This window comes from Paraburkholderia translucens (genome assembly GCF_020881035.1).
In the GTDB taxonomy this organism is placed as follows: Bacteria; Pseudomonadota; Gammaproteobacteria; order Burkholderiales; family Burkholderiaceae; genus Paraburkholderia; species Paraburkholderia translucens.
Genome location: NZ_JAJITC010000003.1, coordinates 230,687 through 288,357 on the forward strand (window position 1 = coordinate 230,687; position 57,671 = coordinate 288,357).

The 57,671-nt window shown below is 64.7% G+C and carries 46 protein-coding genes, 2 tRNA genes and 1 pseudogene (1 of these 49 cut by a window edge); 19 read left to right on the plus strand and 30 right to left on the minus strand.

Annotated features, from left to right (window positions below; genetic code table 11):
* The 4 genes from LJ655_RS06590 to LJ655_RS06605 form a co-directional block, all read right to left on the minus strand.
* Window positions 1–595, minus strand: partial view of an acetyl-CoA C-acetyltransferase gene (locus LJ655_RS06590; RefSeq protein ID WP_230560458.1) — the start only. It extends 707 nt beyond the left edge of the window; the window shows 595 of its 1,302 coding nt (coding positions 1–595); its start codon is at window positions 593–595; its stop codon lies beyond the left edge, outside the window.
* A gap of 52 nt (window positions 596–647) precedes the next feature.
* Window positions 648–1,583, minus strand: a complete 936-nt coding sequence (locus tag LJ655_RS06595) for a MaoC/PaaZ C-terminal domain-containing protein (RefSeq protein ID WP_230560459.1) — start codon at window positions 1,581–1,583, stop codon at window positions 648–650.
* 14 nt (window positions 1,584–1,597) lie between these two features.
* A complete protein-coding gene (locus tag LJ655_RS06600; protein WP_230560460.1) occupies window positions 1,598–3,013 on the minus strand; it encodes a 3-oxoacyl-ACP reductase in 1,416 nt (471 codons plus the stop codon).
* A gap of 174 nt (window positions 3,014–3,187) precedes the next feature.
* The gene (locus tag LJ655_RS06605; RefSeq protein WP_230560461.1) at window positions 3,188–4,438 is read right to left on the minus strand and encodes an MFS transporter; all 1,251 of its coding nucleotides are present in this window, start codon (window positions 4,436–4,438) and stop codon (window positions 3,188–3,190) included.
* A 421-nt stretch (window positions 4,439–4,859) separates the two neighbouring features.
* On the opposite strand from LJ655_RS06605, the gene LJ655_RS06610 reads away from it, so the two are divergent.
* The 4 genes from LJ655_RS06610 to LJ655_RS06625 all read left to right on the plus strand — a co-directional run bounded on the left by LJ655_RS06610 (window position 4,860) and on the right by LJ655_RS06625 (window position 8,248).
* On the plus strand, window positions 4,860–6,254 hold the full coding sequence (locus LJ655_RS06610; RefSeq protein WP_230560462.1) for a 3-deoxy-D-arabino-heptulosonate 7-phosphate synthase: 1,395 nt from the start codon (window positions 4,860–4,862) through the stop codon (window positions 6,252–6,254).
* Window positions 6,255–6,286: 32 nt separating this feature from the next.
* Window positions 6,287–7,219, plus strand: a complete 933-nt coding sequence (locus tag LJ655_RS06615; RefSeq protein ID WP_230560681.1) for a hypothetical protein — start codon at window positions 6,287–6,289, stop codon at window positions 7,217–7,219.
* A gap of 164 nt (window positions 7,220–7,383) precedes the next feature.
* Window positions 7,384–7,812 carry a YybH family protein gene (locus LJ655_RS06620; RefSeq protein ID WP_230560463.1) on the plus strand — a complete coding sequence of 143 codons (429 nt, stop codon included), beginning with the start codon at window positions 7,384–7,386 and terminating at the stop codon, window positions 7,810–7,812.
* Between the two features lie 34 nt (window positions 7,813–7,846).
* Window positions 7,847–8,248, plus strand: a complete 402-nt coding sequence (locus LJ655_RS06625) for a GFA family protein (protein ID WP_230560464.1) — start codon at window positions 7,847–7,849, stop codon at window positions 8,246–8,248.
* A 58-nt stretch (window positions 8,249–8,306) separates the two neighbouring features.
* On the opposite strand, the gene LJ655_RS06630 is transcribed toward LJ655_RS06625, so the two are convergent.
* The 5 genes from LJ655_RS06630 to LJ655_RS06650 all read right to left on the minus strand — a co-directional run bounded on the left by LJ655_RS06630 (window position 8,307) and on the right by LJ655_RS06650 (window position 14,220).
* Entirely contained in the window at window positions 8,307–9,311 is a 1,005-nt protein-coding gene (locus tag LJ655_RS06630) for a Csu type fimbrial protein (RefSeq protein WP_230560465.1), read from the minus strand.
* The gene (locus tag LJ655_RS06635; RefSeq protein WP_230560466.1) at window positions 9,302–11,662 is read right to left on the minus strand and encodes a fimbria/pilus outer membrane usher protein; all 2,361 of its coding nucleotides are present in this window, start codon (window positions 11,660–11,662) and stop codon (window positions 9,302–9,304) included. The genes LJ655_RS06630 and LJ655_RS06635 overlap by 10 nt, the downstream gene beginning before the upstream one ends.
* Window positions 11,613–12,434: a fimbrial biogenesis chaperone gene (locus tag LJ655_RS06640; RefSeq protein WP_230560467.1), complete on the minus strand. Its 822-nt coding sequence runs from the start codon at window positions 12,432–12,434 to the stop codon at window positions 11,613–11,615. Before LJ655_RS06640 ends, LJ655_RS06635 begins: the two co-directional genes overlap by 50 nt.
* 6 nt (window positions 12,435–12,440) lie before the next feature.
* Window positions 12,441–12,947 (minus strand): Csu type fimbrial protein, encoded by a 507-nt coding sequence (locus LJ655_RS06645; protein WP_230560468.1) that lies wholly within the window; start codon window positions 12,945–12,947, stop codon window positions 12,441–12,443.
* A gap of 268 nt (window positions 12,948–13,215) precedes the next feature.
* Entirely contained in the window at window positions 13,216–14,220 is a 1,005-nt protein-coding gene (locus LJ655_RS06650) for an alpha/beta hydrolase family protein (protein ID WP_230560469.1), read from the minus strand.
* A 269-nt stretch (window positions 14,221–14,489) separates the two neighbouring features.
* On the opposite strand from LJ655_RS06650, the gene LJ655_RS06655 reads away from it, so the two are divergent.
* The 5 genes from LJ655_RS06655 to LJ655_RS06675 all read left to right on the plus strand — a co-directional run bounded on the left by LJ655_RS06655 (window position 14,490) and on the right by LJ655_RS06675 (window position 19,772).
* Window positions 14,490–15,602 carry an AI-2E family transporter gene (locus LJ655_RS06655; RefSeq protein ID WP_230560470.1) on the plus strand — a complete coding sequence of 371 codons (1,113 nt, stop codon included), beginning with the start codon at window positions 14,490–14,492 and terminating at the stop codon, window positions 15,600–15,602.
* Between the two features lie 17 nt (window positions 15,603–15,619).
* Window positions 15,620–17,170 (plus strand): efflux transporter outer membrane subunit, encoded by a 1,551-nt coding sequence (locus LJ655_RS06660; RefSeq protein ID WP_425605777.1) that lies wholly within the window; start codon window positions 15,620–15,622, stop codon window positions 17,168–17,170.
* Window positions 17,167–18,294 (plus strand): HlyD family secretion protein, encoded by a 1,128-nt coding sequence (locus tag LJ655_RS06665; RefSeq protein ID WP_230560471.1) that lies wholly within the window; start codon window positions 17,167–17,169, stop codon window positions 18,292–18,294. Before LJ655_RS06660 ends, LJ655_RS06665 begins: the two co-directional genes overlap by 4 nt.
* Window positions 18,295–18,301: 7 nt before the next feature.
* On the plus strand, window positions 18,302–19,315 hold the full coding sequence (locus tag LJ655_RS06670; protein WP_230560472.1) for a DUF2955 domain-containing protein: 1,014 nt from the start codon (window positions 18,302–18,304) through the stop codon (window positions 19,313–19,315).
* Between the two features lie 76 nt (window positions 19,316–19,391).
* The gene (locus LJ655_RS06675) at window positions 19,392–19,772 is read left to right on the plus strand and encodes a potassium channel family protein (RefSeq protein ID WP_230560473.1); all 381 of its coding nucleotides are present in this window, start codon (window positions 19,392–19,394) and stop codon (window positions 19,770–19,772) included.
* Window positions 19,773–20,046: 274 nt separating this feature from the next.
* On the opposite strand, the gene LJ655_RS06680 is transcribed toward LJ655_RS06675, so the two are convergent.
* The 8 genes from LJ655_RS06680 to imuA form a co-directional block, all read right to left on the minus strand.
* Entirely contained in the window at window positions 20,047–20,514 is a 468-nt protein-coding gene (locus LJ655_RS06680; protein WP_230560474.1) for a DUF4440 domain-containing protein, read from the minus strand.
* A gap of 117 nt (window positions 20,515–20,631) precedes the next feature.
* A complete protein-coding gene (glgX, locus tag LJ655_RS06685; RefSeq protein WP_230560475.1) occupies window positions 20,632–22,728 on the minus strand; it encodes a glycogen debranching protein GlgX in 2,097 nt (698 codons plus the stop codon).
* A complete protein-coding gene (locus LJ655_RS06690) occupies window positions 22,718–25,213 on the minus strand; it encodes a glycogen/starch/alpha-glucan phosphorylase (protein WP_230560476.1) in 2,496 nt (831 codons plus the stop codon). Before LJ655_RS06690 ends, glgX begins: the two co-directional genes overlap by 11 nt.
* Window positions 25,214–25,246: 33 nt before the next feature.
* Window positions 25,247–27,643 (minus strand): phosphoketolase family protein, encoded by a 2,397-nt coding sequence (locus tag LJ655_RS06695; protein ID WP_230560477.1) that lies wholly within the window; start codon window positions 27,641–27,643, stop codon window positions 25,247–25,249.
* A 234-nt stretch (window positions 27,644–27,877) separates the two neighbouring features.
* Window positions 27,878–28,837, minus strand: a complete 960-nt coding sequence (locus LJ655_RS06700) for an SOS response-associated peptidase family protein (RefSeq protein WP_230560478.1) — start codon at window positions 28,835–28,837, stop codon at window positions 27,878–27,880.
* Between the two features lie 47 nt (window positions 28,838–28,884).
* Window positions 28,885–32,034, minus strand: a complete 3,150-nt coding sequence (locus LJ655_RS06705; RefSeq protein WP_230560479.1) for an error-prone DNA polymerase — start codon at window positions 32,032–32,034, stop codon at window positions 28,885–28,887.
* A 19-nt stretch (window positions 32,035–32,053) separates the two neighbouring features.
* On the minus strand, window positions 32,054–33,523 hold the full coding sequence (locus tag LJ655_RS06710) for a Y-family DNA polymerase (RefSeq protein ID WP_230560480.1): 1,470 nt from the start codon (window positions 33,521–33,523) through the stop codon (window positions 32,054–32,056).
* Window positions 33,453–34,160: a translesion DNA synthesis-associated protein ImuA gene (imuA, locus tag LJ655_RS06715; protein WP_230560481.1), complete on the minus strand. Its 708-nt coding sequence runs from the start codon at window positions 34,158–34,160 to the stop codon at window positions 33,453–33,455. The genes LJ655_RS06710 and imuA overlap by 71 nt, the downstream gene beginning before the upstream one ends.
* Window positions 34,161–34,243: 83 nt before the next feature.
* Between imuA and LJ655_RS06720 the strand changes: the two genes are divergently transcribed.
* Window positions 34,244–34,528, plus strand: coding sequence for a hypothetical protein (locus tag LJ655_RS06720; protein ID WP_230560482.1), 285 nt, complete (start codon window positions 34,244–34,246; stop codon window positions 34,526–34,528).
* Between the two features lie 30 nt (window positions 34,529–34,558).
* Window positions 34,559–34,966, plus strand: a complete 408-nt coding sequence (locus tag LJ655_RS06725; protein ID WP_230560483.1) for a GFA family protein — start codon at window positions 34,559–34,561, stop codon at window positions 34,964–34,966.
* 100 nt (window positions 34,967–35,066) lie between these two features.
* On the opposite strand, the gene LJ655_RS06730 is transcribed toward LJ655_RS06725, so the two are convergent.
* From LJ655_RS06730 to LJ655_RS06740, 3 genes are all read right to left on the minus strand, one after another.
* The gene (locus tag LJ655_RS06730) at window positions 35,067–35,381 is read right to left on the minus strand and encodes a high-potential iron-sulfur protein (protein WP_230560683.1); all 315 of its coding nucleotides are present in this window, start codon (window positions 35,379–35,381) and stop codon (window positions 35,067–35,069) included.
* Window positions 35,382–35,478: 97 nt separating this feature from the next.
* Entirely contained in the window at window positions 35,479–36,750 is a 1,272-nt protein-coding gene (locus LJ655_RS06735; protein WP_230560484.1) for a c-type cytochrome, read from the minus strand.
* A 107-nt stretch (window positions 36,751–36,857) separates the two neighbouring features.
* Window positions 36,858–38,585 carry a methanol/ethanol family PQQ-dependent dehydrogenase gene (locus tag LJ655_RS06740; RefSeq protein WP_230560485.1) on the minus strand — a complete coding sequence of 576 codons (1,728 nt, stop codon included), beginning with the start codon at window positions 38,583–38,585 and terminating at the stop codon, window positions 36,858–36,860.
* 473 nt (window positions 38,586–39,058) lie between these two features.
* Between LJ655_RS06740 and pqqA the strand changes: the two genes are divergently transcribed.
* Complete coding sequence (gene pqqA / locus LJ655_RS30315) at window positions 39,059–39,133, plus strand: pyrroloquinoline quinone precursor peptide PqqA (RefSeq protein WP_425605781.1); 75 nt, start codon at window positions 39,059–39,061, stop codon at window positions 39,131–39,133.
* Between the two features lie 293 nt (window positions 39,134–39,426).
* Here the strand turns inward: pqqA and LJ655_RS06745 are convergent, their stop codons facing one another.
* From LJ655_RS06745 to LJ655_RS06770, 6 genes are all read right to left on the minus strand, one after another.
* A complete protein-coding gene (locus tag LJ655_RS06745) occupies window positions 39,427–40,173 on the minus strand; it encodes an SDR family NAD(P)-dependent oxidoreductase (protein WP_230560486.1) in 747 nt (248 codons plus the stop codon).
* Window positions 40,174–40,371: 198 nt separating this feature from the next.
* Window positions 40,372–41,217: an urea carboxylase-associated family protein gene (locus LJ655_RS06750; RefSeq protein ID WP_230560487.1), complete on the minus strand. Its 846-nt coding sequence runs from the start codon at window positions 41,215–41,217 to the stop codon at window positions 40,372–40,374.
* A gap of 42 nt (window positions 41,218–41,259) precedes the next feature.
* Window positions 41,260–41,988: an ABC transporter ATP-binding protein gene (locus LJ655_RS06755; protein WP_230560488.1), complete on the minus strand. Its 729-nt coding sequence runs from the start codon at window positions 41,986–41,988 to the stop codon at window positions 41,260–41,262.
* A complete protein-coding gene (locus tag LJ655_RS06760) occupies window positions 41,976–43,790 on the minus strand; it encodes a branched-chain amino acid ABC transporter ATP-binding protein/permease (RefSeq protein ID WP_230560489.1) in 1,815 nt (604 codons plus the stop codon). Before LJ655_RS06760 ends, LJ655_RS06755 begins: the two co-directional genes overlap by 13 nt.
* Window positions 43,791–43,793: 3 nt before the next feature.
* Window positions 43,794–44,693: a branched-chain amino acid ABC transporter permease gene (locus LJ655_RS06765; protein ID WP_230560490.1), complete on the minus strand. Its 900-nt coding sequence runs from the start codon at window positions 44,691–44,693 to the stop codon at window positions 43,794–43,796.
* A 25-nt stretch (window positions 44,694–44,718) separates the two neighbouring features.
* A complete protein-coding gene (locus LJ655_RS06770) occupies window positions 44,719–45,912 on the minus strand; it encodes a branched-chain amino acid ABC transporter substrate-binding protein (RefSeq protein WP_230560491.1) in 1,194 nt (397 codons plus the stop codon).
* A gap of 255 nt (window positions 45,913–46,167) precedes the next feature.
* Here LJ655_RS06770 and LJ655_RS06775 point away from each other — a divergent pair, with 255 nt between their 5' ends.
* Both LJ655_RS06775 and LJ655_RS06780 read left to right on the plus strand, forming a co-directional pair.
* Window positions 46,168–47,412, plus strand: a complete 1,245-nt coding sequence (locus LJ655_RS06775; RefSeq protein WP_230560492.1) for a D-amino acid dehydrogenase — start codon at window positions 46,168–46,170, stop codon at window positions 47,410–47,412.
* Complete coding sequence (locus tag LJ655_RS06780; RefSeq protein WP_230560493.1) at window positions 47,409–48,185, plus strand: maleate cis-trans isomerase family protein; 777 nt, start codon at window positions 47,409–47,411, stop codon at window positions 48,183–48,185. Before LJ655_RS06775 ends, LJ655_RS06780 begins: the two co-directional genes overlap by 4 nt.
* 121 nt (window positions 48,186–48,306) lie before the next feature.
* Here LJ655_RS06780 and LJ655_RS06785 read toward each other — a convergent pair.
* Together LJ655_RS06785 and LJ655_RS06790 are read right to left on the minus strand one after the other, a co-directional pair.
* A tRNA-Leu gene (locus LJ655_RS06785) sits at window positions 48,307–48,393 on the minus strand.
* Window positions 48,394–48,623: 230 nt separating this feature from the next.
* Window positions 48,624–48,710: transfer RNA gene (locus LJ655_RS06790), tRNA-Leu, on the minus strand.
* Window positions 48,711–49,115: 405 nt separating this feature from the next.
* On the opposite strand from LJ655_RS06790, the gene rnr reads away from it, so the two are divergent.
* From rnr to LJ655_RS06815, 5 genes are all read left to right on the plus strand, one after another.
* On the plus strand, window positions 49,116–51,611 hold the full coding sequence (rnr, locus tag LJ655_RS06795; RefSeq protein WP_230560494.1) for a ribonuclease R: 2,496 nt from the start codon (window positions 49,116–49,118) through the stop codon (window positions 51,609–51,611).
* Between the two features lie 132 nt (window positions 51,612–51,743).
* A complete protein-coding gene (gene rlmB, locus LJ655_RS06800; protein WP_230560495.1) occupies window positions 51,744–52,487 on the plus strand; it encodes a 23S rRNA (guanosine(2251)-2'-O)-methyltransferase RlmB in 744 nt (247 codons plus the stop codon).
* Window positions 52,488–52,736: 249 nt separating this feature from the next.
* The gene (gene rpiA, locus LJ655_RS06805; RefSeq protein WP_230560496.1) at window positions 52,737–53,432 is read left to right on the plus strand and encodes a ribose-5-phosphate isomerase RpiA; all 696 of its coding nucleotides are present in this window, start codon (window positions 52,737–52,739) and stop codon (window positions 53,430–53,432) included.
* A 254-nt stretch (window positions 53,433–53,686) separates the two neighbouring features.
* On the plus strand, window positions 53,687–54,916 hold the full coding sequence (locus LJ655_RS06810) for a glycosyltransferase (RefSeq protein WP_230560497.1): 1,230 nt from the start codon (window positions 53,687–53,689) through the stop codon (window positions 54,914–54,916).
* A 485-nt stretch (window positions 54,917–55,401) separates the two neighbouring features.
* A complete protein-coding gene (locus tag LJ655_RS06815; RefSeq protein ID WP_230560498.1) occupies window positions 55,402–55,824 on the plus strand; it encodes a helix-turn-helix domain-containing protein in 423 nt (140 codons plus the stop codon).
* A gap of 292 nt (window positions 55,825–56,116) precedes the next feature.
* On the opposite strand, the pseudogene LJ655_RS06820 reads toward LJ655_RS06815, so the two are convergent.
* Together LJ655_RS06820 and LJ655_RS06825 are read right to left on the minus strand one after the other, a co-directional pair.
* A pseudogene (locus LJ655_RS06820) lies at window positions 56,117–56,299 on the minus strand (undecaprenyl-phosphate glucose phosphotransferase); the annotation flags it as partial.
* A gap of 76 nt (window positions 56,300–56,375) precedes the next feature.
* On the minus strand, window positions 56,376–57,110 hold the full coding sequence (locus LJ655_RS06825; protein ID WP_230560499.1) for a Crp/Fnr family transcriptional regulator: 735 nt from the start codon (window positions 57,108–57,110) through the stop codon (window positions 56,376–56,378).
* Window positions 57,111–57,671: the final 561 nt, after the last annotated feature.

A 57,671-nucleotide genomic window follows, 5' to 3' on the forward strand; every position in this document is an offset into this window, starting at 1 on the left:
GCGCCTCGCGCGAGATGTTCCAGCGCTTGGCCATCAGTTCGCAATGCTCGCCCATCGACAGCCCCGTGCGCGGCTCGACGTTGCGCGGCAGGAGAGGCTTGAAGAACATGCCGGGCCGCAGTCTGCTGAGCGCGCTGATCCGTTGAGCGGTGCTCTTGCCGCGATTCGCTTCGAGCAGGATCTTGCGCATGCGCTCATTGACGCCGATCGGCGTGTCGGACGCGGTATCGACGCCGCCCGCGATGCCCGCGTCGATCTGCCCGAGCGCGATCTTGTTGGCGACGAGAAGCGCCGCTTCGAGGCCGGTGCCGCAGGCCTGCTGCACGTCGTAGGCGGGCGTTTCCCTGGCGAGCGTGGTGGACAGCACGGACTCGCGCGTCAGGTTGAAGTCGCGCGAATGCTTGATGACCGCGCCCGCCGCGACTTCGCCGAGACGCACGCCGTGCAGGTCGTAGCGATCGATCAGACCTTGCAGCGTGAAGCTCAGCATGTCCTGATTCGATGCGGTCGCATACGCGGTGTTGGAGCGGGCAAACGGAATCCGGTTGCCTCCGACGATGGCGACGCGGCGCACGGCGGGTTGCGGGTAGGACATGCTCGGCTCCTCGGGTTGTGGCCGGATCGCAGGGCTACAGTGTGCTCGCGGCTCATAGCAGCCGCCACTGCATGCGCCCGCGCAAATGGGGCTTTTCCCCAGCGATATCGCGCACCTCGAACTCGCGCTCGATCAGCGACGCGGATGCGCTCCACAGCGTCGCTTCGCCCGGCAGCAGCATCGGCACCCTGAACTCGGCGCTCAGCGTCGCTTCGGCAAGCGCCTTGGGCGGCTGCAATGACGATGCGGCGCGCGCGAGCGTCCACATGCCATGCGCGATGGCGCGCGGAAAGCCGTACGCTTTCGCCGCCAGCGCACTCATGTGGATCGGGTTGTAGTCGCCCGACACACTCGCGTAGTCGCGGCCCAGTTGCGGCGCGAGTTGCCAGCGCGCGATGCGCTGCAGCGCATCGGGCCCGAGCGTCAGCGCTTCGAGCGGATGGCCGAGCGCCGGCACCGAGCGCTTCAGATAGATACTGTCGCCGTCCCACACCGCCTCGCCGCGCCGATAGATACGCGTATGCACGACGAACGCCTGACCCCTGTCGTGACGCAGCAGCGCGCCGAATTCGACCTCGATGCGCAGCAGGTCCTTGTACGCGAGCGGGCGGCGCAGCCGCACGTGATTGGCCAGATGCACGAGGCCGAGCGCGGGCCACGGAAACGCCGGGTCGGTCAGCATCAACAGATGCAGGGGAAACGCGAGCAGATGCGGGTAAGTGAGCGGCACGCCGTGCTCGGGAATGAAGCCGCACACGCGCGCATAGCGCCACACCGGTCCCGGATCGAGCGCGACGGCGGGCCGCACGAGGCGCAGCGCCGGCAGCCGCGAGTCGCGTCCGCGCTTGACGAGGCCCGTCAGCGCGCGCCCATACAGCTTTGCCGGTGCGGGCAGCGTATCGATGACGATGGTTTTCGGCCGCGAGCCGTCGCCGCCCGGTGCGTTCGCATGCTGACGGCTGCCGAACGGATCACCCGGTTCGCCCATGCTGTTGCTCCCGTTCAGGCGCCAATCAGGCTTTGACCGCACACGCGCACGACCTGGCCCGTCACGCCCGCCGAGCCCGGATGCGCGAGCCACGCGATGGTCTGCGCGACGTCGACGGGCTGGCCGCCCTGGCTCATCGAGTTCATGCGGCGGCCGGCCTCGCGGATCGCGAACGGAAGCATCGCGGTCATCTGCGTTTCGATGAAGCCGGGCGCGACCGCGTTGATCGTGATGCCGCGCGCGCGCAGGTGCGGCGCCATGCTCTCGATGCGGCCGATCACGCCAGCCTTCGAAGTCGCGTAATTGGTCTGGCCGGGATTGCCCGCGATGCCGCTGATCGACGACACCGCGACGATGCGCCCGCCGTCGCGGAGGATGCCGCCCGCGAGCAGCGCGTCGTCGATGCGCTCCTGCGCGCTCAGATTGATGTCGATCACGCCTTGCCATGCGGCGTCGGACATCTTCGCGATGGTCTTGTCCTTCGTGATGCCGGCGTTGTGCACGACGATATCGACACCGAGCTCGTCGAGTGCGGCGGCGATCTGCGCGGGCGCTTCGGGCGCGGCGATGTCGAACGTGAGCGCGCTGCTGTTCAACTGACGCATCGTCGCGGCGAGCGCGTCGCGCGCGGACGGAACGTCGAGGCCGATCACCTGCGCGCCCTCGGCTGCGAGCACGCTCGCGATCGCCGCGCCGATGCCGCGCGCGGCGCCCGTGACGAGCGCGCGCCGTGCGGCGAGCGGCTGGCGCCAGTCGAACGCGGGCGCGTTGTGGGGGATCGTGCCGTTGGCCGCGATCCGCACCACCTGGCCCGACACATAGGCCGAGCGCGGCGACAGAAAAAAGCGCAGCGTCGCCTCGGCGCCGCCTTCCGCGCCTTGCCCGATGTACACGAGATTCGCGGTGATGCCGCGCCGCGCCTCCTTGCCGAGCGAGCGCACGAGCCCTTCGAGCGCGCGTTGGGCGGTCCATTGACGCGGGCTCGCGCAGGCCTCGGGCGGCCGCCCGAGCACGACGATGCGCCCGCACTTGCCGAGCGAGCGCAGCGTGTCGTGGAAAAAGCCGTGCAGCGGTTCGAGCTGGCTGCTGTCGTCGATACCGCTCGCGTCGAACAGCAGCGCGGCGAGCTTGCCCGGCGAACCGGCTTCCGCCGGCTCGAAGCGGCCGGTCATCAGGCCGCGACGGTTGGCGAGCGCCACCCACAGCGCGGCGCTGTCGTGCGCGACGCTCGTCATGCCGACGCTCGCGACGAGACTCGCAAGCGCGTCGAGCAGCCGGGGTTCGCGGCCCGCGCCGATCGCGATCAGACCGTCGAACTCGGGGCGGTCCGCGCGATAGCGCCGCAGCACCTCGGGCTTCGGCAGGCCGAGCGAGCGCACGAGACCCCCGCCGAACGGCGAGTTGACGAAGTTCAGATACGAGTCGTTCATGTGATCGGTTGCTCCGCTGGACGCGCCGTAGCTGGCCTCTTTGCTCTCCGGGGCCGCCGGACGTGTGCCAGTGTGCCTTGAGTTGCGTGGCGCGTCATGCCGCGCGGACGAAAAAAAAGCCGTTCCGAATGGATCGGAACGGCTTCGCCGTAGCGGTTCGAGCGCCTGACGCGCTTACACCTGTCCTCCGACAGCGCTCCCCGTCGAGCCCGCCTCGACGACGTCACGCGCGGACTGCGTCATGTCGATGCCGCGGCGCTCCCGGCTGAACGGAATCAGCGCGCAGATCACGATCGCGACGACGCCGATCACGACCGCCATCACGAGCGCGTAGTCGTTGTTGTGCAGTTCGGCGAGCTTCGCTTGCAGCGGACCGTTGACCGACGCGATGAGATTGCCCAGCTGATACACGAGGCCGGGGAAGGTCGCGCGAATTTCATCGGGCGAGATTTCGTTCAGGTGCACCGGAATCACGCCCCATGCCCCTTGCACCGAGATCTGCATCAGGAACGCACCGAGCGCGAGCAGCATCGGCGTGCTCGAGAAAGCCCACAGCGGCAGCACCGGCAGCGCGATCAGCGCGGCGATGAAGATCGCGCGCTTACGGCCGATCCGCTCCGACATCCAGCCGAAGAAGAGCCCCCCGCAAATCGCGCCGATGTTCAGCGTGATCGTGATCCACGACACCGTGTGCGCGCCGAATTGATGCTGCACGCGCAGGAAGGTCGGATACAGATCCTGCGAGCCGTGCGAGAAGAAGTTGAACGCGGTCATCAGGATGATCGCGTAGATCGACAGGCCGATATTCTGCTTGAGCGTCGCGACGAGACCGGGACGCACCTTCTTTTCGAGCGTCTGGAACGCCGGCGACTCCGGCACGTGCGCGCGAATGTAGAGCACGAGCAGCGCGGGCAGCACGCCGACGAAGAACATGCCGCGCCAGCCGATGTATTGAAAGAACAGGCCGAACACGATCGAAGCCAGCAGGTACCCGCTCGGATAGCCGGCCTGCAGGAGACCCGAAACGATACCGCGCGACTTCGGCGGCACGGTTTCCATGGTCAGCGCGCCGCCGACACCCCATTCGCCGCCCATCGCGATACCGAACAGGGCGCGCAGCACGAGCAGCGTCATCAGGTTCGGCGACAGGCCGGACAGCAGTTCGAGCAGCGAAAAGCACGCGATGTTGAGCATGAGGGTCGGACGGCGGCCGTGTTTGTCGGCGAGCCAGCCGAAAATCAATGCGCCGAGCGGACGCATCATCAAGGTCAACATGATCGCGACCGCGACCGACGGAATGTCCGTATTGAATTCCTGCGCGATATCTTTCAATACGAACACCATCAGAAAGAAATCGAATGCGTCGAGGGTCCAGCCCAGATAGGCGGCGATCGTGACGTTTCTTTGTTCCCGAGTCCAGCTCATGGATCGTTCTCCCGAGTCTCCAGATCTCCAGAAGTCCGCGTTGGACGACGGGCCGCTCCATTGCCCCTTGCGCTTGACGGCAGACGTTTCCGGGCGAGTGTACGCCGAGCGTTAAGCGGCTGCTTGATTGAAGCCGCGTTTATCGGTGTTAATCCCGAGCAAATTTCGTGCTGAATCCGCAACGCATACTCAATGTCGGTCAAATGTAATGGCGGGAGCGATTCGTGTGTGTCGTTTGTAATGTTGATCGGGACTACGCCAAGCGTTCTTTGGTCAGATCGATGGCCATGACGTTTTGACTGGACGAGCGCGGTTCTGCCGGGCTGCGCACCTTACGACGACTCGTAGACCGGCGGGGCGCGCCGCGCGCCGCACCGAACGTTCATGTACAGTTACTTCGCCAACGTATCGACATATCGCTATGTCAGTGAAGCCATCGCCCTCCTTGCTCGATGAGAAGCTCGACGCTGTCGCGCGCCGTTATCGCCTGCCGGCGCTCGCGATCGTGTGTGCATCGACGCAGCAGGCGAGTCCCGCCACCATGCTCGCGCTCGCGATCGAGCAGGCTCGCGAGGCGAGCGCGCGTGGCGAAGCGCCGGAGGCGGCGAACCGGCGGCTCTTCATCGAGACGCTCGCGCGCATGATTCGGGACGCGATGCGCGAGGAAGGCGGCGACCCGGTGTTTCAGGCGATGCTGCTGCGGCATCGCAACGCCGTGGTGCGCGAGTACGCGTCGCTCGCCGCGCACGCAAGTGTCGATCGCCGGCTGATTCACGCGGCCGTCAATGCGATCGCTCATCCAGCCAAACAGCAGCGGTTGCTGCCCGGTCCGCAACGCGATGCGTTGGCGCGGCTGCACGCGCTCGCGTTCGCCGAGGCGTGGCCCGCGCTGGCCGACGCCTTGCAGCGTTGCCTCGAGACCCCGCGAATCGCGCATGAAGCGGCGCTGCAACGCGGCCTTGCGCAATTGCTGGAGAGTGACGCGTTGCATCGCCTGCGGCGTCTCGACGCGCTCACGTCCGACGAGCGCGTGCGTCACTACCAGGTGCTGTGGGATCGCCAGGGGCCGCGCCCGGGAAGCTCGAGTGCCGTCGCGCGAGGCTTGAGCTCGAAGCGGCGCGGCGCCGCGGTCGAAGCATCGGCCACCGATGCGCTCGCCGCACTCGCGCGGCGGCTGAACGACGCGCAGGGTGAGTTCGCGACTTACCGTGTCGTGAATTCGATGCGCGTGCCGGCCGCGATACCCGCGAGCCACGAGCGCGCGAAGACCGAATGGGACGTGGTGCTGCTGCGCGAGGCGCAGCCTCCGGCCGACGCCGCGACGTGGGACGTGTGCCTGCTCGTCGAAGCGAAGGCATCGGTGGACGCGGCCACCACCGATCTGCCGCGGCTCGTGCGCGGACTGACGCTGCTCGCGCACGCGGACCCGCACACCGTCTATTCGTTCCGCACGTTGCAGGGGACGGTGCGGCTGCGCGGCGCTTCGCTGGCCGCGCTGACGAGCGACGGACCCGGTCTGCGCAGGACCGTGCTCTATTGCTGCGACGCGCCCGTCGAAGCGACGCCGCGCGTGCTGAGTCCCGCGAGCCGGATGCAGCTGCTGTCGGCCCACGCCAGCCTCGAATTCGCGAGCGCGCTGGCGGAAGGTCGCGAAGCCGATTCCGCGGACCTCGAACCGGTGTGGCGTCAGTTGCTCGAATCGCCGCGATGGCGCGCGGTGCTCGACCAGTACGCCACGCTGCGCGAGGTCCGCGAATTGATGGTTCATCCGGAAGACCTGCGGGCCGCGGTCGATATCGCCACGCAAGACGGTTGAGCGCCGCGCGCGCATCGCTAAGGAGGCGGACCATGAGCAGGCTTGCCAGATCAGCAGCCGTCGACGAGCGGGCCCGGCGGTGGTGGAGCTTCGTCATAGCGACGCTTTTCTGCTTCCTGTGCCAGAGCACCTTCGCGCAAGCGGACGACAGCGCGGCTCGCCTGCGGGACAAATATCAGAGTCTGACGCAGCAACTTGCGCACAACCCGTTTCAGCGTCCCTTGCACCTTGAATCGCAGGAGTTGCCGTCGGCGCTCAAGGGCGATATTTATGGTGTGCTCAATTATCCTTTCGCGGTGGTCAGCGGCGCGCTCAGCGACCCGGCGCAGGGCCCGGCCAACTGGTGCGACGTGCTGATCCTGCATCTGAACACCAAATACTGTCATGCCTCGAGCGGCGCCAATGGTACGGTCCTCACCGTGAACATCGGCAAGAAAACCGAGGAATCACTGTCGTCGTCCTACCGGGTGCAATTCGACTTTCGCCCGGTCGCGAGCACCCCGGATTATTTTCGCGTCGAGCTAAGCGCGGCGACGGGGCCGCTCAGCACGAAAGACTACCGGATCGTGCTGGAAGCGATACCCGTGGACGATAGCCGCACCTTTATCCATCTGACTTACGCCTATGGGTACGGCACGGCGGGACGGCTTGCCATGAAAACCTATCTGGCGACGATCGGCAGCGACAAGGTCGGCTTTTCCTCAACGCGCGATCCATCGACGGGCGAGACGCAATACATCGGCGGCGTGCGTGGTCTGGTGGAACGCAATACCATGCGCTACTACCTCGCCATCGATGCCTATCTTGGTGCGCTGTCCAGTCCGGCCAATGCCCGCGTCGAAAAACGCTTCGCGGACTGGTTCGATGCGACCGAGCAGTATCCGCGGCAATTGCATGAGGTCAGCCGCGCCGACTACATGCAAATGAAGCACAACGAGTATCAACGTCAGCAGACCGCCCAGTAGGATGCGCGGCGGCGCGCCATCGAATTGAAATCTTGCGTCGCTCAGGTGTCGATCCGGAGGTTCGTCGAACGTCGTTGCCTGGTAGGACAATCGGTCAGCAACGTCGGATTCGCGTTTCGCGCCGATTCTGGCCGCCATCACAACCCGATTCAGGAGAACACACCGTGGACAGACCCGACAATCCGATCCTGCAGGTGCTGGAAGACTACACAGCCGCGGTATGGGCAAAAAACGTGGACTCGTTCGTCGCGCTATACGACCGGGATACGGTGGTCTTCGACATGTGGGGGGCATGGTCGCACCATGGCATCGCATCGTGGCGGGCAGTGGTCCAGGGCTGGTTCGGCTCGCTGGGTAAAGAGCGGGTGATCGTGGATTTCAGCGATGCGCGAACGATCGTGGCCGCGGACCTCGCCGTGGTTCACGCCTTCGCGACTTACAAAGCCGTCGATGCCGACGGCCTGGAGTTGCGCTCGATGGACAATCGCCTGACCATGACGCTCCGGCAGCAAGCCGAGGGGTGGAAGATCGTCCACCAGCACACGTCGTCGCCGATCGAGGTCGGCACGGCGCAAGTCATTTTCAGGCGCTAACTCAGCGACACGCCCTTCTGTTCAAAGCCCAGCCATGAAACCATTGCTTGCCGGCCGATGCCTTTGCGGCGCCGTCCATTACTCGGTAAAGGACGAGTTCGTCTATGCGTTGAACTGCCATTGTTCCAACTGTCGGCGTGCAACCGGCTCGGCGTTCAAACCATTCGCGGGCATCGAGCGTGACAAGCTGCGTATCACCGAGGGCGAAGACAGCCTGTTGATTTTCGGTGATGAACGAGCGGAACACGATGTGCGCTGCAAGCTATGCGGAAGCCTGATGTTCTCGGTGGTTCGTCAGGGGCAATACGTTCATGTCACGCTGGGAACCCTGACGGACTCACCCTCCATGCGTCCCACTGCCCACATTTTCGTGGGTTCGAAAGCACCGTGGTATTCCATCACTGACCAACTGCCGCAACACGACGAATTCGGGTAAATGCGCGCGGTCGTTTGCGTGGAGCGGCCGCCTGTTCGTCGCGTCTCGCGTGAATCCCTTAGTAGTACAGCGTGACGACGATCGTATCGACGTAATCGCCGACTGCAAGGTCGGGTTGGGCTGGCACGAGGCCATAAACGGTGAGAGATACCGTGTTGCCGGCAGTGTCGGTCGTGCCTTGAACCATGCTTGCGTCATCGTTGCCCCAGACCTGCGTGGCGCTCGAGTCCTGATACAGCTGATAGCGCACGAATCCGCCGGTTCCGGCCATGCGGCGCATGGAGCCATCGAAATTCAGCCCATTGTCGAGGCCCACGCTCCAGGTCGTGCCGGGCGGGCATTCGACCCGGATGTTGCCGGTTTCCCTCAACTGGCTTAGAGGAGGGGGCACGGCTCCGAAGTCGATATCGGTGGCGGCAACCCAGCAACCGTACTCGAACGTCGCAAGGACGCCTGAGGAATTGAACATGGAGATGCCGCCGCCGATCCCGCCGGTGGTGCAGTCCGCCGAACTGGCAAAGCTCGCGGTGCTGTACCGGAAGCGCAGAAGGCCCGTGATGCCTTGCTCCGAAAAGGGGATGGCCGCGGGAACCGCTTGCCCCGGATAGACCCAGCCGTAGATGGGGATATTGACGGTCTGAGGCGTCGCAGGTGCAGCCACGATCTGCACCTGGTAGACGGGCGTGGAGCCCGGTGCTCCGATGTGCTGTGTGTGGACGGGATCGGAAAACAGGTCGTAGTTGAGATAGGCGTTGTTGTAGTTGCTCATGCGCCGTGTCGGCTGCCCACCGCTCCATTGGCCCGGGTTCAGATAGATGCAGACCTGGTAGTGGAAGGTTTGGCCACCTGAAAAGTCCGGCTCGCAGGTAATGTTCAGCTGGGATGTAGCCGGGCGGCCACTGCTCGTGACCGTGCCGAAGTCCATGCCGAACGCGCCGTTGACGAAACAGGAGTCCGAGGACTGCGCGTGGGCCGGCTGTACGTGAAGCGCCAGGGCGACGAAGACCGCGAGCCAGAACATGAGCGCGGCCGGGTTGCGAGGCGACGCGCGGGCTATCGGCATGGCTGATCTCCGAGGTCGATCCGGCCGCGTTGGGGCAGTGTGTCCGGCAGAGTCGCGACGCATTGGCCCGTGTTCAAGGGCACGGACAGCCGCGCACCTGCGGGCGGGTTCTCGAGGAATACGCGGCCGTCATAGCCGATCGTCACGGGAAGGCTGCCGGGGTCGAGCACGGCTTGCGTGCCCGCCGGTATCGCTTCGCCCGTCACGCTATGTACGGAAAAGTCGAGCATCAGCATGGTCTGCATCTCGAAGCGCGCCAGCATGCCGCTTCCTGTCGAGGGGACTGCCTGCATGCGCACGCGCTCCACGCTGACATCGGCCGGCAGCCCGCGCGGATCGATGGACAGATCGTTGTTCTGCCACGCGTTGAGTGGCGTCACCAGCAGCAGGCCGTTGTCGTCGGTGGTGCCGATCAGGCGGTTTTCCAGTTTGACCGGGACGCCGGCGATGCCGTCGGTCGATACCAGCGCGAAGGCATCGTAGACCCTGCGCATGGGGAACACATGACCTTGCATCAGGAGCACCCCCCCTGTGACGTCGGCATACACCGTGCTGTTGCCCGCGCTCTGGTTCCTCAAGTATTGGCCGCCGAGCCGCCATTGCCCGAAGCGTGTGAGCTGGCTGATCTCGGCCTGGCCGCCCGCATCCTCTCCGGCGCTGGCCTGAACGCGCCAGCCCCAGCCGTCGGAGTCGCCGGGAATGCTTTGCGCGGCGCCGACAGTTCCGGTGTTGCCTCGACCCTGGTGCACAGCGCTCGCCCAGGTCTGGACCCGGTTGCCGAGCGGCAGCGACCAGTAGGCATAGGCTGTGGTTCCACCGTGGCCTTCGAGATCGCGATTCGCACCCACGCTGAAATAGCCAAATCTCCCAAACGACTGCGACCAGCTGAGGCCCGCGTAGCTTGCGCCCGGAAGATCCTGGTATGTCTGATGCACAAAGCTGGCGCCTAGCTGACCACGTCCGAGATTCCAGCCGAGGAACGCCTGCGAACTGCTCAGCGGCAACGTCGAGCCCTCGAGCGTGCCGATGTCCTGGAACGCGTCGTTGCGGCGCAAGGTCGAGAGATTGACGCTGAAGCCGTAGCCGCGCCATTCGTAGCCGGCGCCGTATTGCTGTCCGCGCCTGCTGCCGTGGTTGCTGGTAGCGAAGGACGCGCTGATGACGCCGGCCTGGCCTAGCCGGACGGCTGCGCCGACGCCGCCCATGGTCAGGCCGTGGGAGGTCTCGCCATGCGCCTCTAGCGTCAGATAATCGGTCACGCCATAGCGGCCGCTGCCGCTGAACATGGCGTTGTCCGCGTAGGAGAACGAGCGAATGCCGTAATCGAGACGCAGTGCGCCGACCTCGAACGACCAGTCGCTGAGGCCCTTCTGCAACAGTCTCGTGCTGTTGTAGAACGGAATGTTGACGACTCGCCGCTGGCCGGTGATATCGGTGACCACGATCTGCGCCGTACCCGCGCCCGAGATGACGGGCGCGCCGACGACCTGAAACTGGCCCGGCGCCACGGGCCCCTGCGCCTGCCGCACGCCATTGATGTAAAGGTCGACGAGCGACGGGACCGCCGTCTCGCCGACGAACGAGGCCAGCGGCACCGTGACCCGGTAAGGCTGCAGCTCGAAGTTGCGCGAGATGCGCAGGCCGCCGAACCGCATGGTGCGAGTCCACGACAAGGCGCCGCTCAAGGCGTCGCCCATCGTCACTGTCGTCATCGAGTCCGGAAAATCCAGTTGCCAGGATGTGTCGAGGCGGATATTGCGTTCGCTGTCGGTGCCATAGCCGCGGGTCAGCTGCGTCAGGTTACTGGTGCGCCAGATTCCGGGCCCCACCCCGAACAGACGCAGTTCGGTCCAGCCGCTGGCGCTGGTCGTATCGTTGTCCCTTTGCGTGTAGAAGTCGTAGTTCAACAACAGGCCGGGTGCACGCGTCGCGGGGTCCAGATGCGGCACGGGCGGCGTCGCGTAGCCGACCTCCGAAGGCGGACCGCTCAATAATTCGACGGGCGCAAAAATCTCGAGTCGCTGATTGGCCACGTCGTATTGGGTTTGCAGGTTTGGCAGGCTGGTCAGGTCGACGAGGCCGCTGGCAGTCGCGGCGCCGGGCCAGGTCAGGCCGAGCCCTAGCAGCGTGTTCGCGTCGGTATAGATGTGTCCGTCGCGCACCACGAAATGTTCGATTCGCCGGAGTTCCACATGATTGACCGCCACCTCCAGATAGAGGTCTTGTCCCCGCGAAGAGTCGATGTCTGCCGGCGGGGCCGCAGACCAGGCAGGCGATAGCACTCCGGCGACAAGACTAAGGCTAGCGGCCAGCACCGTCCATTGGCACCGCCTGCGCTTCAGTGTCGTCATCGAATCGGGCCTTGAGCGTCATGCCTGGCGGCAAAGGATAAGGAACGTTCAGAGGCCAGCGCATGTGTTGGCCAGACAGGACATAGCCGACCAGCCCGCCATCCACGGACTGGGTCTGGCCGCCGGATGCCACGGTGCTCAAGGCGCTGATGCGGATGGCGTGGTTGCCGTCGTTCTCGACGCGTAACTCGGCCTTGCCGTCCTGGCCGGCCGCTACCTGGGCGTGGACATTGCTGAGGTCGGTTCTGATGACGGTGGCACCGTGCTGTGGTCTCGGCACCGGCGGGGTCGGCGTGGTGTTCACGAAGATCGGCAGCGAATAGCGCATCAGCAACCTCAGGCCGGTTCCGTGCGGCACGCTCTGGTGCGGCAGTTCGTCGATCAGCAGGCGGTAGCTGAGCTCACTTGCGGGCGTCGTCGGGTGGAGGCGGATCACGCGCACGGTCTGCTGATGGCCCGGCGCGATGTGCATGATGGGCGGGCTGACTACGAGCTCACTCGAGGCCGCCGGGCTCAGATGATCCTGACCGTCTTCCTGGGTCCAGCGCATGATGCGCACCTGTGCCTCGACGGCGTCTTGCCCCTTGTTGGCGATCTGGATCGTCTGGCCTTGCTGCGTGGGTTGGAATTCCATGCGGACCGGTGCGACCTGGAGGATCGCGGCGGCTTGCGCTGGCGCCGCGCCGCCGACGGCGGCGACGATGGCTGCTGCACTCCAGACGCCACGGAGCAGGGGTGGCTGAACCAGTGAACGCATGGAGTGCATGGACATCCCCCATCAGTAGGAAATCGTTGCGGTGACGGTATCCAGATACTGGCCCACTGGTTCTGTACCGCCCACGGTAGCCGTTGCATAGACAGTGAGCGGGATGTTGTAGCCGGGACCTATGCCGGTCCCGGTGCCCGAGTACCACGAGGGCGCGTCGTTCCCCCAGTTCGTACCTGTCGAGTCGTGGCTCAGGGTATAGGGAATCCGGGTGCCCGCCGTGGATTCCATGGCGCGCGCGTTGACATCGCCCGTGACGGTGCCGCCATTGAGTCCCAGCGTAAAGGGCAGGCCGTTGGTGCACTGGACGTTGATGGTGCCGGTCTGCGAGTACGTGCTCGCGGCCGAGAGCTGCGTGCCGAAGTCGATGTCCGTGGCTGAAGAGATCAGGCAGGTACCTTGAATGGTGATCCTGACCTGGAAGGTGGTCGTTGCGGTGGTCTGGGCCTGCGCCGAGGCCGCGATGGCTGCAAGCGCGGCGATGGCCAGCAGCTTTGACAAGTGAAGAGTGGCACGCATTTGTTCTATCCCTCCGGACAGGAATCACGGACGGTCAGCCGAAGGCGGCACCTGAGAACGGCAGCCGGTCATCGACGCCGGGGGCATGGGGCCAGCAGCCGGAACTGCCTTTCGTAGAGGGTAATAACAGTTTTGCGGCGAATCAAGGAAATATGCCTGTGGGCACGGTCGGCATCGCGGGCTCATCGATTCGAACGACAACCAGGCGGACTTGCATAGGTTTCCTGAATGACGCCCTCTGTAGGTGGCCCGCGTTCTATCCGTGCACTCAGTGCTGGCGCAGCACGGCCTCGAAAAACTGCACCACGGCGGCGTTGAATCGCTCATGGAACGCAGCCCGGTCGAACCCCGGCTTGCTGTCGCAGATCTGCGGCCGCCGCCGCGCAAGACGCGCGTCGCACGGCGGCAGGAAGTCGTAGTGGCCTGCGTTGTCGACGACGTGCCAGGCGGGAGCGCGGGGCAGGCCGTCGCGTACCGGCTCATCGTACCAGGGATGCGGCTGATGACGATCGTCGGCGGCGCTCCATAGCTGCACCGGCGCGCGAACGCCGCTGAGCCCGGCGCGACCGAACGCAAATCCGAACGATGGCGCGGCGATGACGACGGCCTCGATGCGCGGATCGTGGACCCAGGCGCCGGCGGGCACCTGCGCGCCGGAATGAACGTCCACGTTCGCGTGCCGCAAGGCCTCGCACAGATCATGATCGGGATGGGCCTCGCAAAACGGGGCGATCGTCGCAAGATCCGGAATGCCGCCCGCTGCCACGAGCGCGGTGAAGCCGCCGTTGGAAAAGCCAAATGCGCCGACGCGGGCCGCATCGAGCTGCTCGTGCCCGTGCCAGTCGTCGAGCATGTAGTCCACCAGCCGATGAAGCTGGGCGGGACGGCGCCAGAGTTGCAGCACGCGGCTCTGATCGTCGAAAGTGTCGCCGGCGTGACTGAGCGCCGCCGCGACGAAGCCCGCACGAGCGAGAGCGAGCGCCGTGTCGTAATGGCCGCCATACCAGCCCGCACCGCCGTGCGACAACACCACCAGCGGCAGGTGCCGGCCGGCGATCGGGGCGTCCGGCGCGATGGTCTGGGTGAGATCGCCCAGAGCGTGCGGCGTTGCCGGCGCGGTGGTCGGATACCAGATTCCGGCCGCGAGCGGCGGTTCGGCGCCATTCGGTATGGCGACCTGCTCAAAGCCGACATCGGCCGCGAGGACGGGCGCGGCGGGCATCAAGGCCAAAAGGGCAGCAACAATGGTCATCAATCTCACGATGCTCTGCATGGTTGTCGTCGCTGAGATGAACTTCGGGCGGCTCGAGGCTATGAGACCAAAGTCCAATTGAATATTTCAGAACCGGGTTCAATAGTAGTGAAAAGTCGGGTTTTATCGACAACAAAACCATCGCGACTGTCTTCCCGAAGATGCCGGAATCGCAGGCAGGTTCCGGTATTGCCGTCAAACAGGTTCCAGTGGGTTTGAGTTTTCGCGTCTTGCAGGCCTATCACGGAGTCGCCGCCGAACCGCGGCGCGACCTGGCGGGAGAAGAACCTATGCTGCTCACCCCGACGACCCAGCGAACTGCGTCGAGAGAGATGCTCGATGTACTGATCCGCGCCGGACTCATTGCGATCCTGGCCGTGTTCTGTTTCCGGATCTTCGCTCCGTTTCTCGACCTGATGGCCTGGTCGGTGATTCTCGCGATCACGCTCTATCCGCTCCAGGTCCTTCTGCGCCCTGTGTTCGGCGGCAAGGACGGTCTGGTCGCTACGCTGATCGTGCTCGTCGCGTTTGCCGTGATTCTCGTGCCGACCTACGTGTTGGGTCTCGCGGTAGGCGATTCGATCGAGAAATCGATAGCCATGTTCAAAAGCGGTGGCTTCCAGATTCCGCCTCCCGCGGAGTCGGTGTCGAGTTGGCCGGTGATCGGCCAGCGTGTGTACGACTTCTGGCTGCAGGCCTCGACGGACCTGACCGGCCTCGCGCAGAAATTCGCTCCGCAGCTCAAGGGGGCCGGCCTCGCTCTGCTTGCTACGTTGACGGGGCTCGGTGCCGCGCTGGTGATATTTTTCGTCGCGTTGATCGTTGCCGGAATCCTGATGGCTTATGGTGAGAACGGCTATCACAGCGCGGTGCAGATCGCCTCGCGCATCTCCGGCCCGGAGAACGGGACTCAGATCGCCGATTTGTGCACGGCGACGATTCGCGCGGTGGCGCAAGGGGTAGTGGGCATCGCGTTCATCCAGATGCTGCTGATCGGCATCGGCTTCATCGTGACGGGGATACCCGGCGCGGGGCTGCTCGCGCTGGCCGTGCTGCTCCTCGGCATCATGCAACTCCCGGCCACGCTGATCACCATTCCCGTGATCATTTTCGTGATCGTCACGGACGGCGTGAGCACCGCAACGATCCTCTTCTCGGTGTATGTCTTCGTCGCGGGCCTTTCCGATAACGTGCTCAAGCCCTTGTTGCTGGGCCGCGGCGTCGCGGTGCCGATGCCCGTCGTGCTGATCGGAGCGCTCGGCGGCATGGTGACGGGGGGCGTGATCGGGCTGTTCGTCGGGCCCGTGATGCTCGCGGTCGGCTATCAGCTGTTCTGGCGCTGGGTGAAGGACCAGCCGCAATCCCAGCAGCCTCAGCCGTCCCAGGAACAGAAACAGGCCTGACGCTCGAGGATGGCTCCGTGTCACCGCTCATGCGTCCGTATCGGGTCGCCGTGCTCTTCGGGGCGCTCGGTCTGAGCGGATGCATGCGGGTCGGCCCGGACTTTCAGCCGCGGCATGAAGCGTGGAGCGAACACTGGCGTAGCGAGTCGATCGCCCAGGTCACGCAGCAGGGCTTACAGCCCGATCTGCGCCAATGGTGGCTCATATTCGATGACCGGAACCTCGAACGGCTGATCGCCGAAGCCGACGCGAACAATGGTGACCTGAAGATCGCCGGGCTGCGCGTGCTCGAGGCACGCGCGCAGCTCGGCATTGCGCAGGCGGGACGCTATCCTCAGGTGCAACAGGCGAGCGCAGAGGCACTGGCTTCGGCGCGCAAACGCTCGGATGGATTCAATCCGCGCTCGGGCGCCTACGTGCAGTACGGCGCGGGCTTCAGCGTCGGCTGGGAGCTGGATTTCTGGGGGCGTTTCAGTCGCGCGATCGAGTCGGCCGACGCCGCGTTCTTCGCCGCGCAAGCCAATCGCGACGACGCGCTGGTTCTGCTGCACGCCCAGATCGCCGATACGTATTTCACGCTGCGCGTCGCGCAGGCGAGGCTGCGCATCGCTCGCGAGAACGCCCAGTTGCAAAAGCGCAGCTACGACATCGCTCAAAAGCTCTTCAAGGCCGGCGAGACCGATGAACTCGACTTCCAGCAGGCGAAGACGCAGTACCTGGGGACACTGAGCAGCATCCCCGATCTGGAAAGCCAGATCGTCCTTGCGCGTCACGCGCTGTCGGTGCTCCTGGGGCGACCGCCCGGTCCGCTGCCGGAGATCGAGGTCCAGGCCGGCAAGGAGGGCGTGGTGCCGCTCGTGGATCGCGCGGTGCTGCAGGACGTGCCGGCCGATCTCCTGTTGCGGCGCCCGGATGTTCGCTCCGCCGAGTATCAGATGGCGGCGCAGTCGGCCCTCATCGGCGTGGCAAAAGCGGATCTGTACCCGTCCGTGTCGTTGCTCGGCTCGCTCGTGTGGACCGCCAGTTCGCTCACGGGCGAACCGAGCACGCTGATTTTCGCGGCGGGCCCGAGCGTGACGTGGAACGTGTTCGATTACGGCAGGATCGCCAACAACGTGCGCGTTCAGGACGCACGGCTGCAGGAGTTGACGGTGGCTTATCAGAACACGGTGCGCGAGGCGGCGCGCGAGGCCGATGATGCCGCCACGGCGCTGATCGCCGCACTGCAGCGCGACACCATCCTGAACGACGCGCAAGGCGCGGCGCGGCGCTCGCTCACGCTCGCCAATACGGTCTACCGCGAAGGCTATTCGGACTTCCAGCGGGTGCTCGATGCGCAACGTGCGCTGTTCGCGCAGCAGGACGCGTACGTGGTCAATCGCAGCAACGCCGTCGGCAGCGTGATCGCGCTTTACAAGGCCCTCGGAGGAGGCTGGCAGACGCAACAGCCGCTCGTCGATGCGGCGACGAGCGCGCAGATGCGGCAACGCACCGACTGGGGCGATTTGCTGAACGACACGTCGCCGTCTTCCGCCGCGCCGGGTCAAGCCGAAGGGGCGCCACGATGAGCGATGCCCCCGAACCTCGAACGGCCGCCTCGCCGCAGCCGCCGGCGCAAGCTGCCGACCCTTCGGCCAAAGCGGTCCGATGGGTTGTCTGTCTGATCGTGCTGAGCTTGATCTGGTATCTGCTCGCCGACCGCTTCACGCCGTACACGCAACAGGCGCGAATCCAGGCCTACGTCATACCCGTCGCCGCCGAAGTGTCGGGACGCGTGACCCGGGTGTTCATCCATAACAACCAGCACGTCAACGCGGGGGACGTGCTGTTCGAAGTCGATAGCGAGTCCTACCGCATCGCCGCCGAGCGGGCGCGCGCCGATCTGGAGTCCACGCGCCGTCAGGTCGGCGCCAGCACGGCCGGTATCGACTCCGCGCTTGCCGGGTTGCGGGCCGCCATCGCGAACGAGGTCAAGGCGCGGCAGGACAGCGAACGGCTCGAGCGGCTCTATCGCGAAGACGAGGGCACCGTCTCGCTGCGACGCCTCGAGATCGCGCGGGCGACGCACGAACAGGCCCAGAGCCAGGTGGTCGGCGCGCAAGCCGAAGTCGAACGCGCCCGGGAGCAGCAAGGCGGAAACGAGGCCGAGAATGCGCAGTTGCGCAGCGCCGCCGGCGCGCTGGCAAAGGCCGAACTCGATCTCGCCAATGCACGCATCAGAGCCCGGTCGAGTGGCGTCGTGACCGATCTGCGCACGGAAGTCGGGCAGTTCGCGGCGGCGGGCAGCCCGGTCATGACGTTGATCGCGATCCGCGACGTGTGGATCAGCGCCGATATGACGGAGAACAATCTCGGCCATCTCAGACCGGGCACCCGTGTCGTGATCGCGTTGGATGGGTTGCCCGGCGAAGTGTTCGACGGGCGGATTCGCAGTATCGGCTATGGCGTGAGCGTGGGCCAGAGCACCCCAGCCGGCAGTTTGCCGACCGTGCAGAACAGCCGCGACTGGCTGCGTCCCGCGCAACGGTTTCCGGTGATCGTCGAATTCGACGAGAGCGAGCGTGCGCGCCTGCGCGATCTGCGTGTGGGAGGGCAGGCCGAAGTGATGGCATTTCCGACTCAAGGCAATCCGCTCAATCCGCTGGGACACGCCTTCATACGGGTGATGAGCTGGCTTTCCTACGTCTATTGAGAGACCTATGCAGCCCGTGATCCAGCGTCTCGGTAATCGCGCGATACGTGTTGCCACAGGAACGGCGCTTTCTCTTGCCATCAGCTTTGGGCTCGATTTCCCGATACCGGTCGTCGCGCCGGTATTCGCGGTGTTTCTGCTCGCCACGCAGAGCCGTCCGCTGTCGCTGAAGGCCGGACTGATTGTTTCGCTGGTCGTGGCGTCGACCACCGGCAGCGGCCTCATGCTCGTTCCGTTGCTTCGTCATTACGCGTGGGCCGGCGTGATGCTCGTCGGCCTCATGTTGTTCCTCGCGTTTCGTTATGGACTGCGCGGCGGTAACAACCTGGTCGCGACTTTTCTGGTCGCAGGACTGACGATGATTTCCGCCGCGGGCACGGCTGATTTCGAACTGGCCTTGACGGTCGTGGGCGCGCTGGCGAAGGGGCTTCTGCTGGCCGTGCTGGTGTCGACGCTGGCACACAGGCTGTTTCCCGAACGCACGGGCGCGCGCGAACAGCCGGTTGCGGGCGCGATGGCGGACGACCAGGCCGCCTATATCGCGCTGCGTGCCGCGCTCGTCGTCATGCCGGCCTATCTGCTCGCGATGACCGATCCGGCCAACTACATGCCGATCATCATGAAGTCCGTCAGTCTCGGCAGACAAACCTGCACGACGTCGGCCCGCAGCGCCGCACGCGATCTGATCGGCTCGACGCTGCTCGGCGGCCTGCTCGCCATTGCGTTCTGGTTCGCGCTCAGGCTGTTCGTGCATCTCTGGATGTTCTTTCTGTGGATGCTGCTGTGCGGCCTGTTCGTAGGACGCAAGCTCTACGGTCTTCAGCCGACCCGTTGTTCGCCGGGCTTCTGGCTGAACAGTCTCGTGACGATGATCATTCTGCTGGGGCAATCGGTGCAGGACAGCGTGGCGGGCAAGGACGTCTACACCGCGTTTGCGGTGCGCATGGGGCTCTTTCTGGCTGTCACGGTCTACGCGTGTTTGATGCTTCTGCTTTTCGAGCAGCGCCGCCGTGTGAAATGAGGCGCTGCGGTATGCCGCGCGCGGGGCCTGACTGATGGCCGCAATGCCGATCCGCTGATCGCGGAAGGAGCGCGCAATGGAAAATGCAAGAGACGATGGCACTGGCCGTCTTCGGGCCAGCGAGATCCTCAAGGAGATGGCGATGACGCTCTGGTATCTGAGAGCGATCCTGATTGGCCTGCTTCTTCTGTTCGTTTTGCTGACCTTCGGCATGTACTACTGGGGCGCACCTGTCGAGACAGCGAACCGGACGCCCTCATCGATCAGCGAAACCGTGTACTTCTGCGCGATCACCGCGCTGACGATCGGCTATGGCGACGTCGTGCCAACATCGACGTTCGGCCGGATCGACGCCGTATGCCTTGGGCTGATCGGATTGGTGTTCACCGGCTTGTTCGTGGCCGCGGCGGTACGCGGTGTGCAGGAGGCGGCGCAGCGGACGGAGCCGGGAGTTTAGCTTCGTTGCGAGCTGATCGCACCGCATTTCCCGCGGACGGATCTTCCTGTGCCGCCGGTGCACTGGAATCAGCGTGATCGGTGGCCGGTTGGGTCGGCGTTGCAGCAGTGGAATCGGACATCCGTCGCTCCTTTATCGATTCAAGCCAGGACGGCCTTGCGTCGCTTCGGGTTGCCTCATGGCAGCTCTTCGGGCTCGCGAAAGAGGGGCACGGCCCCGTCACGCAACTGATGAGCGCGCTGTGTGCCGGGCGTGGCTCGACTGAGCGCGGGGGCTATTGGCCCTCTGGCATTTTCGACGAATGATGGCTGGTAATGAGCCACTTGTGTCCATCCCAGGCGTAGGTGAACGTATAGCGCGCCTTGACAACCGAGCCGTCCGCAAACTTGAAGGAATAGAGCCCCGAGTCGATCGCGGTGTTGCATTCGATCATGATGTCGCTGAAGTCGATCGTGCCGACTGGCTTGTTTTCGAGGAAGTGTTTGAAGTAGTCGAGCTTTTCGTCCGCAGTCAAACGCGGCTTGTTCGAGACGGTCGGCAGCAGGATCGAGTGCGGCGCATAGTTCGCCACGACCTTCTGCGGGTCGCCGGTTTTCAGCGAGTCGTTCCAGCGATCGAACAGCGCGGAAATCTGCTTCTTCGAGGTGGGATGGCAGGCTTCCGACCTCGCGAATGCGCCGCCGTGGAGCGCGAGCGCAACCATCGCAACAACGACGGACGGCCCGGATACGCTGATTCTCATGATGCCCTTCGCGATTCGTTGCGGGTGGATTCTTCCGCCAGTAAATCGGATGTACGCCTGAGCTATCCGCCACAGCATCGGCGTTACAGGACAAGGGCCCGTTTTATTTGTGCCGGTTCAGCCCGCTTCTTCCAGAACCACGACGCTGCGCGCCTCCACGCGACATTGTTCGCTCTCGATGGCGGCCTGTTGCGCAGATTGCACGATGTCATGCGGCGCGTCGCGCGCGGTATCGACGATACGACGCCAGTGCTGCCCGTCGGGCGCGGGTAGCTGGACCGTGCACGCGCCATCGTCCATGTTGAAGACGGCGTGCAGCGCAGGTTCGCCGGGCGCTTCGCCGCCCAGCGTGACGACGAGAAGCCGTGCGCGCGGATCGTGCCAGCCCGGCTCGTGCAGGCGCTCGCCGTGCCATGCCACATCCGGTCGGGTCTGCCCGGGCGAGGGGCGCCCGGTGAGGAAACGTCGCCGGCGCAGACTCGCGTGGCGCTTGCGCAGCGCAATCAGCGCCTGCACGAAGCGCAACATGGCCGAGCCGGACTCCGTGGGCGTCCAGTCGAACCAGCTCAGCGCGTTGTCCTGACAATACGCGTTGTTGTTGCCGCGCTGGCTGCGCAGCACCTCGTCGCCCGCGAGCATCATCGGCACGCCCTGGCTCAGAAACAGGAGGGCCATCAGGTTGCGCGCCTGACGGTGCCGCAGACCGAGAATCCTCGCGTCGCCGGTCTCGCCCTCGGCTCCGCAGTTCCACGACAGGTTGTCGGAGGTGCCGTCGCGATTCTCGTCGCCGTTGGCTTCGTTGCGCTTCGACTCGTAGCTCACGAGATCCATCAGCGTGAAACCGTCGTGGCACGTCACGTAGTTGATGCTGTTGTTGGGCAGCCGGCCGTCGTCCGCATAGAGGTCCGAACTGCCGGCGATGCACGTGGCGACCTCCCCGATGATTCCCGGGTCGCCGCGCACGAAACGGCGAATCACGTCCCGATAGCGGCCGTTCCACTCGGCCCAAGCCATGCCGGGAAAGGCGCCGACCTGATACATCCCGGCGGCGTCCCATGCCTCCGCGATCAACGGCACGTGCGAGAGCACACGCGAAGACTCGATCGCCCAGGGCAGCGGTGGATCGGGCATCAGCTCGCCGCGCTGGTCGCGCGCGAAGACACTCGCGAGGTCGAACCGGAAGCCATCGACGCCCAGCCGTACCACCCAGTATTCGAGGCAGTGAACGATGAACGTCGTCACCAGTGGATGGTTGCAATTGACCGTGTTGCCGCAGCCGGTGTAGTCCCGATAGCGGCGCCGGTCGGCCGCGTCGAGGTGGTAAAAAATATCGTTCCCGAGGCCCTTGAAGTTGATGATGGGTCCCGTCTCGCCTGCTTCGGCCGTATGGTTGAACACCACGTCGAGCAGCACGCCAATGCCGGCGGTGTGCAACGCGTCGGTGAGGGCGCGAAACTCCTGCGGCGCGCGCGCGGGGTCGCGGCAGTATCGAGGATGCGGACTGTAGTAGCTATGCGTGCTGTAACCCCAGTAGTTGGTCAGTCCGCGTGCCGCCGCGGCGGGCGGAACGTCCTGCTCGTCGAAGGCCATCACGGGCAGCAGCTCGACGTGAGTCACACCGAGTTGCTTGAGGTACGGAATCTTCTCGATCAGGCCGGCGAAGGTGCCGGGATGCTCCACGCCACTCGACGCATGACGCGTGAAGCCGCCGACATGCAGTTCGTAGATGAGCGCGTCGTCGAGCCCGCGCGAGACGAGCGTGGAGCACACGGGCAGCGTTTCCGTCACGATCGCGCGGTGCGTTGCGTGCCCGGCGGGACTCGGCTTGCCGGGAGGAGGCCGCGTCCACAGAGCGTCGCTGACCGCGCGGGCATCCGGGTCGAGGAGCTCCCTGTCGGGATCGAACCGCTCGCCGCTTGACTGCGTCTCCCGCGGACCGTCCACCCGCCATGTGTAGTGCGTGCCGATCGGCAACGCTTCCACCATCACATGCCAGAAGAAGAAGGTTCGATTGGTGTCGGCAGCGAGCGTGACGATCTGAAACGGCTCGGGGCTGTCGGCAGCCTCATACAGCAGCAACTCAACGCGCGTCGCGTGGCGGCAGAAAATGCAGAAATTGATGCCGCCGGGCACCTCGCTCGCGCCTGGCGGAAAACGCGACCCGGGGCGAACCGCATACGCGCGGCTCGATCCCGTTTCAGGCTCATCGATCAAGGGCGATCCTCACCGGGCGGATGTTCCAGATCTTCTTGCAGTATTCGTCGATGGAGCGGTCGGAAGAGAACTTGCCCGCGCGCGCCGTGTTCAGGATCGACATGCGGGTCCAGCGCCGCGTGTCCTGCCAGGCGGCGCTGACGTCGTCCTGGCGCGCCACGTAGGCGGCGTAATCGGCGAGCACGAGAAACGGGTCCGCCTGCATCAGATTGTCGATGAGCGGGCGGAACATCTCGCGATCTCCGCGCGAGAAATGACCGGAGGCGATCAGGTCCAGCACTTCGCCCAGTTCCGCGTTCTCCTTCACGTAGGCCGCGGGGTGATAACCGTCATGCTTGACGCGTTCCACCTCGTCGGCGGACAGGCCGAACAGGAAGAAGTTGTCGTCGCCGACTTCTTCACGGATTTCGATATTGGCCCCGTCCAGCGTGCCGATCGTCAGCGCACCGTTCATCATGAACTTCATGTTGCCGGTGCCCGATGCTTCCTTGCCGGCCGTCGAAATCTGCTCGGACAGATCGGCGGCGGGGTAGATGAAGTGAGCATTCTTCACATTGAAGTCCGGATAGAACACCACCTTCAGCCGCCCGTTCACCAGCGGGTCGTTATTCACGACTTCGGCGATGCCGTTGATCAAACGGATGATGAGCTTGGCCATCGCATAGCCGGGCGCCGCCTTGCCGCCGAATACGAAGCAGCGCGGTGTCAGCGCCAGTTGCGGGTTGCGCAGCAGGCGCCGGTACAGCGTGACGATCAGGAGCGCGTTCAGATGTTGCCGCTTGTATTCATGGATGCGCTTGACCTGCACGTCGAACAGCGCGGCAGCATCGACGCCGATGCCCGTCGCGTTGCGGATGCGCGCGGCGAGCACGGCCTTGTTCGATTGCTTCACGCGAGCCCAGCGCTCCTGAAACGCGGCGTCGTCGGCATACGCTTCGAGCTTGCGCAGTTGCGCGAGATCGGTCTCCCAGCCGCTGCCGACGGTTTCGTCGAGCAGCCGCGCGAGCGCCGGATTGGAGAGCAGCAGGAAGCGGCGCGGCGTGACGCCGTTCGTGACGTTGTAAAAACGCTCGGGCCACAATTCGGCGAAGTCTCGCAACACGGTCTGCTTGAGCAGCCTGGAATGCAGTTCGGCCACGCCGTTGATCGCGTAGCTGCCCACCGTCGCCAGGTGCGCCATGCGCACGAGCTTGTCGCCGCGCTCGTCGATCAGCGACATGCGTGCGACGCGCGCTTCATCGCCCGGATAGCGTTGCCGGACCTCTTCGACGAAGCGCCGGTTGATCTCATAGATGATTTCGAGCAGGCGCGGCAGCAGGTTGCGCATGAGCGGCAGCCCCCAGGTTTCGAGCGCTTCGGGCAGCAGCGTGTGATTGGTGTAAGCGAGCGCGCGCCGCGTGATGTCCCAGGCGTCGTCCCACGGCACCTGCCGCTCGTCCACCAGCAGACGCATCAGTTCGGCGACGGCGATCGACGGGTGCGTGTCGTTCAGCTGCACGCTGAACATCTGGGCGAAGCGTTCGACCGGTTCGCCCTTGAGCTCGAGCAGGCGCAGCATGTCCTGCAGCGAGCAGGACACGAAGAAATATTGCTGCGCAAGGCGCAGGCGCTTGCCGGCCTCGGGCTCGTCGTTCGGATAGAGCACCTTCGACAGCGTCTCGGAGATGACCTTCTCGTTGACGGCCTCGTAATAGTCACCGGCGTTGAAGTCTTGCAGGTCGAACGACTCGACCGCCTCGCTCTTCCACAGCCGCAAGGTGTTGCACGTGTTGACGCGATAGCCGGGCACGGGCGTATCGCAAGCCACGCCTTTGACTTGCCGCGTGGGCGTCCAGCGCACGCACAGGCGCCCTTGTGCATCGGTTTCGTTGTGGGTGTGGCCGCCGAACCCTACGTAGTACGCGACCTCGGGGCGCACGATCTCCCATGGATTGCCCTTTTGCAGCCACTTGTCGGTGGTTTCGACCTGCCAGCCGTCGCGGATCTGCTGATCGAAGATGCCGAACTCGTAGCGGATCCCATAGCCGACGGCGGGTATTTCCAGGGTCGCGAGCGAATCCAGATAGCAGGCCGCGAGCCGGCCAAGCCCGCCATTGCCGAGCCCCGGTTCTTCTTCGATCGCGAGCAGGGTGTCGAGCTCGATGCCGAGCGCGCGCAGCGCATCGCGTGCGTTGGCCTCGATGCCGAGATTGACGAGGTTGTTGCCGAGTTGCGGGCCGATCAGGAACTCGGCGGAAAGGTAGCAGGCCACCCGCACATCGTGTGCGGCGTAAGTCTGCACGGAGGCTGCCCAGCGGGCCAGCATGCGGTCGCGCACGCTGTAGGCGAGCGCCATGTACCAGTCATCCGGGCGGGCGATCGCCGGATAGCGGCCCCCCAGGCACAGCAGATTGTCGAGCACGCCGCGCTGGAGCGCCGTGGCGCTCAGGCCGGTGCGTGCCGCATCCGCGTCGGGCGGCGGGGGCGTAGTGGGAGCGTCGGCCATGGTGCTGTTCCCGGTGCATGCTGCGTATGACGTTCAGAACGGCCAGACCCAGTCGGCGACCTCGGCGCGGTCCGTGCCGTGCGTATGCGCGTAGTTGAGGTTGCTGACGATCGCGTTTCTCATGTCTTCCCTGAGATGCGCCGATCTGTCCTGCAAACGCGGCACGCGGTCGAGCACGTCGATCACCAGATTGAAGCGGTCGACCTGATTGAGAATCGCCAGTTCGAGCGGTGTGTTGATGTTGCCTTTCTCCTTGTAGCCGCGCACGTGCAGATTCTCGTGATTGCGAAAGCGATAGGCGAGCTTGTGAATCAGCCACGGGTAACCGTGGAAATTGAAGATCACCGGCTTGCTGGTGGTGAACAGGCTGTCGAACTCGCGTTCGGTCGAGCCGTGCGGGTGCTCGGTCGCCGGCTGCATCCTGAACAGGTCCACCACGTTGACGAAACGCAGCTTGAGTTCGGGCAGGCGTTCGCGCAGGATCGCCGTGGCCGCCAGCGCTTCCTGGGTGGCGACGTCGCCGCACGAGGCCATCACCACGTCCGGTTCGGCGTCCTCGTCGTTGCTCGCGCGCCGCCACACGCCGATGCCTTTGGCGCAGTGCACGAAGGCTTCGTCGATGGTCGTGAATTGCAGGTGTTTCTGCTTGTCGGCCACGATGACGTTGATGCAGTCGGTGGTGCGCAGGCAATGGTCGGCGACCACCAGCAGCGTGTTCGCGTCGGGCGGGAGATAGACGCGGGTGACCGACGGGCTCTTGTTGGTGACGAGATCGATGAAGCCGGGGTCCTGATGCGAGAAGCCATTGTGATCCTGCCGCCATACGGTGGAGGACAGCAGTATGTTCTCCGCCGACACCCACGCGCGCCAGGGCACGTGATTCCTGCTGATGTCGAGCCACTTCGCGTGCTGATTGAACATCGAATCCACGACGTGCGCAAACGCTTCGTAGGTATGGAAGAAGCCGTGGCGGCCCGTCAGCAGATAGCCTTCGAGCCACCCCATCAGCGTGTGCTCCGAGAGCATTTCCATCACGCGTCCGTCGCGTGCGAGTTCGCCGCCGTCCTCGTCCTCGGGAAGCATGTCGGCCATCCACACCTTCTTGCTGACCTCGTAGATCGATTGCAGACGGTTCGACGCCGTTTCGTCCGGGCCGAACACGCGGAAGGTGTTCATATTGCAGCGCATCGTGTCGCGCAGAAATTCGCCGAGCGGCCGCGTGTTCTCGCGCAGCACCTTGCCCGCGTGCTGCACATCCACGGCGTACGCGCGCACGTCGGGCAGCTTCAGCTCGCGGCGCAGGATGCCGCCGTTCGCGTGCGGATTGGCGCTCATGCGCCGCGGGCCTTCGGGAGAGAGTGCCTTGAGCGCGGGGATCAGCGTGCCGTTGGCGTCGAAAAGTTCGTCGGGCCGGTAGCTGCGCATCCACTGTTCGAGCACTTCGAGATTCGCGGAGTTGGTGCGCACATCCGCGAACGGCACCTGGTGCGAGCGCCATGAGCCTTCGACCTTGTGGCCGTTGATCTCCTTCGGTCCGCTCCAGCCCTTGGGCGTGCGCAGCACGATCATCGGCCAGAGCGGCCGCTCCAGATTGCCCTTCTCGCGTGCCTGCTGATGGATCTCGCGAATTTCGCCGAGCACGGTGTCGAGCGTGTGCGCCATCTTCTGATGCATTTCCGCGTGATCCGATCCTTCGACGAAATGCGGGGTGTATCCATACCCGAGAAAGAGCGCTTCCAGTTCCCGGCTGCTGATGCGCGACAGGATGGTCGGATTGGCGATCTTGTAGCCGTTCAGATTGAGGATCGGCAGCACGGTGCCGTCGCGGGCCGGATTGATGAACTTGTTCGAATGCCACGCGGTGGCAAGCGGCCCGGTCTCCGCCTCGCCATCGCCGACCACGCAGGCCACGATGAGGTCGGGGTTGTCGAGCACGGCGCCATACGCGTGCGAGAGGCTGTAGCCGAGTTCGCCGCCCTCATGGATGGATCCGGGTGTCTCCGGCGTCACATGCGAACCGATATGGCCGGGGAACGAGAACTGCTTGAAGAACTTCTGCATGCCCTCGGCATCTTCACTCTTGTCGGGATAGATCTCGGAGTAAGTGCCTTCGAGGTAGGTGGGGCCGAGCACGCCCGGTGCGCCGTGTCCGGGACCTGCCATGAAAACGACATCGAGGTCGTCGCGTTTGATCGCGCGGTTCAGATGCGCCCAGACGAACGACAAGGCCGGGCTCGCGCCCCAGTGTCCGAGCAGGCGATGCTTGATGTGTTCGACTTTCAGCGGCTCGCGCAACAGCGGGTTGTCGAGCAGATAAATCATGCCGACCGAAAGATAGTTGCATGCGCGCCACCACGCATCGATCAGTTGAAGTTCGTCGCTGCCGAGCGCGGTCTGCTGCGAAGCGTCCGCCGCGGAATGTTTGCCCATGCCGACCTCTCCTGTATGTGCAGCCTGAACCCGAGGGTATGGATCGTGCCGGGTGCGCTGCGCAGGCGCTTCGATGAGTGATGGGGTCCGAGTCGCGCCTGTTGGCGGACCTCTACAACGGGGTAGTCTTCGTCAACCGGTGAACATTCAATAACGCAGGATATGTTACTGCGCGCAGATTGCAAGGATGATCCGTCGGCGTGTCGAGCGGCTTGCAGAGCCGCATTGGCGCATTCACGCCGCGATCCGATGCTCGTAAAACGGCCGGTCCCGATTGTCGAGAATCGCGTACAGCGCGCCCAGATCGCGCGGATCGGGATTCAACCACGCGTCGATATGCTCAGGCTTGATCGGAATGATGCAGCGATCATGCCCCGCGGCGGCGACCTCGGGTGGCGGCTCGTCGGTGATCGCCGCGAAGGACAATAAATCCGGCTCGCCTTTGCCGCTCCAGCGGGACCATAAGCACGCGATCAGCATGTCGTGAGGCGGGCTGGGCCTGAACTCGAGCCGGACGTTTTCATCCTTCTCGCCGGGCGCCAGTTCACGGCCTTCCATCCGCGCGCGCGACACGTTCTCATAGAAGGCACTCGCCAGAACCAGTCCATGCGAATAGCCGAATAGCGTTTTCCAGAAACCTTCGAGACTGTCGCGGCGGGCGTTGTACGTGCCGGGATAGCGGGCGTCGTACGAGGCGGGCTTGCCGGCGAGGCGGCACTGATAGCGCATCGGCTTGACGACGCGCTGGCCGTTTTCCAGCACCATCACAGGCGCGTAGTAGCCGGGGAAGATGCGCGAGTCGGCTGCTTTGGGATCGCTGCGCCCGAGGTCTTCGAGCCGCTCGAGCGTGCGCTCGATCTTGTCTTGCGCGATCCGCTTGCTCTCGCTGGCCGCCTTGGTGACTTTGGTCTGCAGCGAGCGCTCGGCATCGGCGAGGCGGGTGCGCTGTTTGAACAGTTCCTGTTCGAGCTTCGCGGTTTGCTGCGATCTGAAGCGCCCAATCAGCGCCCAGACTTCCCGTTCCGCGTCGGAGTGCGGCTCCGAGAAGGCGTCTTCCATCGCTTTGGGAATTCTGGCCTGACTGTCCTGTGCACGTTCGAAGAAAAGACGCGCGAATTCTTCGATGCTCATCTGCGCGCCGAACATGCGGACATAGCGGCGGTAGTCCGCCTGGATCTGAGCCGAATAGCACATGGAGGCCTCCGTTTGCTGTGTCGATGATACGCATTTGCGCGCTCCCGTCAGCAGAAATCTCGACTCACTGTCTGCAAGCCGCCCAGCAGATGAGACATGTCGACGAGGCGCTGCGCCACGAGGTGCCGTACTTCCCCCTGACACTGCCATGTGCCGTACACGGCGAGCAGCGCCGCGCCCAACGCCTCCTTGCGCTGCTTTTCGAGCAGGCTCGGCCAGATGATCACGTTGACGTTGCCGGTCTCGTCTTCGAGCGTGACGAACACGACGCCCTTGGCCGTGCCGGGACGCTGGCGGACCGTCACCAGTCCACAGCCGCGCGCGAGGCGGCCGTCGCGATAGGTCCGCAGCGTCGAGGCCGGCATCAGCCGGTGCGCGAGCAACTGCGGCCTGAGCAGTTCCAGCGGATGGCGGTTCAGCGTCAGGCCGAGCGAGCGATAGTCCGCCACGATGTCGTTCGCTTCGCTCGGCGCGCCCAGCTCCGGTGTTTCGTCCGGAGTCGCCGCGGCCGCGAGCAGATCCTTGTCCGGCACCGCGGCGACCGATTGCCACAGCGCTTCGCGGCGGTTTCCCGCGAGCGATGCCAGCGCATTCGCCTGCGCGAGCGCATGCAGGTCCTTGCGGTCGAGCTGCGCGCGGCGCGCGAGATCGTTGACGCTCGCGAACGCCCGCACCGCGCGCGCGTTCTCGATCCGCTCGGCGGCGCCGTCCTTCATGCCGCGCACGAGCGAAAGACCGAGCCGCACGGCGGGACGCGCCGCGCCCGCATGGGCTTCGAGCGATGAATCCCAGCCGCTCACCGTCACATCGACCGGCAATACCTTGACGCCATGCCGCTGCGCATCCTGAACCAGTTGCGACGGCGAATAGAAGCCCATCGGCTGGCTGTTCAGCATCGCGGCGAGAAAGGCCTCGGGCTCGTGACACTTGAGCCAGCTGCTCGCATAGACGAGCAACGCGAAACTGGCCGCGTGACTTTCGGGGAAGCCATATTCGCCGAAGCCCTTGATCTGCTCGAAGATCGCCTCCGCGAAGGCCTGGTCGTAGCCGCGCGCCTGCATGCCGAGCACGATGCGGTCGTAGTATTTTTCGAGGCCGCCCTTGCGTTTCCAGGCGGCCATCGCGCGCCGCAACTGGTCGGCTTCGCCCGCGGTGAAGCCGGCCGCGAGAATCGCCACCTGCATCACCTGCTCCTGGAAGATCGGCACGCCGAGCGTGCGGCCCAGCGCGGTCTTCAAGTCCTCGCTCGGATAGGTCTCGGGCTCGAAGCCCTGGCGGCGCTGCAGATACGGATGCACGGCGCCGCCCTGAATCGGACCCGGCCGCACGATCGCGACTTCGATGACGAGGTCGTAGAACTTGCGCGGCCGCATGCGCGGCAGCATGCTCATCTGCGCGCGCGATTCGATCTGGAACACGCCGACTGTATCGGCGGCCGAAATCATCGCGTAGGTCGCCTCGTCCTCGGCGGGGATGTCCTGCATCTCGAAGCGTTCGCCGCGCTGCTCCGAAACGAGGTCGAGCGTGCGCCGGATCGCCGACAGCATGCCGAGCGCGAGCACGTCGACCTTCAGTAAGCCTAATGATTCGAGATCGTCCTTGTCCCACTCGATCACCGATCGGTCCGCCATCGCCGCGTTTTCCACCGGCACGAGCCGTGTGAGCTTGCCGCGGCTGATCACGAAGCCGCCCGAATGCTGCGACAGGTGGCGCGGAAAATTCAGCAGTTGCGAGGCGAGCTTCGCCCATGCCTGAATCAGGGGCTTGTCCGGATCGAGGCCGGATTCCGCGAAGCGCGCGAGCAGACCCTCGCTGGTATCGAACCAGTGATGCGACTTCGCGACCGCATCGACGATCTGCGGATCGACGCCGAGCGCCTTGCCGGTTTCACGCAGTGCTCCGCGCGGACGATAGGTCGACACCGCCGCCGCGATCGCCGCCCGGTCGCGGCCGTACTTGCGGTAGATGTACTGGATCACTTCTTCGCGCCGCTGGTGCTCGAAGTCGACGTCGATATCGGGCGGCTCGCCGCGCTCCTTGCTGATGAAGCGCTCGAACAGCATGTTGCCGCGCGCGGGGTCCACTTCGGTCACGCCGAGGCAATAGCAGACCGCCGAGTTCGCCGCCGATCCGCGCCCCTGACACAGAATGTGCTGGCTGCGCGCGAAGCGGACGACGTCATAAACCGTCAGGAAATACGGCTCGTACTGCAGGTCCGCGATCAGTTCGAGTTCGTGCTCGATCTGCTGCTGCACCTGATGCGGAATCCCCGCCGGAAAACGCCGCTGCGCGCCGATGTAGGTTTCCTGGCGAAGATACGAGGCCGGCGTGTGGCCGGGCGGCACCAGCTCGTCCGGATACTCGTAGCGCAACTCGTCGAGCGAAAACGTGCAGCGGCTCATGATGTCGAGCGTCGCGGCCAGCGCGTCTTGCGGGTACAGGTTGGCGAGCCGCAACCGCGAGCGCAGATGCTGCTCGGCGTTCGGCGCGAGCTCATAGCCGCACTCATGGACCGGTTTGCCGACCCGGATCGCGGTCATCGTGTCCTGCAGCGGCTTGCGCGAGCGCACGTGCATCACGACTTCGCCGAGCGCGACCACCGGCACGTCACGGCTCCTCGCGACGAACTCGACCGCGCCGCGATGCAGGTCGTCCATCGCGCGTTGATGGAGCACGAGGCCGACCCATGCGCGGCCGGTAAACGTGTCGTCGAGCCATTCGACCTGCGCGTCGAGCGCGTCTTCGCTGGCCGGGAAATCCGGTACGAGAATCGCGATGCAGTCGGGCATGCCGAGCAGGTGGCGATACGCCTTTTCCGGCCGCGACAGATCCTGCGGCGTGAGCCGGTATTCGCCCTTGGGCGCGCGCATGCGCGCCAGCGTGATGAGCTCGGACAGATTGCCGTAGCCGTTGCGGTTGCGGGCGAGCAGGATCAGGCCGAACGCCGGCGAACCATCGGCATTGACGAGCCGGAAATACGCGCCGACGATGAACGGCAGCTTCGCTTCCTTCGCCGCGACATGCGCGCGCACGACACCCGCGAGCGAGCACTCGTCAGTGATCGCGAGCGCGGAGTAGCCGAGTTGCGCGGCACGCCCGGCCAGTTCCTCGGCGTGCGAGGCGCCCCGCAGAAACGTGAAGTTGGAAAAGCAGAACAGTTCGGCGTACGCCGGCAGCATCGTGAAGGGGGTGTCCATGGCCGTTCATCCGCGTCTATCAGCCGAACAGGCCATGAAGGAACCAGCGTTGCTCTTCTTCCGCGTCGCGGCTGCTCACGCGTTCGCGATAGATCCAGTAGCAGCTCTGGTCGTCGGCCTGCGCGACGAAGTAGTCGCGCGTGACGAGCTCGCCGTCGAACCAGCCGCTCTCGATGCGCTCGCCCGGCGACACCATCCGTAAAGGCGATCCATAGAACGGGCGGTGCTGGCGCATCAGCAGACGCACGGGCGTGTCGAGCATCCAGGTCGGGCGGGGCAGATTCTGCGGCAGCGCATTGGGCTTGACCGGCTGCGACACCGGCAGCCAGCGGTTCGCGATCTCCGGGCGATGATCGGCGCTCGGCGCGGGCTTCAGCACGTTCTCTTCGCCGAGCCGCGCGACCAGCAGTTCGAGCAGGCGCTCGTGATCCTCCTTCGAGCCGCCCGGTTCGGGAAAGAGCGTGTCGGACGCGGGCGCGGCCGGCTCGACGTTCGATGCATCGAGCCGCAACGCAATCACGGGCGCGGCGAGCTCGATACGATGCAGCCGCTCCTTCAGCAGGCGCATCAGATGTTCTTCGCGCCAGGTGGGCTCGCCGAGTGCGATGTCGATGGTGGTCGGCTCGATCGCATTGCGGCCGCGCTCGTGTTCGAGCGACAGGCGAATGCCGGAGACCGCGAGCTGTTTCGCGCACAGCCAGCCGCACAGTTGCACGACGAGCCGCTGCGCGCCGAACACCGCGCCATCCGCGTGTTCGAGCCGGTCCGGCATCTCGATGCGAGCGCTGAACGTGGGCGGCAACTCGAGCCAGTCGAACAGTTCGGGCGCGGTGCCGAACGCGCGGTCGAGCGAATCGAGCAGATGTTCGCCGCAGCGGCGCTGCAAGCCGGCGCGGGGCAGGCGGCGCAGATCGGCGATGCGCTCGCAGCCGAGGCCCGTGAACCAGTCGGCGAACGGGCGGACTTCGGGCACGGCGAGCATCGGCAGAACCGACAGGCGCCGTTCGAGCGACGCGAGCTTCAGCACGCGCCGGTTGCCATACTGCGCGAGCAGCCATGCGCCCTGGCCGGTCGGCGCGGCACTGATGCGCGCGGTGAAGCCGAGCGCAGCCAGCACCGCCTTCGCGTCGCGGCACAGCGCGAGCAGGCCGCCGAAGAGCCGCAGACTCGCGCCGATCTCGACCGCGACCGTCGCTTCGTCGAGCAACGCGACTTCGGGCGAGAAGCGCATCAGCGCGATGCCCACCTCGCGATGGGCCGCCGCCTCGCGGCCGCCATCGCGCTCGAACATCTCCGTTTCCGGCGACAGCGTCAGCACGCCCCCGCGCTTCATGCCGGGACGCACGCCCGCCGAGCGCGCGGCGGCGTCGGCCATGATCACCCTGTCTTTCTCCAGCACCGCGCAGCCATGCGCGGGCTCAGGCGACCACTTCGGCCTGAAGACCTCGAGCGGCAACTTTGGCAGATGAACGGCGAGAAAGACGCGCATGTCGGGAAAGCAGAACGGGAGTGGGTTGAAGGGGAATCGACAGGGGCTCTGCGCGAGCGGGCCCTCGTCGTTTCACGATGTCGATGGTGAGACCCTCGGCCGATGGCCTGAGCGCGAGCCGCAGCAGCGCGGGCGAGGCGTCCTGCGCGGTGGCGAGCGGCCGCACCATGATGAAGAGCGTCTCCGACGACTGCGCCGCCAGATGCAGACGGCGCAGCGACGACGCTTGCGCGTACTGCGCCCAGAAGATCAGCGCGCCGCAACTGCCGGCGCGCAGGATCTGTTCGGCGGCCCACAGCGCGTCGGCGGTTTTCGGCGCATTGATGCGCAGCACCTGCTGCAGCGACAGGCCGATGTAGTTGAGCCCGAGGCCGTCCGGCGTGTGCGGCGGCTGCACGAAGGCGATTGGACGCTCGCCGACGGCGCTGAGCGCCGGCCGCAATAGCCGCAGCTCGCCGACGCCGGCCTGCTGCACGAGCAGATCGACCAGCGCGCCGAGCGGCCAGCCGCCGCCGGGCAATTCCGCCGACAGGGCCGGATAGCCGGTATCGACGCTGCGGCCGCGCCCGGCGCCAAGCTGGGACGCCCGCCACAGGGACGGGTGAATGGCTTCCGGAGCGGGCAGGGCGGCTGTCATTTGCGAAAATACCTGTATGGATATACAGTATCCTACATGTTTTTTATGAGATAGCGAACAGGCACTTTTTGGGGAGCGGGTTCATGGACATGCGAGTGCGCAAGCCGGCCGGGCACCCGATGCCGGAGATCGCGGCGTTCGTGGCCGAACTGAAAGCGGTGTTCGGCGAAGCCGGCATCGGCGAAGCGATTCGCCGCGGCAAGGCGGGCGAGCCGACCTTTCATGCGCGGGAAAACGGGCGCTCGGCGGGTACGGCGGCGCCGGTTGCAGCGAACGTCTGGCGCGTCGATCGCGCGGTGCGCGACCGTCACTACTGCGAAGGTTGCGACGGCTCGTGCGTGGGCAGCGGAAAGTCGTGCCGTCCATAATGGCAGCGGCCCTCAACCACGGAGAACCCCATGCTGCGCACCTACCTCGGAAGTTGCCATTGCCAACTCGTGAAGTTCGAAGCCCGCATCGATCTCGACGAGGGCACGTCGAAATGCAATTGCAGTTACTGCAGCAGGCTGCGCTTCTGGCACGTGCAGGTGCGCCGGGAGGACTTCCGTCTGCTCTGCGATGAAGCCGCGCTGAGCGCATATCAGGGTAACAATCCGGTCGCGCATCACCCGTTCTGCAAACGCTGCGGAGTCCACGCATTCGACCGCATCGACATGCCAAACGGCACAGGGTATCCGTATATCAACGTGAACATCATGTGCCTCGATGAACTCGATCTCGACGCAGCGCTGAATGCGCCGGTGACCTATCGGAATGGCCTGCACAACGACTGGGGCAATCCGCCTGCGCAAACAAGGCATCTCTGATCGCGCTGACAAGGGCGCTCATCGCGCCTGGTTCAGGAGCCCCGCAGTGCCAAAGGCCGTCTCTACCCGATGGTTCCGCACGGCCTCGGCGTCCCGGCGCTCAAGCTCGCGGAGCATAGACCTTGCACCAGCCGTCAGCCGAAACGGACTTGCCCGGGAACATCGGGCATGCTCCGGCCGTGTCACCCGGCGCGCCGGTGTAGAAGCGACAATTCGCGCAGTTCTGGCCCGCGTGGTACTTGGGAAACTTCGCCGCATCGACGCTGCTCGCCTTCGCACGATAGCCGAGCAAGCTGGCCGTGGCGTCGTTTTCATCGACGAGCGGCGGCGCGGCGAACGCGACGTCGGCGCTCGCGAGTGCGGCACACAGGCCAGCGGCCTGGAGAATGAAGTGTCTGCGAGTGTGAGAGACCATGATGATGCCCTGAGAAAAGAGAAGGGGTGCCCACGCCGCGTTTTCCATGAAGCGGCGTGGCGATGCGAAGCAGTGCAAAGGAATCTGAAGCAATGCTCTAATGGCGCGGTCCGGCGTTCAGCGGCGTCTTCGACGATTGCGCCGTCTGCGCGGTCAGCTTCGCGCTGCCGGTGTCGTAGCCATTCGTGTAGAGCAGGAAGGCCATCAGGTCGGCGTACTCCTCGTCGCTCATCTTGCCGGGACGATCGGCGGGCATGTTGGTCGACATGTACTGATAGATGCCGCCGATCGTCAGATGCGAGTTCGACGCCGGCGCGAATGCCGGGCCGCTCAACGATGGCGCGGTGTTGCCTTCGAGCTTCTCGCCGTGGCATTTCGCGCAAGAATCGGCATACAGATGTTCGCCGTGCGCGACCTGATCGTGATCGAACGAAGGCGCGTCAGCGCTCGCCGCGACCTTGATGAAGCCGCCCGCGGCCGGCATGCCGCTCACGCGCCATGCGTCCGTGCGCGGCACCGCGAGCATCGGGCCATCGAGATAGCGCGCGAGTCCCGCATGCGTAGTGTCCGGCGTGGCCGAGCCGGTCGCGTGGCTGGTCGGCAGCGCCCAGTCGCGGGTCAGCCCGGCGAGCCGGCCATCGTTGCGCAGGCGCGTGAGCGCCTTGTCGATGCGCTGTTGCAGCAACTGCGTGCCGGCCCCGGACGCGAACACGAGATTCCAGTCGGCATAGGGCGAATCGGCGACGGCAACGTCGAACTGCTGCTGTGGATGAGCATGCCGGTACGCCACCACGGCCGGGTACCAGACGATCGCCCGTTGGGCGCGTCCCTTCGCGAGTGCGTCGACGGTCAGATCCGAGGTGATTTCCAGATCGAACCGGGCGTTCTTCTGCTGGACCGCGATCAGCTGCGACGGGCTCGACCACGTGGCGGCGATGGTGATTTTGCCGTCCGGCGCCGTGACGCTGGTGCTGGTTGCACGGGCGCCGCGCAGCGTGACGCTCACATAGCCCGAGTGCAGATAGCTCTCGGAAAAGAGCAGGTGCGAATCGGAGCCGTCGGCGACGCTCGAACGCGGAAAGCCCGCGATCACATCGCAGTTGCGCTGCAGCGATTTCGCGAGTTCGTGAGCGGAGATGCCGTCGTCGCCGCCGTCGTCGTCGATGCCGCGCGAGGCGAACCTCGCGGTGATGCCCGCCGCGCTCAACACGGCGCGTGCCACGGCCTTGTCGAGCCCGGCCGAGGGACTGCCGGGCATGGTGCAGACACGCACGCCGGAGGACGCTTGCGCCGCAGACTTTGCGGCAACATGAGCGGCGCTGGCCGCGAGCGCGCTCGCGAGAGCAACGTGAATGAGTCGATGGTTCATGATCGTGCGTTCCTGTGATAGCGGGAACCCCGCGCCCGCACGGGCCGCGTGCGGGCGGACGGAGATGCGATGGCGCGAGCGGATGCGAAAGACGATGGCGCGGGGGCTCAGCCGCGATCGAGCGCGAACACGTACAGCGTGCCGCCGCGCGGAACGTCCTTCGCGACGTCGGCCATCGGACCGCCCCAGATCGGATTCGCGCCGCCGTAGCCCGCCAGCACGGCCACGTACTCCTTGCCATCGACTTCGAACACGGAAGGTTGCGCGACGACGCCGCTCGCGAGTTGCGGGCTCTCCCACAGCACCTTGCCCGTGGACACGTCGAATGCGTACAGGTGGCCGTCGAGCGAGCCGCTGAACGCGAGGCCGCTGGCGGTCGTGGCGACGCCGCCGTTCCAGGGCATTTTGGTCCAGTGGCCCCACAGCTTCTTGCCGGTATTCACGTCGATGGCCTGAAGCTCGCCATAGCCCTGGCTGCCCGGTTCGGGCTGGATCTCGAAGCCTTCGCCGAGGTAGGGCAGACCCTCCATGTAGCTGACCGACTTGCCGGACAGGCTCATGCACGCATGCAGCGCGGGCACCACCGCGATGTGCCGCTCGGGATCGTAGGAGACCGACCACCAGTTCTTGCCGCCGAGAAAACTCGGGCAGGTGTTGATCGTCGTGCCGGCCTTCGGAAACCGGGTTGGGTCCTGCACCGGCTTGCCGTCGGCGGTGTAGCCCGTCACCGAGAGCGCCTTGACGAACGGCTCGGCGTAGATCAGCTTGCCGGTCTTGCGGTCGATTGCGTGGAAGAAGCCGTTGCGGTCGGCGTGAATGATGGCGTCATACTGCCTGCCCTTGTAGCTGATGCTGGCCAGCACCGGTGTGTTGACGCCGTCGTAGTCCCACGTGTCGTTACTCGTGTACTGGTAGTGCCACTTCAGGTCGCCGTTCTTCGGATTGAGCGCGAGCAGGGAATCGGAGTACAGATTGTCGCCGGGACGCAGTGCGGCGAGCCACGGCCCCGGATTGCCGACGCCCCAGTACAGCGTCTGCGTCGCCGCGTCGTAGGTGCCGGTCAGCCAGGCCGCTCCGCCACCATGTTCTTGCATGCCGTCGGGCCATGTGTTGCTGCCTTTTTCACCGGCATTCGGGATCGTGTAGCGCTTCCACAGAATCGAGCCGTCGCCGGGATCGAGGGCGGCGATATAGCCGCGAATCCCGTATTCGCCGCCAGACGTGCCCACCACGATCGCGCCGTCGAGCGCGAGCGGCGCAAGCGAGAACGCATAGCCGAGACCCGGCTCGAACAGCTGCTTCTTCCAGACGAGATTGCCGCTCTGCGCGTCGAGCGCGGCCACCTCGCCGCTCAGCATCGCCACGTAGACGTTCTTGCCATACAGCGCGACGCCACGATTGACGACATCGCAGCAGGCGGTCTTGAACGATTCCGCGCCGAGCTTCGGCTCGTATTTCCAGAGCTGCGTGCCGGTTTTCGCATCGAAAGCATAGACGTTGTCCTTCGGCGTACTGACGAAAAGATAGCCGCCGTTGACGATCGGCGTTGCCTCGAAGCCCTGCTTGAGGTCCGCGGGGAACTGGTAGCTCCAGGCCTGTTTGAGCCCGGCGACATTCGATGCATCGATCTGCTTCAGAGGCGAATGCGACTGGCCGCTGTAGCTGCGGTAGTAGGTCAGCCAGCCCGGGTCGCTCTGTGCTTGCGAGAGCCGCTCGTAGGTCACGTCGGGATAGTCCGGGGCGGCGTTCACCGGAGCTACATTCAGTGCCATCGCAAGCGCGATGCTCGCTCCATGGACAGGCAGCCAGCCTGCGGCGGGCGCACGGTTCTTCATAGTCGTCTCCTGAGTGTTTGTCGATGCAGTGCCGGCAGAGGCGTCGTGCCTTTTTGTTCTGTGTCGATCCGGTTGCGGTGCCGGTAGTGCAAGTCACATGCCATTCGCGCATCGAGTCCGCACGGGAGCCTGAAAAGTGCGACTGCCTCATTGCCCGCGCGGCACTGCATGTGAGCCCGGTCGTGCCGTGGACGGCTTCTGAGTCGAGCGGGTCGTTCTGCTCAGTACACCATAGTGATTAGCGTGCTGTCACACGCATGTTGCATCCCGCAGCAGCGGTGTTCCGAAACTGAACACTGCGACTTTCCGGAACGTACCGTGCGGCGACGCGTTCGATACCCGCACCCCCGCTAAGACCTCTGCGCTAAACCAACAAGACTTGCGTATCGACATCGGCATGTCGTTTGCTTTGACGGGAACGACCGCCCATCCAGTGCGGTTGTTCCATCCAATCGCAAACCAGGAGACACGCCATGCAATGGATCATCCCGTCGTACACCGAGCTGCGTTTTGGCTTTGAAGTCACGATGTATATCGCCAATCGCTGAGCAGGCCGCAGCGTGCCGCACGCGGCGCGCGAATGGCGCGCGGAGCGGCACACGCGAGGCATGGACATGAAGATCAGGAACCTTCGCCCGCCTTGCACGCTACGGTCCGGGCGCGGCGCAATTCTCGCGGGTTGCGACGGAGAGCGCGAGTGGGTCTGGATGACGGTGTGACGGCTCTGAAGCAACTGGGACCGATCAAAATGGTCTGAGCAGCCATCGGGGCAGGGGGATGCGGAACGTTTCCAGGTTCCGCGTCGCTTCGCCGATGCTTTCGCGCCGAAGCGTTTGGAGGCTCATATGAAGCTCGCGCCGCCGTTGACGGGAATCGTCTGGCCCGTGACGAACCCGTTGCCGACGATCATCAGCACGACCTGCGCGACCTCGTCCACATCGCCGAGCCGACCCACCGGCAGCCGCTCCGCGACGTTCGCGGCCTTCAGTGGCGCGGCCATTTCAGTGTCGATCGGTCCCGGCGCCACCGCATTGACGGTAATCCCTTCGCGCCCGAGTCGCGCTGCATACCCGCGTGTCAGCCCCTCGATGCCTGCTTTCGAGGCGTTGTAGTGAACGCCGACGAGGCCGGCGCCACGCGCGGCCACTGACGAGAGGTTGACAATGCGGCCCCAGCGGCGTGCGCGCATGCCTGGCAGCACCGCCTGCGTACACAGGAACGCCGACTTCAGATTGACGGCAAGCGTCCGGTCGAATTCGGCTTCCGTCAGATTGTCGATGTCGAGGAAAGCACCCATGCCGGCGTTGTTCACGAGTATGTCGACGATTCCGAGACGGTCTTCGACCTCCCCGATCATTCTCGTGACGTCATCGCCAACCGATACGTCGGCGCGCACGGCAATCGCGCGGCCCCCGGCGCTTTCGATTTCGTCGACGACCTGGGAAGCATCGTCACCGCGCTGCCGGTAGTTGACGGCGACTGCCGCGCCGGCTGAAGCAAGGGAGATGGCAATCGCGCGTCCGATTCCGCGCGAGCCGCCAGTCACCAGAGCGACGCGATTGTTCAGATCGGGTGATAGAGCGGACACGAAGACCTCCAATTCCGAAGAAGATGAAAAGTCCGGCAGCGGCCGCCATCCGGCGTGGCGTCGCTGATCGAAACATTACTCCGATTGGCCGGAGTCTTCCCGCTCGATGCAGTCTCGCGAGGATGATGCCCGGCGAGAACCTGGCGCCGCACCTGTGCAACTAGCCGGGGCGTCCCTTTCGCGACAGTCGCGAATCGACTACTCCCAATCAGGCTGCTGCAAGGTCAACCCGTGCTGCCCTTTGTAAGCCGCCACAGCCGGCTGCGACCATCCGGCGAGCAATTGCGGCGCGACGCGATAGACGTCGACGCCGAGCGGCCGACATACTTCGAGCGGGTCTCGCGCATCGGGGCCCCACATCGGCAACGATAGATCGCCTCCCGGACAGGTCGATAACGCGCACAGCAAATCGATCTCGGCGAAGAACTCCAGAAAATCGCCCTTTTTTGCGGGGCAGGCTTTCATGAAGTACTTGTCGTCGAGATTCAAACCGGTGCACTGGAAGACGTTCAGCACGTCGTGGACGTCGTACTCGGTCAGGCCATACGGCGCAATGGCGCGCGTCAGGTTCGAATGGCAATGGAAATGGAAGTCTTCCCCTGTCAGCATGCGGTTCACGTAGGGATCGCAACGGGTGCCAAGCAGATCATGCACGCGTCCCCCGTGCTCGTCGGTACCATAGTTCGCGAGGCTGTCGCCGGTGATCGTCACCATCGGGCGTAGGAACGGCAGCGTCGACCACAAGCGGTCGAACGTGCTCACATGCGCCGCCTGAAGCTGACGCGTGCGCGACGCCCACATGCGTTCGCGCGGATTGTGCTGGTTCCAGAGGTTGAGGTCCGCAACCTGCGGTCCCTCGATCGTCACGATGCGGAACACGTGGCCAGCGGGCACGGTCCACGCCCGGCCCGAGCGGATCGGAACGACGATCGACTCGATCAGCTCGCGGTCAGCCTGCTCGGTCGCGATTCGTCGGTAGAAGTCTTTGTCGACCTCGAGCGCGGAGCCTTTGGTCGATTGATATGCGGCAGGGTAGTTCAACATGAGCTCGCTCCTTGAAAATGCACTCTGCTTGCGCCTTGCCTGTCACGCCGCCGTCGCACTGCCCCCCAGATAGGCGGTACGAACCCGGCTGTCCTGCGCCAGTTCCCGCGACGCACCCGACAGCACCACGCTGCCGCTTTCCAGCACATAGGCGCGGTGTGCGATGCGAAGAGCCTGCCTGACGTTCTGTTCGACCAGCAGCACCGAAGTGCCTTCGCTGCAGATACCGGCGATCATGCCGAAGATCACGCGCACCAGTTTCGGCGCAAGTCCCATCGAGGGCTCGTCGAGCAATACGAGTTTCGGCTTGAGCATCAACGCGCGCGCGATCGCAAGCATCTGCTGTTCGCCGCCGCTGAGCGTTCCAGCCAACTGGCCGCGACGCTCGCCAAGCCGCGGGAAGGTCTCGTAGAGCGCGGCAATGCGGCGCTCGAGCGCCGCCGCGTCGCGCCGCAACAGGTAACCGCCAAGCCGCAGATTCTCTTCGACGCTCAACGCGCCGAACATGCGCCGCCCCTCCGGCACGTGCCCAATGCCGAGCGCGACGATCTGATGCGCCTGCAGCGCCGTCAGTGGCCGCCCCGAAAGCGCGATCGTTCCGGCGCGCGCGCGCAGCAGACCCGAGATGGTTCGCAGCGTCGTGGTCTTGCCCGCGCCGTTGGCGCCGAGCAACGCCACGATCTCGCCCGGCTGCACCTCGAGAGAGACGCCATGCAGCGCCTCGATGTTGCCGTAATTCACGCGCAGATCGCGAACCGCTAGGAGTTCCACAGCGACTTCTCCCCGTTGGCGGCATCGCCGGCCGCGCCGTCTTCTTCGGCTGTGCCGAGATAGGCGTCGATCACCCGTTGATCGCTCTGGATCTGCGCCGGCGGCCCTTCAGCGATGATCACGCCATGATCCATCACGATGATCCGGTCCGACACGCCCATCACCAGCGTCATGTCGTGCTCGATCAGCAATACCGTGACGCCCAGCCCGCGGATGCGGCGGATCAACTCCATCAACGCGAGCTTTTCGGTCGGATTCATTCCGGCCGCCGGCTCGTCCAGCAACAGCAGGCGCGGATTGCTGGCGAGCGCGCGGGCGATTTCGAGCCGCCGCTGGTCGCCGTAGGGCAAATCGGCTGCGTATTCGCTCGCGCGCGCGGACAGCCCGACCATCGCGAGCCAGCGCATGCCTTGCGACTCGTGTTCGGCCGCTTCCGCATGCGCGGACGGCGTACCCGCCAGTTCGGCGACAAGGGGCGTGTGCAGCCGGTGGTCCATGCCAATCAGTACGTTCTCGAATGCGCTCATGTGTGCGAACAGGCGAATGCCCTGAAACGTACGGGCGATACCGCGATGCACGTTGCGGTGCGGCGCGCCGCTGCCGAGGGGAGACCCGCACCAGAAGATGCGTCCCGCGCTCGGGCGGATCACGCCTGTCAGGCAGTTGAAGACCGTGGTCTTGCCCGCGCCGTTCGGACCAATGAGCGCGAGAATTTCGCCGCCGCGAACGGCGAAGCTGATTCCGCCGATGGCCAGCACGCCGCCGAAGCGGCACACCAGGTCCCGAACCTCGAGCAGTGTTTCGCCCTGCCGGGCCTCGAGCGTCGGCGCGGGCGGAGCCGGCTCGCCCGGCGGATGCGTGCGCGGCATCGCGCGCTTCGCGCGCACGGGCCATAAGCCCTGCGGCCGCAGCAACATGAGTGCAACGAGTGCGACAGCAAAGCCGAAGATGCGCCAGAGGTTCAGAAAACGCAGCAGCTCCGGCACGCCGGCGACGATGACCGCGCCGAGAATCACCCCGGGAATGCTGCCGCGCCCGCCGAGGACGACGATGATCAGAATCGTCACGGACTGAAGATAGGTGAAACCGGTGGGATCGATGGTGCCGAAGCGCGCGGCGAATAGGCTGCCGCCTATCCCGCCGATCAGCGCGCCCATCACGTACGCGAGCAGCTTCACGCGCAAGGTCGGCACGCCGACCGCCTCGGCGGCCGCTTCGTCTTCGCGGATGCTGGTCCACGCGCGCCCGAGCCGCGACTGGCCGAGCCGGATGGCGAACAGCAGCACGACGAGGAAGAACGCCATGCCCAGTTCGTAGACCGCCTGAGGTGAGCTGATTTCAAAGCCGAACAGAGTGGGGCTCGCAATGCCGTAGATGCCGTTCGGTCCGCCCGTGATCTCCAGGTTGGTCGCGATGATGCGGGTAATCTCGCCGAAGCCGAGCGTGACGATCGCCAGATAGTCGCTGCGCAGCCGCAACGTCGGGTAGCCGATCACGATCCCCGACACCCCGGCAATCGCGAGGCTGAACGGCAGCGTCGCCCAGAACGAGAAATGCAGCAGCGTTTGGAGCAGTGCCGTCGTATAGGCGCCGATCGCGAAGAATGCCGCGTAGCCGAGGTCCAGCAGTCCCGCGTAGCCGACGACGATGTTCAGGCCAAGGCCGAGGATCGAATAGGTAATGATCGTGAGCGCGACGTTGACGAGATAGCCGCTCGCGAACGCGGGCAGCGCGACGGCCGCCGCCAGCAGGCCGATGACGATGGGCACGCGCCAACGCGGCAGGAAAGCCGGCGCGCTCATCGGCTACATCCTCTCGACGACGCGTTCGCCGAACAGGCCCGTCGGCTTTATCACGAGCACGGCGATCAGCACGCCGAACACGAAGACATCCGTCCATTGCGACGACACATAGCCCGCGCCGAACGCTTCGAGCAGACCGATCAGGAAGCCGCCCGCCATGGCGCCCGGAATGTTGCCGATGCCGCCCAGAACCGCTGCGGTAAACGCGCGCAGACCGAGCACGAAGCCCATGAAAAAGTTGATCTGCGTGTAAAAGAGACCTTCCATCACGCCCGCGACGGCAGCGAGCGCGGAGCCGATGAAGAAGGTGAGCTGGATCAGCCGCTCGACGTTGATGCCCATCAGGCGCGCCGCATCCTGGTCGATGGCGAGCGCGCGCATCGCGGTGCCGAGGAACGTGTAATGCACGAAAAAATAGAGACCCAGCATCAGCACGAAGCTGGCGGCGATGATACCGATCTGCGCAAACGTGATCTGGACCTCGAGCAGGTTCAGCCCCGCCTGGGTGAGCAGGTGCGGATAGGTCCTGAAGCCCGCGCCATAGCTCAGCAATACGGCGTTTTCGAGCACCAGCGACATGCCCAGCGCGGTAATCAGGATCGACAGCCGCGGTGCGCGCAGCAACGGCTGATAGGCGACACGCGCGATGGCGACGCCGAGCGCCCCCGTCACGACCGCCGCGCTCACGAAAGCAGCGGCCAGTGCGAACGCAAGCGGCAACCGCGCGCTCGCGAGCGTCGCGAGGCTGGTCCATCCGACGAACGCGCCGACCATGAACAGGTCGCCGTGCGCAAAGTTGATCAGCCGGATGATGCCGTAGACCATCGTGTAACCGAGGGCCACGAGCGCATAGAACGAACCGATCGTCAGCCCTTCGACGACGAACTGGAAAAAGGTGCTCATGGCCGCAACGGATACGCCGCCGTGCCTACTTCATTGCCACCCATTTGCCCGCCGCGTCCTGTCGCTGATAAGCCTCGAACTGGTCGTTGCGCACGATGACCGTGATATAAACCGCGCGGCTGCGGTCGCCCTTTGGATTGAACCCGATCGTCCCCGTCAGCCCCGGATAGTCCTTGACCTTGTGAAGCGCTGCGATGATCGCCGCCGGCGTGGTCGATTTCGCATCGGCAATCGCCTTGGCCGTGACGCCGACTGCATCGTATTCGTACACGGAATAGGGTCCCGGTCCCTGGCCGTAGGCCTTGGTGTAGTCGTCGACGTAGCCGTGGGCGCCCGACAGGAATTGCGCCAGCGGCGAGGTGGTGATGATCATGCCGTCGGCCGCCGGGCCCGCCGTTTTCATGAGCGTCGGGTCGTTCGTTCCATCGCCGCCCATAAGGGTCATCTTCAGGCCCAGTTGCCGCGCCTCCTTGACGATCAGCCCCGCTTCCGAGAAGTAGCCGGTGTAGTAGATGACGTCAGGCTTGAGCGACGCGACCTTGGTGAGCGTCGGTGAGTAGTCCATCTGGCCCGGCGTGATCGAGTCGGCGTAGACGACGTCGACGCCGTCTTTCTTGAGCGCCTCGACTGTGTTCTGGGCGAGCCCCTTCGAGTAAGTCGTGTTGTCGTCGATGACGGCCACGCGTTTCGCGTTCAGCGAGTTCTTGATGAAGCTGGCCGCGAACGGGCCCTGTTGATCGTCGCGACCAATGGTGCGGAACACGTTGTCGTAGCCCATTTCGGTGAGCTTCGGATTGGTCGACGCATCCAGTACATACGGAATGCCGGCCCGATGGAACGTCGTCAACTCCGGAAGCGCGGCGCTGGAGCAGTAGCCGCCCGCCACCGCGACCACGCCCGCATCGACCAGTTTCTGCGCAGCCTGCACAGCGGTTTGCGCGTCACAGGCGTCATCCTCCGGTACGAGCTCGATCTGCTTGCCGAGCACGCCGCCCGCCGCATTGATTTTCGCGGCAGCCAGCTTGGCGCCGTTGAGGATATCGGTGCCGGCATTGGCGCTGCTGCCCGAAAGCGGCACGGGCACGCCGATCTTGATGGTCTGCCCCTGCGCCGCCTGTGGGACGAGCGCCGCGAATGTCGCGAGTCCGACCACCGCGGCACCGAGGGATTGCCGCAAGATGCGCGCGGCGTCGGGCTTGCCATTGTTCTGAATATTCATGTTCGTGGCTCCTGACTGTGAAGCCGACCGGACCATCCCGCGAGGCGGGTAGGCCAGCGGTCAGTTAGCTGAACATAACGGATCGTTACGCGTGGCGCGAGCCTGTCGTGCAGAGTTCGCGCAGTGCCGGCACAAGAATGCCTCCTCAATGATAGAACTCGAAGAACGCCTGACCGTTATAGGGTATGCGCGTATAAAACCCCCGCAAAAGCGGCTACGGACTAATATTTTGTCAACGACAGCAGGGGGGCGCGCATGACGAGCATCGTGCTTGGCGCGGGCATTGCGGGCGTCACCACCGCGTACTACCTCGCGATGGACGGTCGCGCCGTCACCGTGCTCGATCGCCGGCCGGGCGTTGCGCTCGAAACCAGCTTTGCGAATGCCGGACTCGTCGCGCCGGGGCATTCGTACACGTGGGCTTCGCCGCGCGCACCGAAGATCCTGCTGAAATCGCTGTTCGTCGAAGGACAGGCGCTGCGTCTGCGCTTGAGCGCCGATCCGCACATGTGGGCCTGGTGCGCGCTATTCCTGCGCAACTGCACCGCCGCGCGCTCGCGCGAAAACACTACGCGCAAGGTCAGGCTGTGCCGTTACGCTCAGGATCAGCTGCGGCAGGTGAGCGCAAGGGAGCAACTGCAATACGACGGGATCCGCCGCGGCCTGCTGTATCTCTATCGTGACGCGGCATCGTTCGAACGCGGCCGCTCCAACATGTCGATCCTCGTCGACAATGGCCTGCCGCTCGAAACGCTGGACACCGCGCAGGCGCTCGCGCGCGAGCCGGCGCTCGGGCATGCGCGCGACACGATTGCCGGCGCGATTTACTGCCCGACTGACGAGAGCGGCGATGCCTACCAGTTCACCCGCGAACTGCAGAAAGTCTGCGAGCGGCTTGGCGTGCGCTTCATGTTCGACACCCCGATCAGCCGCCTCGAAGCGGCGGGCGATGCAATAACGGGTGTTCGCACGCCGGCGGGCCTGATCGCCGGCGACGACTACGTGCTCGCGCTCGGCTCGTATTCGCCGATTCTCGCGCGCCCGCTCGGTTACCGGCTCGCCGTCTATCCCGTCAAGGGCTACTCGGCAACCTTTCCCGCCGGAGCGGAACACCGTCCCCCGCAGATCGGTGGCGTGGATGAAAACCATCTCGTTGCGTGGGCGCGCTTCGGCGCGCGGCTTCGCTTTACCGCGACGGCCGAATTTGCAGGCTATGACACACGCCACACGCCCGCTGACTTCGCGCCGATCCTGCGCACGGCGCGCGAGCTGTTTCCCGACGGCGCGGACTACACGAAGCCGAGCTACTGGGCGGGGCTGCGTCCGATGACGCCTGAAGGCACCCCGCTGATCGGCCGCACGCGCCACCGCAATCTGTTTCTGAACACGGGTCACGGCCACATGGGATGGACGATGTCTTGCGGTACCGCGAAACTGCTCGCCGACATCATGGCGGGACGCCCACCCGAGCTGGGCCTGACAGGGATGACGATGAAATGAGCACGACCTCACTGCGGCACGACGCCTACACGAAGCTCGAATTCACGCTCGACGACGGCATCGCGAGTCGCGCGGCGATCGGCCTCGTCGTGCTGGCCACCGACCACACGATCGAACATGAATGGCGTCAACTGCTGCGGCAGGACGGCGTAGCCTTCTATGAAAGCCGCTTGCAGAATTCGCCGGATATCACGCCGGCCCGGCTAGCGGAAATCGAGTCGCGCATCGCGCCCGCGGTTGGATTGCTTCTGCCCGGCGAGCGGCTCGACGTCGTGGCGTTCGGCTGCACGTCTGCGTCCATGGTGATCGGCGAGGAGCCCGTGTTTGGCCGCACACGCGAGGCGCGTCCCGGCATCGCCTGCACGACGCCGATCACGGCTGCGCTCGCCGCGCTTGCCGTGCTACAGGTGCGGCGCGTCGCATTATTGACACCGTATATCCGGTCCATCAACGACTTCATGCGCGACTACATCGAGGCACGCGGTGTTGCCGTGACCCGCATCGCGTCGTTCGAGCATGCAGACGACAACGCGGTTGCCCGCATCGATGCGTCTTCAATACGCGCGGCGATTGAACAGCTGGCGCGCCACGCCGATGCGGACGCGGTGTTCGTCTCCTGCACGAGCCTGCGGGTTGCCGCGTTGATTCCGCACCTGGAGGAGACCACAGGCAAGCCCGTGATATCGAGCAACTTCGCAATGGCCTGGCATGCGTTACGGCTTGCTGGCGTGCGCGATAGCGAGCCGCAACTCGGGCAGTTGTTTGCGCTATAGCAGTGGGCCGATGCTTTGGCAGGCGGGTATGAGAAAGGTGAACGACAAAAACAAAAAACCCCGTAAGACTTCGATCTTACGGGGTTTCTCGAACTACTTCGGCTAACGCCGGAACAACTTGTGGTGCCCAGGAGAGGACTCGAACCTCCACGGTGTTGCCACCGCTAGGACCTGAACCTAGTGCGTCTACCAATTCCGCCACCTGGGCACGTCTTCAAGCTAGACCGCTATTTTAGCAAGATGATTAAGTTTGTCAATCCCTGCTTCAAACAAACCTGTCTTTATCATCCGCCCGGTTGAACGCGCAGCGACGAGGTGATGCAATCGCTACCGGACCGCCGTCCTGCTCATCCGGTAATCGAAACGCAAACAGCATCGATCGATCGCCGGGTGTTGCACAAAAAATAGAGCCGCCAGAAGGCGGCTCTATTTTGAATCTGGTGCCCAAGAGAGGACTCGAACCTCCACAGTGTTGCCACCGCTAGGACCTGAACCTAGTGCGTCTACCAATTTCGCCACCTGGGCAGGTGATGAACAGCAAAGACCGCCATTATAGCGACCGGTTCCGACCTGTCAAGCGATTTGCCAAAGCCGATCCACCCCCGCGGGGAGTCCGCGCACTACGCGGCCAAACGACCGCCACAGGCCCGCGTGGCGCGCCACACGGGTGTTAGAATGCCTCGCAGTAGTTCGTTGGCACGATGCACATCCGGGGTCCCGGCGCGAGTGTCCTGGTGTGCTCGGCAATACGTGCGTCGCCCCGGCGTTGAACGAGCTCGACCCCGGCAGTTTCCGGTGCAATCGCAGTAGAGCAAGAAGCAGCAGGTGCAATGACCGAGGCAGCGCCGCCGCGCTGCAGATGCAACCGAGCGCGACTGCGCGCATTACGCAAACGCCCTCCAGGCCGGACCACATCGCCGACCGACGTCCATGCAACGAGAAAAAATCATCGACAAGCCCTTGAGCAAATTTCCGTATCCGATTCCAAGCCGCGAAGAAATCCTCGGCGTGCTGCGCACGAGTGAAACGCCGCTTGCCGCGAACGACATCGCCGAAGCCCTGTCGATCAAGCGCCAGGAGCGCGAAGGATTTTTCAAGCGTCTCGGCGCAATGGAGCGCGACGGCCAGATCCGGCTCGATCAGCGCAACCTCTATCAATTGACCCATCCGTCGAACTTCGTCGCGGGCCGCGTGCAGGGCCATCGCGACGGCTACGGCTTCCTGATTCGCGACGACGGCCAGGACGACCTGTTCCTGCCCAACGGCGAGATGCAGAAGGTGATGCACAACGACCGCGTGCTCGCGCGCATCGTCGGTTATGACCGGCGCGGGCGGCCGGAAGGGCACATCGTCGAGGTCACGGACCGCGCGAACAAACGCGTGATCGGCCGTCTGCTCAACGAGAACGGCGCGCTGATCGTCGCGCCCGAAGACAAGCGCATCGGCCACGACATCCTGATCACGCAGAACACCCGCAAGGCGAAGGTCGGCCAGGTCGTGGTGGTCGAGCTGACCGATTTCCCGAGCCGTCATTCGCAGCCGCTCGGCCGCGTGGTGGAAGTGCTGGGCGATATCGACGACCCAGGCATGGAAATCGAAATCGCGGTGCGCAAGTACGGCGTGCCGCACGAGTTCAGCGAGGCCGCGCTCGCCGAAGCGGCGAAGCTGCCCGACGAAGTGCGCCCGGCCGACATCCGCCATCGCGTCGATCTGCGCGACGTGCCGCTCGTCACGATCGACGGCGAGGACGCGCGCGACTTCGACGACGCCGTCTATTGCGAGCCGGTGAAAGTCGGCCGCGGCGACGGTTTCCGCCTGATCGTCGCGATCGCCGACGTGTCGCACTACGTGCATCCGCAAAGCGGGCTCGACGCCGACGCGATCGAGCGCAGCACGTCGGTGTATTTCCCGCGCCGTGTGATTCCGATGCTGCCGGAGAAGCTGTCGAACGGATTGTGCTCGCTGAATCCGCAAGTCGACCGCTGCGTGCTCGTGTGCGACATGATCGTCACCGCGCGCGGCGACGTGAAGGCGTATCAGTTCTATCCGGGTGTCATGCATTCGGCCGCGCGGCTGACCTACACCGAAGTCGCCGCGGTGCTGACGAACACCAAGGGCCCGGAAGCGACCCGTCGCGCCGCGTTGTTGCCGCAGTTGCAGAATCTGTACGGCGTCTACAAGGCGCTGTTCGCGGCGCGCCAGAAGCGTGGCGCGATCGACTTCGATACGACTGAGACGTACATCGTCTGCAATGCACAGGGCAAGATCGAGCAGATCGTGCCGCGCACGCGCAACGACGCGCACAAGCTGATCGAGGAATGCATGCTGGCCGCGAACGTGTGCGCCGCGGACTTTCTCAAGCGCCACAAGCATCCGGGCCTGTTCCGCGTGCATGCGGGCCCCAGCGCGGAAAAGCTCGAGAACCTTCGCACGTTCCTGCGCGGTATGGGCTTGACGCTCGGTGGCGGTGACTCGCCGCACGCGAGCGACTACGCTGCATTGATGGCGCAGATCCGCGACCGGCCCGACGCGTCGATGCTGCAGACGATGCTGCTGCGCTCGATGCAGCAGGCGGTCTACAGCCCCGACAACATCGGCCACTTCGGTCTCGCCTACGAGGCCTACGCGCACTTCACGAGCCCGATTCGACGCTATCCCGATCTGCTCACCCATCGCGCGATCTACGCGATCCTGCAAGGCCGCAAGTATCACCCTCAGCCGCCGGACGGCGTCGAGCTGAATACCGCGCTGTCGCCGCGCGCCCGCGCGATGCAGCAGGCCGACGAGGAAAAGCGCGGCCCACGCGCTCGCGGGAACAACGTGGCGATCTGGGAAGAGCTCGGGCTGCATTGCTCGGCAAACGAGCGCCGCGCGGACGAAGCATCGCGCGACGTCGAAGCATGGCTCAAGTGCTATTTCATGCGCGACAAGCTCGGCGAGGAATATGGCGGCATGGTCAACGGCGTCACGTCGTTTGGCATTTTCGTGCAACTCGATTCGCTGTTCATCGAAGGTCTCGTGCATGTGACCGAACTCGGCTCCGACTATTTCCAGTACGACGAGATCAAGAACGAACTGCGCGGCGAGCGCACCGGCATTCGCTACCGGCTATCGGATCGTGTGCGCGTGCAGGTGAGCCGCGTCGATCTCGACGCGCGCAAGATCGACTTCCGCCTCGTGCGCGATACGCCGATCAAGCCGCCCGTGGCACGCGGCATCGCGGCGGACAGGAGCGAAGGCGCTGGCGCACGCGTGCGCGCATTGCCGCCGGCGGAACGCGGCGCGTCAGTGCCGGGTCCGCGGCACAAGAAGGCCGCGCCCGCGCAGAGCGCGGCGGTCAAGGAAGCGCGCGCGGCGCGTGGCGCGGCGAAGAAGCATGGTGCTGCGAGCAAGGCGGCGTCCAAGCAGGCACGCAAGAAGCGCTGAGGCTGTCGCAGCGCCGGGACCGCGCGCAACGGGCACGTGAACAGGTGCCGGTTGCGCGCGGTCTGCCTTTCGGTTTCATATTCATCACTGCGGCGCGCGTTGAATGCGCGCCCAATCAAAGGTTGTTCAGTCATGGCACGTCACAAGGTTTTATACGGTTTCCACGCAGTGACCGCGCGTATCCGGCACGATGCGTCGACGGTCGAGGATGTCTATTACGACGCGACGCGCAAGGACCGTCGTATGACCGAATTCCTGCAGGCCGCGAAGGACGCGGGCGTGCGTCTGATCGCCGCCGACGAAACGCGCCTGTGGGGCCTCGCGCGAACGGAACGTCATCAGGGTGTGGTCGCGCGCGCGGGCGATCTGCCGCTCGCGCAGAATCTCGCAGAATTGCTCGACGGCATCAGCGGCTCACCGCTGATTCTGGTGCTCGACGGCGTGACCGATCCGCACAATCTCGGCGCTTGCCTGCGCGTCGCCGACGCGGCCGGCGCGCATGCGGTGATTGCGCCGCGCGATCGCGCGGTGGGATTGAACGCGACCGCAGCGAAGGTGGCGAGCGGCGCCGCCGACACCGTGCCGTACATCACGGTCACGAATCTGGCGCGCGCGCTGCGCGAGCTCAAGGACGCGGGTGTCTGGGTGGTCGGCACGGCTGGCGACGCGCAGAAAAGTGTCTACGAAACGGAACTCGATGGGCCGGTGGCGCTCGTGATGGGCGCCGAAGGCGAGGGCATGCGGCGTCTGACGCGTGAGACCTGCGATGTCGTCATGCACATTCCGATGGCGGGGACGGTGGAGAGTTTGAATGTGTCCGTGGCGAGCGGGGTGTGCCTGTTCGAGGCGGTGCGGCAAAGGGCGGTGAAGAAGTAGTTGTGATCGTCGCTCCTGCTGTCGGCAGATCGGTTGGCGCCCGGGACGCGGTTGTGGTTCCGGGCGCTTTGCTTTGCCGATTGTTCAGCATCTCCATGATTCTCCCGCGGCATTCCAGAATCCTCGGCGATATGTCTCCAATGCTGTCCGGCAAACCAGCGCCGTCCGCGGCACCGGTCCATCCAAACCCCGCTCTCTGCGCGCCACTCCGGTAAACTACGGGTTTTTCACGCTTCTCCCGCCTCTGCCATGACTCAAGACGAACTCAAGCAACTGGTTGGCCAGGCCGCCGCCGATTACGTCAACGCCAACGTGCCGCAAGGCTCGGTGATCGGTGTCGGCACGGGCTCCACCGCGAACTGCTTCATCGACGCGCTGGCCGCCACCCGATCCCGCTATCGCGGCGCGGTGTCGAGTTCGCTCGCCACGACCGCGCGTTTGCAATCGCACGGCTTCAAGGTGCTCGATCTGAATGAAATCGATTCGCTGCCGGTGTACGTCGATGGCGCCGACGAAATCGATCGCAGCGGCGCGATGATCAAGGGCGGCGGCGGCGCGCTCACGCGCGAGAAGATCGTCGCGTCGGTGTCGGAGGTGTTCGTCTGCATCGCGGATGCGAGCAAGGTCGTCGAGACGCTCGGCAAATTCCCGCTGCCGATCGAAGTCGTGCCGATGGCGCGCACCGCGATCGGCCGTCGCGTGACGGCGCTCGGCGGCGTGCCCGTCGTGCGCGTGACGAAAGAGGGCGTGCCGTTCATCACCGACAACGGTAACGAGATCATCGACGTGAAGGGCTTGAGCATCAGCGACCCGCGCACGCTGGAAGCGCATATCAATGCGTGGCCCGGCGTCGTGACGGTCGGCCTGTTCGCGGTCCGCGGAGCGAACCTCTGTCTGCTCGGCACGGACACCGGCGTCCAGACGATCACGTACGGCCAGAATTAAGCGGACTGCGTTTGCATTCGCTGTGACGCGAGTGAGCCGTTCCAACGGCTCACTCGCGTTTTTTTATGCGTCAGGCGTTGGGCTCAGCGCAAAGCGAACGGATGAAGCCGCGCATTCGCAGCGGCGAACGGACGCTTTGAATTATTCGCGCACTCTCGTACGTCGAATGTGGGCACGCGCACGCACAGCCAGGAACGCGGCACATACACTCTTCTCCAAGGCCATGCGGCGTTTTCTGACGGGCGGAGCGGAATATGAAAGTGGCGATCGTGCACGATTGGCTCGTCGCCGCCGGCGGCGCCGAGAAAGTGCTCGAGCAGATCATCGAGTGCTTTCCCGACGCCGATCTTTTCAGCGTCGTCGATTTTCTCGAAGATCGCAAGCCGGTTGCAGGTAAGCCGGTCACCACGTCGTTCATTCAACGTTTGCCGTTTGCGCGCACTCGCTATCGCGCGTATTTGCCCTTGATGCCGCTCGCCGTCGAACGGTTCGATCTGTCGAGCTACGAGCTGATCATCACCAGTTCTCGCGCGGTCGCAAAGGGCGTGATGGTCGGTCCCGGGCAGACACACATCAGTTACGTGCATTCGCTGATGCGCTACGCGTGGGATCTGCAGCATCAGTGTCTGCGCGAAGCGAATCTGATGAGCGGGCCGAAGTCGTGGGCCGCGCGTGTGATGCTGCATTATCTGCGCGGCTGGGATGCGCAGTCCTCGAACGGGGTCGATCGATTGATCGCGAATTCGCAATCCGTCGCGCGGTGCATGATGAAAACGTATCGGCGCGATGCCGCGGTGATCCCGCCGCCCGTCGACGTGAACGAGTTCGAATTGCGCACCGAGAAAGACGATTTTTATCTGACCGTGTCGCGGATGGTGCCGCACAAACGCATCGATCTGATCGTCGAGGCGTTCAGCGCCACGCCGCAGCGCAAGCTGATCGTGATTGGCGATGGGCCGCAGATGGCGTCAGTTCGCGCGAAGGCCGGATCGAACGTGACGATCCTCGGCTCTCAGCCGTTCGACGTATTGAAGGACTATCTGGCACGCGCGCGTGCCTTCGTGTTTGCCGCCGAGGAGGATTTCGGCATCGTGCCGCTCGAAGCGCAGGCCTGCGGCACACCGGTGATTGCGTTCGGCAAGGGCGGCGCGCTCGAAACGGTGGTGCCGGTCGGCGACCCGCATCCTACCGGCGTTTTCTTCACGCGCCAGACGGTCGTGTCGATGCTCGATGCGATCGATCGCTTCGAGCGGCTGAGCGCGTACATCACGCCGGCGGCCTGTCGCGCGAATGCCGAGCGGTTTTCGGCGCGGGTATTCCGGCGCGCGTTCATGGCCGAGGTCACGCGCACGATTTCGGCGGATGGTCGGCGCCGCTCGGCGGTGGAGTTCGCAGATCGGATGGAGTGGGCGCAGCCCGATCTCTTAACCCGGGAATTCGGCTGGGCCGACGACGCCGCGCCGAAAAGCAGGTGGGAGCACTGAGGCGAGGCTCGTTCGCGGTTCTCGCCACGCGATGTTTCAGAAAGGAGAGGCCAAGGTTTTTTTCGCAGTCGTGCAGTGATTTTGCAACGGGTAGTAAGGAGCCGTTCTGACCAACGCGTCCGGGCGGCTGTTGGTGTGGGCGCGTGCGCTTCGCGCTTTGCGTGGGCAGCGCGTATCGCTCGATACGCGCCGCGCGTGCAAGGCCCGCTGCGGCGGGCCCTCGTCAAGCAGGTAAGGTTGGACCTAAAAAACGAAATCGGGGTGCGCGTCACGCGTTACGGGCGAGTCATTCGTCGGCGCAGCATGCCTCGCGTGGCCATAACGACCTGAAGCAGACGTTCGCTATCGTGTCCGCAGGACTGCCTCACTGCGATGTTCGCCGTGCCGGCAGTTCAGCGTGCAACGGCGATTCACTACAACAGGCAGTCGTCGCGCGTCATCGATGAACGCGCAGGCGGCTTTTGGACGAGGACAAATCTAAACAAATGAATGCCGATCGCCTTCCGGGACCCTTTCCCGACATCTCCGCAACCTGGGCTTCGCTGCAAAGCCAGTTGCCGATCACGCCGATTCGCACCGAACAGGATTATCAGCAGATGGTGCGCGTTGCCAACTCGCTGTCCGATCATCTGAGCGGCAACGACAACGATCCACTCGCCGATCTGCACGCGATCGTGAAGGAATTGATCGTTCATTGGCAAGCGCGCAACCTGACGGTTCCGAGAGCGGAGCCGCGCGAAGTGCTGCGCCATTTGCTGATCACGCATGGGCTCAAGCAGAAGGATCTGGCCGGCATCGCATCGCCGACCGTCGTCAGCGATATTCTCGCGGGGCGCCGCGCGATCAGCAAGAAAGTCGCCAAAGCGCTCGCGGTGCGGTTTCAGACCGACGTCAGCGTGTTCCTGTAGAGGGGTCCTGGAGCGGCGAACCGTTGGAGGACGTGGTTTGCCGCCGTGGTTTTCCCTGTGCGCCAACGCTTGCGGCTGATCGGGCCGCAAGCGTTGGCGTTTTTATTTGTGGCGACGTGTGCGAGGTGTGAGCCGGTTCTGCGAGTTCTTGCGCAAAGACGGTCGGGCATTTATCAGAACGCATTGCGACCGGCAAAGCCCTTGTCGAACCAGAACGACCAGTTATGGATATAGGACAGGCCGAACTTCCCGCGTGCTTCCATCCTTTCGATCTTGGTGGTCGCGCCGCGATGCGCGCAAAGCCCGGCGCGCCGACGATCGCGACGGTGCGCATGTTCATGCCGCGGCGTAGGAAGCGCAGCACGACGTGCATGATGCCGCGGCTCGCGATGATCAGCGCGCCTGAAATCAGCGTCGAGTAACCGAATCACAGACGCGACACCGCATCCATTCGATGCAGGCCGCCCGCGATCAAGAAGAGCGCGCCGAGACAGCGCGGAGTCGTCCTGAGCATCGCCCAGATCAACCCAATCATCGAGCAACTTGCCGCTTTATTCAACGGCCTCGGCCTGGCGCAGTCGCGGCAGCAGACGATCGAATTCGCGCTTCACGAGCCCATAGCATTCGCATGCGCGGGCTTCGAGGCCCTTGCGGTCGAGCACTTTGATATGGCCGCGGCTATGATGAATCAGGCCTTCGTCATGCAGCTTGCCGGCCGCCTCGGTGATGCCTTCGCGGCGCACGCCGAGCATGTCGGCGATCAGTTGTTGCGTGACCGTCAGATCGTTCGACGCGACGCGGTCCACTTCGATGAGCAGCCACCGGCACAGTTGCTTGTTGAGCGCGTGATGGCGATTGCACGCGGCGGTCTGCGCGACCTGAGTCAGAAGCGCGTGCATATACAGCAGCATCAGGCGGCGCAGGAAGTCGGAGCGCGAGAACTGCTGCTTGAGCGCCTGTGCGCTCATCCGGTACGCGAAGCCCGCGCATTGCACCTGCACGCGGTTCGGCATGGTCTCGCCGCCCGTGAGGACCGGCACGCCGGTCATGCCTTCGCGGCCGACCGCTGCGATCTCGACGGAGCTGCCGTCTTCCATCGTCGAGAGCATCGAGATGATCGCGGTGGTGGGGAAGTACACATGATGGATCCGTTGACCCGAGTCGCACAGCAGTTGCTCGGTGCGCAGATGAACCAGTTCGAGGTGTGGAGCTAGCGCTTGCCATTCGTGCGACGGCAATGCGCCCAGCAGATGGTTACCGTGCAGATCGGATTGAAGTGTCAACATGATCGGTCCTCGCATGAAAGTCGCGCGTCGCGTGACTTTCTCCGTTTCTTTGATCCGATGCCCGCATCCTGGGGACTGGCTGCCTGGCGAGCAGCTAGGATGAACGGCATCGGCCCCGTTTAAGGCCTCTGTGCTGCCGCCTCTGTTGTTGCGCTCGTGTGCGGTCGCACTCTGTTGCGCAGAGGTAATAGCGAGGACCGTGCCAACGTTAGGGGAAACGCGTCCTGATGCGGCGCAGCGAAGAAACCCCAGGGACGTCGCGAAGCCAAAAATGGCTTTTTGTTTCAATTCTGCAAACCCCGGCCGGCGCAGAATGCATGGCATGAAAACTTTGGGATTCGGCAAATCCCTTGATATCAAAGGCTTCGCGGTCAAAAACCGGGGGCTGTGGAAGCCGTCTCAGTTTTGAACCTGCCGCCGCATGCACGGCTTGACGGGTTCCTCGCGGCGTGCCAGAAATGATTCAAAAGTGTTAAATGCGATATGCACGCAGCCGAACGAAAGGCCTTTCAGAGGCGGTGACAGTCGCGTTCGAGCCAACAGTGAGTTGCCCAAGCAGAC

Coding starts and splice junctions, on each gene's coding strand:
- LJ655_RS06670 (WP_230560472.1), top strand. CDS start 18,302: ATGCAGCCCGTGATCCAGCGTCTCGGTAATCGCGCGATACGTGTTGCC.
- LJ655_RS06600 (WP_230560460.1), bottom strand. CDS start 3,013: ATGAACGACTCGTATCTGAACTTCGTCAACTCGCCGTTCGGCGGGGGT.
- LJ655_RS06690 (WP_230560476.1), bottom strand. CDS start 25,213: ATGGCCGACGCTCCCACTACGCCCCCGCCGCCCGACGCGGATGCGGCA.
- LJ655_RS06740 (WP_230560485.1), bottom strand. CDS start 38,585: ATGAAGAACCGTGCGCCCGCCGCAGGCTGGCTGCCTGTCCATGGAGCG.
- LJ655_RS06780 (WP_230560493.1), top strand. CDS start 47,409: ATGAGCACGACCTCACTGCGGCACGACGCCTACACGAAGCTCGAATTC.
- LJ655_RS06665 (WP_230560471.1), top strand. CDS start 17,167: ATGAGCGATGCCCCCGAACCTCGAACGGCCGCCTCGCCGCAGCCGCCG.
- LJ655_RS06655 (WP_230560470.1), top strand. CDS start 14,490: ATGCTGCTCACCCCGACGACCCAGCGAACTGCGTCGAGAGAGATGCTC.
- rpiA (WP_230560496.1), top strand. CDS start 52,737: ATGACTCAAGACGAACTCAAGCAACTGGTTGGCCAGGCCGCCGCCGAT.
- LJ655_RS06825 (WP_230560499.1), bottom strand. CDS start 57,110: ATGTTGACACTTCAATCCGATCTGCACGGTAACCATCTGCTGGGCGCA.
- LJ655_RS06815 (WP_230560498.1), top strand. CDS start 55,402: ATGAATGCCGATCGCCTTCCGGGACCCTTTCCCGACATCTCCGCAACC.
- LJ655_RS06675 (WP_230560473.1), top strand. CDS start 19,392: ATGGAAAATGCAAGAGACGATGGCACTGGCCGTCTTCGGGCCAGCGAG.
- LJ655_RS06640 (WP_230560467.1), bottom strand. CDS start 12,434: ATGTCCATGCACTCCATGCGTTCACTGGTTCAGCCACCCCTGCTCCGT.
- LJ655_RS06710 (WP_230560480.1), bottom strand. CDS start 33,523: ATGCGCGTCTTTCTCGCCGTTCATCTGCCAAAGTTGCCGCTCGAGGTC.
- LJ655_RS06635 (WP_230560466.1), bottom strand. CDS start 11,662: ATGACGACACTGAAGCGCAGGCGGTGCCAATGGACGGTGCTGGCCGCT.
- LJ655_RS06605 (WP_230560461.1), bottom strand. CDS start 4,438: ATGAGCTGGACTCGGGAACAAAGAAACGTCACGATCGCCGCCTATCTG.
- LJ655_RS06725 (WP_230560483.1), top strand. CDS start 34,559: ATGCTGCGCACCTACCTCGGAAGTTGCCATTGCCAACTCGTGAAGTTC.
- LJ655_RS06610 (WP_230560462.1), top strand. CDS start 4,860: ATGTCAGTGAAGCCATCGCCCTCCTTGCTCGATGAGAAGCTCGACGCT.
- LJ655_RS06595 (WP_230560459.1), bottom strand. CDS start 1,583: ATGGGCGAACCGGGTGATCCGTTCGGCAGCCGTCAGCATGCGAACGCA.
- LJ655_RS06775 (WP_230560492.1), top strand. CDS start 46,168: ATGACGAGCATCGTGCTTGGCGCGGGCATTGCGGGCGTCACCACCGCG.
- LJ655_RS06730 (WP_230560683.1), bottom strand. CDS start 35,381: ATGGTCTCTCACACTCGCAGACACTTCATTCTCCAGGCCGCTGGCCTG.
- LJ655_RS06695 (WP_230560477.1), bottom strand. CDS start 27,643: ATGGGCAAACATTCCGCGGCGGACGCTTCGCAGCAGACCGCGCTCGGC.
- LJ655_RS06625 (WP_230560464.1), top strand. CDS start 7,847: ATGAAACCATTGCTTGCCGGCCGATGCCTTTGCGGCGCCGTCCATTAC.
- LJ655_RS06630 (WP_230560465.1), bottom strand. CDS start 9,311: ATGCCGATAGCCCGCGCGTCGCCTCGCAACCCGGCCGCGCTCATGTTC.
- rlmB (WP_230560495.1), top strand. CDS start 51,744: ATGGCACGTCACAAGGTTTTATACGGTTTCCACGCAGTGACCGCGCGT.
- rnr (WP_230560494.1), top strand. CDS start 49,116: ATGCAACGAGAAAAAATCATCGACAAGCCCTTGAGCAAATTTCCGTAT.
- LJ655_RS06700 (WP_230560478.1), bottom strand. CDS start 28,837: ATGTGCTATTCGGCTCAGATCCAGGCGGACTACCGCCGCTATGTCCGC.
- LJ655_RS06765 (WP_230560490.1), bottom strand. CDS start 44,693: ATGAGCACCTTTTTCCAGTTCGTCGTCGAAGGGCTGACGATCGGTTCG.
- LJ655_RS06705 (WP_230560479.1), bottom strand. CDS start 32,034: ATGGACACCCCCTTCACGATGCTGCCGGCGTACGCCGAACTGTTCTGC.
- LJ655_RS06735 (WP_230560484.1), bottom strand. CDS start 36,750: ATGAACCATCGACTCATTCACGTTGCTCTCGCGAGCGCGCTCGCGGCC.
- LJ655_RS06810 (WP_230560497.1), top strand. CDS start 53,687: ATGAAAGTGGCGATCGTGCACGATTGGCTCGTCGCCGCCGGCGGCGCC.
- LJ655_RS06760 (WP_230560489.1), bottom strand. CDS start 43,790: ATGAGCGCGCCGGCTTTCCTGCCGCGTTGGCGCGTGCCCATCGTCATC.
- LJ655_RS06720 (WP_230560482.1), top strand. CDS start 34,244: ATGGACATGCGAGTGCGCAAGCCGGCCGGGCACCCGATGCCGGAGATC.
- LJ655_RS06650 (WP_230560469.1), bottom strand. CDS start 14,220: ATGCAGAGCATCGTGAGATTGATGACCATTGTTGCTGCCCTTTTGGCC.
- LJ655_RS06615 (WP_230560681.1), top strand. CDS start 6,287: ATGAGCAGGCTTGCCAGATCAGCAGCCGTCGACGAGCGGGCCCGGCGG.
- LJ655_RS06770 (WP_230560491.1), bottom strand. CDS start 45,912: ATGAATATTCAGAACAATGGCAAGCCCGACGCCGCGCGCATCTTGCGG.
- LJ655_RS06680 (WP_230560474.1), bottom strand. CDS start 20,514: ATGAGAATCAGCGTATCCGGGCCGTCCGTCGTTGTTGCGATGGTTGCG.
- LJ655_RS06645 (WP_230560468.1), bottom strand. CDS start 12,947: ATGCGTGCCACTCTTCACTTGTCAAAGCTGCTGGCCATCGCCGCGCTT.
- imuA (WP_230560481.1), bottom strand. CDS start 34,160: ATGACAGCCGCCCTGCCCGCTCCGGAAGCCATTCACCCGTCCCTGTGG.
- LJ655_RS06750 (WP_230560487.1), bottom strand. CDS start 41,217: ATGTTGAACTACCCTGCCGCATATCAATCGACCAAAGGCTCCGCGCTC.